Genomic DNA, 57,671 nt, shown 5'->3' with positions numbered 1-57,671 from the left:
TCAGCCAGTCGGTCGGCGTTACGATCGTTTGGAGGTAGCCGCCATAGACGGTCAGGTCGAACTGCTGGTCGCGCGTCTGGCGGGTGGTCGTGCGGCGGTCGGTCAGCCAGCGCCGGCTCTGGTTGTCCTGCACCTGCACGTCGCCGCCCGCCTCGATCATCAGCGCGGGGCCGGCATGATAGTGGAGCGCGACCGTGCCGCCATATTGCCGTTCGTCGGTGCGCCGCCGCTGTTGCGCGACGTTGGCGGAGAAACGCACGTAGCGGTCGTCGTGCAGGCTGTTGGCATAGCCCTTGACGCTCAGCGCCAAGTCGCCGGTCAGGTCGGAATCGAGGTGCACGCTGTACTGGCCCAGCCGCCGCGTGCCGCCATCGGTTTCGGATACGGCATAGGACCGGCGGCGGTGGGTATAGGCGTCGGCATCGGTCAGGTAGCCGGGCTCCTCGGCCGTCGCGCGCGAATGGCGCACGATCGCGCCCAGCCGCGTCGATCCGAAATCATAGAACCATTTCCCCGCCAGGTTCAGCCGGTCGAGGTCGGCATGGTCGCGATACGCATCGGTGCGGCGATAGCTGACCAGATAGTTCTGGCTGAAGCCGCCGCGCTCCAGTCCCGCCGAAACCTGTCCGTCGATCGTCCCGAACGCACCGGCGATGCCCCGTGCGTCGAGGTAGGTGCCGCCGATCCGCGTCAGGATGTTGGCGTTGCCCGCGATGTTGTGCAGCCCCCAGCGCGGATCGGACGTGCCGCGCACCAGCTCGATCCCGGCGATGTCGAGCGGCGCGATCATGTCGATCCCGGTCATGCCGCCGGCATTGTCGTTGGTCGGCACACCGTCGATCAACAGCTTGACCGCATTTATCTCTCCCTCGCCGTTGAAGCCGCGGATCGAGAAGCGGCCCGAGGTCGTGCCCTGATTGAAATCGGTCAGCACGACGCCCGGCAGGCGTGCGAACAGCTCCCATGCATTGTCGACCGACTGGCGCTGCGCGATATCGCCGCCGAGCAGGTCGACAGAGGTCAGGACGTTTCCGGTCGATCGCGCCATGCTGGGGGCGGTCACGACGATATCGCCGATCGTGAAGCGCGTATCGCCCTCGACGGGGTCCGGGCGCGAGTCCTGCGCGGCGGCCGGGCATCCCAGCGTAAGGCCCAGGACCACGCCGGACGTGGCAAGCATCATGATCTTCACGGCAATATTCCCTGCGTGGTTTGAATGTCATGGTCCATCAGGCAGTCTGGCCGCCAACGGCGGGCGCTTCGGCCTGCATTCCGACGCCGGTGAACCATGCCGTCATCGGCGGGGTGACGTCCGGGCGCGGGGCTTGCACCCAGGCAACGCCAAACCCGCCATCCGTATCGGTCATGGCCGTTCACATCCGGGCCTTGATCGTGACGAAGACCGACCGTGGCTGTGTGGGCATCACGACCGGAAAGGCAAAATACTGGTAGGTGTCGAAGGTGCGCGCGTTGCCCAAGTTGACACCCGAAACCTGCACCGTGAACTGCCCGATGTCATAGGCGGCCTGCGCGTCGATCGCGGCATAGCCCGGCACGGACACGGTGTTGGGCAGCGTGACCTCGCGCGCGGTGAAGGCGGTGACGCCGGCACCCAGCGACAGCCCCTTCGCGTCGCCGTCGACGAAGCGATAGCGCGCGGCGATGCGCCCGCTGTGCCGGGGCACGCGGGGCAACCGGTCGTCGATCAGCGACGCGTTGCTGTCGCGGGTGACCGCCGCATCAGTATAGGCGTAGTTCGCGATCAGCGAAAATGCGGGACGCGGTTCCCAGATAACGTCGGCCTCGACCCCGCGCGAGCGTTGCTGCCCGGTCTGCACCGAAAGGAAGGGATGGGCCGGGTCGGGATCGGGCGTCGCGACATGGTTTCGGGTCTGTTCATACAGCGCCAGCGTGCCGGACAGGCCGAGCCGGGTCGCCGCCAGCTTGATCCCGCCCTCGATGTTGCGGGACGTTTCCGGGCGCGGCGTGAAGCGGGTGAGGAGGCCGAACGCCCCGCGGAAGGCGGTCGAATATCCGGCGTACAGCGCCACCCCCGGCACGACGTCGAACGTCGCGCCGATCCGTGGCGACAGGCGATGGTATGTCGCGTCGGTCGCCTGCTGGTCCTCGCGAAACTTCAGCCGCGTATAGCGCAGCGACCCGGTGAGGTGCAGCCTGCCGTAATCGGCCTGATCCTGTGCATAGATCGCCAAAGTGGCGTATCGATCCGTCTGCAGCAGGCCGGGCCGCAGGACCTGGCCGAACGACACGTCATAGTCCGGATCGGCCAAGTCGATCGAGCCCAGAGGCACCCCGGCAAAGGCCATATCCGAATAGGTCGGTATGGTCGTAGCTGGCGCCGGCGAGGAAGGTGTGCGTCCCACCGAACATTTCGGTCTTCGCGACAAGGTTCGCATCGAACGTCGCCTCCTCGAAATGACTGAGCATGTTGAGGGCCAGCAGCGGATAGCGCGTCGGGGTGGCGGGGGCGGCCGGGTACAGGTCGGGATAGAGGAACGTGCCGAACTGCGGCACGCGGCTGTCATAATAGCGGCCGGTGACCGTCAGCCGCACGTCGTCGGCGAAGCCGTGCCGCAACGTGCCGGTCACCATCCGGTTCGTGACGGTGGAGCGCGGTTGATCGTTCGGCGCGCCGGGAAAGGCATTGGGGTCCACCGTGCCCGCCAGGGCGTGGGCGGCGGGAAGCCCCGAATATTCCAGTTGTTCGCGGCGACCATATTGCCCTTGCACCATCAGGTCGGTCCGGGCGCCGAGCCGGAAGGCGATGCTCGGCTGGACGAAGATCCGCTCGCCCTTGATCCGGTCGATCCAGTGGTCGTTGCCTTGATACTCGGCGGCGACGCGCGCCGAGATGCGGGTCGTTATCGGGACGTCGAGTTCGCCATAGGGGTTGAACGTCGCGAAAGACCCGGCGCGGATCGCGGCATATCCCTGCAGTTCCGTCCCCGGACGCTCGCTCTCGACATGGATGAGCCCGCCCAGCGGCGAGCCGACGCCGCCGCCGTACAGCGTAGCGGTCGGCCCTTTCAGCACCTCGATCCGACGGATGCCGACTAGGCTTGCGGGATCGTTGACGGCCGAGAAGGCACCGAACATCGGCAGGCCGTCCTGATAGATTTCCGCCAGGAAACCGCGCACCAGCGGACCGACCGTCAGCCCCTCCTCGGGCCGGTTGCCAACGACGCCCGACACGTTGGCCAGCGCCTCGCCCAACTGCCGGCGATCCTGATCGCGCAGTAGGGCGCCGGTCAGCACCTGCACCGACTGCGGCACCTGGATGCGCGGCGTGTCTGTCTTCGTCGCGGCGGCCGAACCGGGTTCGGCGTACTGCTCGCGCTGCCCGACCACGACGATGTCCGGCGTCCAGTTCGAAGCACTCGCATCGTTCGATGGCGCGTACTGCGCGTGCGCCGGAACCGCAGCGATGCCGAACGCGGCAAGTGCCGTCGCCGTCAACCTCAGGGGAACCGACGAAGTAGGATTCTTCATCGTGCTTCCAACGTTTTCAAATAGTTCTCGTGATCTTGCGCAGTACCGACAAAGCGCTTCATTCTGGCAAGGTACTCGGGCGGCAGGTCTGCTTCCGCCTTTGCCAGCTGATCGGCGATCCAGTCGGCGTTGAAGTCAGGCACACCGGCGCGTTGCAGATTCTCCGCGCGCCGGATCGAATCGCCACTGCACAGCACCAGTATCCAGCCGTACGCCCCCCGTTCGAATAGGGCCCGTCCGCCATAGTCGCCCTGAGTCCAGTCGGCGATTGCATGATCGCCGCTGATGACCACGGGACCGAGCTCGATCGGAAAGCGAGGGCTACCGAAATGCGCTTCGGTTGCCTCGCGGATACGCGTCTTGTCGATGACCGTATTCTCGATGCCGCAGCCGGCGAGCGCGAAGGCGCCGACCACCCACAGCAGCCTAGGCATCGATCAGCCGCTTCAGCCGGGCGACAGCCTGGTCCACCGGTTCCTTGGCATCCATCGTCTCGGCGAATTGCCCGTTGCGATCGAACAGCAGTATCTTGGCTGTGTGATCGATCGTGTAGTCACCATTGGGCAAGGGCACCCGCTCGACATATATCTTGAACGATTTCTCCATCCGCTTCAGTTCCGCAGGGTCGCCAGTCAGGCCGATCACCGGTGCGTCGAAGATCGACAGGAAGCTGGCGACGTCTTCCCGCTTGTCATGTTCGGGATCGACCGACACGAAGACGATGTTCATGCTGTCCGCCTGTGTGCCGAGCCGTTTGTTCAGCAATTCCATCCGTGCCATCGTCGTGGGACACACGTCGGGACATCGCGTGAAACCAAAGAAGATCGCATAGGGCTTGCCCTTCAGTGTCTGATCGGTGACCGTTGCCCCCTTGGTATCCACCAGCTTGAACGGACCGCCGGGACCGGCCGGCGCTGCCGCCGTGGACTGATTGCCGCCCTCATCGGGTGAACGCGAGCAGCCCGTGATGCCGGCGATGAGCCCCAGCGTCAGGATCGATGCCAGGGCGGTTTCGCGGAGCAGGCCGCGGCTGCGAGGCCCGCGCATCAGTGCTGTGCTCCATGGCCGCCGGACGGCGCGGCATCGCCGGCGCCGCCGACCACGAACGCCACCTTCACGGTGCCGGCCCGGGCGAAGCGCAAGGTCGCCGGCACGCGCTCGCCCGGCTTCAGCGGTGACTTCAGTCCGATGAGCATGATGTGATTACCCCCCGGCGAAAGCGTCGCCTTGCCCCCGGCCGGCACCGCGATGCCATCGGGCAGCGGCCGCATCCGCATGATGCCGCCCTCCATCGACATGGTGTGGATCTCGACGCGCGCCGCGCGGGGTGACGTTGCGGACAGGAGCCGGTCGTCTTGCGTACCGTCATTGCGGATGGTCAGAAAGCCGGCACCGACCGTGGCGCGCGGCGAGGTCGCACGCGACCAGGACTGCGAGACGGTGATCGGGCCCTTGCGGACATCCTGCGCGACGGCAGGCGCGACGAGCGTGGCGGCGAGCGCCAGCGCAATACGATAGGTCATGATCTTCCTTTGATTGTTGGTGTGGTCAGCGCTTCGATGCGGCGGCGTAGCGGTCCGAAACGACCTGCCAGTTCACCACCTGCCACCACCCATCGAGATACTCGGCGCGGCGGTTCTGGTATTTGAGGTAATAGGCGTGTTCCCACACGTCGTTGCCAAGGATGGGGGTGCCCTTCACCTCGGCGACGTCCATCAGCGGATTATCCTGATTGGGCGTCGAGGTAACGGCGAGCGCGCCGTCCGGCGTGACCAACAGCCATACCCAGCCCGAACCGAACCGTTTGGTGCCGGCCTCCTTGAACGCCGCCTTGAACGCGGCGAGCGAGCCGAACTGCCGATCGATCGCGGCGGCAAGCGCCGGGGATGGTCGGCCGGATCGTGCAACCGGCGCCATCGTCTTCCAGAAGAAACCGTGGTTCAAGTGCCCCCCGGCGTTGTTGCGAACGCTTGGCGCAAGCGTGCCCGCCCTGGCCACCAACGTTTCAAGCGGCTGACCGCTGAGTGTGGCGTCGGCGGCCACCGCCTTGTTCAATGCATCGACATAGGCCTTGTGGTGCCGGTCGTGGTGAATGGTCATCGTCTGCGCGTCGATCGCGGGATCGAGCGCGTCGGCCGCATAGGGGAGCGCAGGGAGCGTGAACGGCGCAGGCGTAACCTGAGCAAGCGACGGCACCGCCGCGCACAGGGCGACAATGCCCGGAAGCAGGCTGCGAAACATATGGAAAAGTCCTTCTTGCCGATGGCTCGGACGATCGTCGCACGACACGCCATGCGGTAAACGACCGCGGGGCGTCAGACGCAGGGGATCGATATGACGAGCCGGGCCGCGTGCCGGGTCACAGGTCCGGCATGCAGCGACGCCAACGACGCGCCGGTCAGACCGGCAGGTCGGCGATCACTGTTTGGGCAAGTGCGGTGGTCCACGCAGCGGAGGCCGGAGATACGGCACCGGTCGCTGTGCTGGCCGCGGCGACCCCAGCAATTCCATCTTCGCTACAACGGACAGCGCGGCCGACAGGATGATGGGATCGACGGTGCCGAGCACCTGCGCCGACAGGCCGGAGTAAGCACACGGCACTTCTGGCTTGCCCTGATCGCCGGATTTCCCATGATCGGACATGGTGGCGTGCATCGCCGCCATGTCGTGCGTCATGCCGGGCATCCCCATCGCGACAGATCGGGCACCCGTGCCCGAGCAAATCATGATGTTGAGTGTGCCGTGATCGTTCCCGATCATATATCCCGTCGGTACAAGCAGCTTCAGCAGCAACGTCATCGCGCATATCAGCACAGCGATATTGCGTTGCGCCAGAAGATGCCGGAAGGCCTGCATGATACCCGACTAGCTTTGCCGAACAGCAGTGTCACTTGGACATTGTGTCATAGCTACCGCAGCTACGCCCAAGCGAGCGATCGTGAGCATAGCGGATGCCTCCAGCCCGGCAAACGCCGGCAACGCGATCGATCGCGGCCCGGCCAACGTCCGTATGACCGGAGTTGGACGGTATCCACTGCATTACCGTGAGGTACCCGACGACGAGGCAAATCATGCCGGCAAGCCCTCAGACCTAACCGATCGCTTAACCGTGCGTATGCCGCTTGGCAGCGAATGCTCGCAGCAGGCACGAAAGGTGGTCACACAGTTCTGAAGTACCGGACGGGCGATCACGGTGCACACCCGCACATGTCATCCGTGCGTCATCCATGCTGCCTATCTGCGTCGACGGAACCTCAGGGCATTGCTGCGCGACAGAAATCCGTAGCGGTCGGCAGGTACAACCTCGAACGAAGCAGGTGTTTTCTGAACGTCCCCGCGTTGGCATTCGCACTGATTGCTCTGTCTGCCCCGCCGTCGCCGTATGCGAACGAATCCTTGCCGGTCCCGACGCAGGCGGCGGCGGACATCGTTATCGATGGCACGATCGGCGCCGATGATCGCGGCACGATACGCGATCTGGCGTTCGACGTGCCGGCCGACGTGACCCAGGTTCGCGTCGCGTTTACCCTGGATGGTCCCGACGGCACCCAGATCACCCTGGGCGTTGCCGACCCACAGCGCGACCGCGGCTGGGGCGGCGGGATCAAGAAGGCGTTCGTCATCAACGATACGTTCGCGACCGCCTCGTTCCTGCCCGGCCCGATCCCGGCGGGACGCTGGCGTTTGACCATGACGGTTGCGAGCATGCGCCCGGGCGGGCGCGCAAAGTACCGCGCCGATATCCGCTTCACACGGCGCGGCGACCCGACGGTCGGCGCGTTTCCCGATGCCCCGGTCGCAGGTGGAGCGGGCTGGTATCACGGCGACCTACACAGCCATACCGGCCACAGCGACGCGCGGTGCCGCAGCCTGTCGGGCGCGAACATCCCCTGCCCGCTGTTCCTGACGACGCAGGCGGGGGCCGATGCGGGGCTCGATTTCCTCGCCGTGACAGATCACAACGTCACGTCGCACTTCGCCGAACTGGTGGTCGCGCAGACGTATTTCGATACGCTGGTCCTGCTGCCGGGGCGGGAGATCACGACGCGGTTCGGCCATGCGAACCTGATCGGCAGCACCGCCGCGATCGACCTGTCACAGGCGGGCGCGGCAGGCGGATCGGTCAACCCCATCCTGAAGGCCGCGCACGAAACCGGAGGGTTCCTGAGCATCAATCATCCCGCGACCCCGACTGGCGAGGACTGCCTTGGCTGCGGCTGGGTCGCGACCGACACCGACTATCGCCTGATCGACGGGGTGGAGATCGCCAACGGCGACACGATCGACGACTTCCGAGGCGATCCGTACCGGGCAATGGGTGCGCACCTGCGCTTCTGGGAAAGCCTGCTCGATCGCGGCTACCGCCTGACCGGGGTCGGGGGCAGCGACAACCACGACGCGGTCCAGGGGCGGCAGCCGCAACCCTCCCCCATCGGTCGCCAGTCGCCCGTCGGCGTGCCCGCGACCGTCGTCCACGCCTGCGCGCGCACCGGCGACGCGCTGGTCGCGGGATTGAAGCGCGGGCGGGTGTTCGTCGATATCGCCGGGCGGCGCGACCGGTTGCTCGACATGACGCTGAGCGCGGGCGCGCGTGACGCGACGATGGGCGACATGCTGGCGATCGGCGCGGCGCGGGACGTGCGCGGGACGATCCATGTGCGCGGCGCGGCCGGAGCGCACGCCGTCCTGCGGGTCGGCGGGTCGGAGCGGCGGATCATCCTGCCCCCGTTTGCCGGTGACGATGCGACGGTGCCGTTCCGCATCACCGGGCTGGGCCGGGCGCGCTGGGTCCGGGCCGATGTGATCGCCGCCGATGGGGCGACGATCCTGGTGGGCAATCCGGTCTATCTGCAACGCCGCGCCGATCCCGGCGCCGATGGGCCGCGTGGCGACAGGTGCGACGGCCGATCGCACACCCCTGCCCCGTGATATCGCAGGTCGTGCCGGTGACGGGTGCGCGGACGGCGCGGCGGCGGCGCTGGGGACCGGTCGCCATGTCGGGGATCGGCCTTGCGATGGCCGTCGGCGCGGTGACGCCCGCCGAGGGGCAAGGCCGCTGTGCGGGACGCCGGCCGCTTGCCCCGCTGGTGCTGCGGACGGCGCGGCGCATCGGGTTGCAGGTGGCGTTCAATCCCGGTCGTCTCGCCGCATTCTGCACGACGGAGCGGCTGCCCGACAACGCGACCCTCGCCGACCTGCGGCGCGTCGTCGCGGCCGCCGGGCTGCGCCTTGTCCAGATCGACCGCCATCTGTTCGCGCTTGCGCTCGCGGTGCCGCCGCCGGCACCGGCGCGCGCGCGGGCAACGTCGCCGCACCGCCCGCCCACCGCGACCGCGGCGGCCCCCGACTACGCAGACGACACGATCGAACCGATCGTCGTCATGGGGCGGCTGAACGGGGCCGACAGCGACCGTTGGCTGCGGCGGCTGCGCACCGGGATCGGCGACAGCGTCTCGGCAGACCGCATCCGCCAACTGCCCGCCGTCAGCGCCGCCGACGCGCTGCGACTGGTGCCCGGCGTCCAGCTCGACAACCAGCGCGGCAGCGGCGTCTACATGTTCGCGCGCGGTTTGGATTCGGTATTCCACGTCGCCGAGATCGACGGGCGGGCGGTGGCGCTGAACGAACTGGTCGAAAACGGCGGCCCGCGCGGCCGTTCGTTCCGCTTCGAGATGATCCCCGCCGAATTCATCGGCCGGATCGACGTCGCCAAGACCACCGGCTCCGCACAGGACGAGGCGGCGGTCGGCGTCACCGTCGACATGCGGATACTGCACCCCCTCGACATCGGCAATCGCATCGAAATGGCGGTGCGCAGCGACATGAACGACTGGCGCGGCCAGCCCGGCGGCGGCGTGACCGGCATCGGTAGCTGGACGACGGCAGGCGGCGACCTTGGCATCCTGCTGATGGCACAGGCGCGGCGGCGGGCGATCCGCAACGACCGCTTCTTTGAATTCCAATGGACCCGCGACCGCTTCCCCGGCATCCTGCCGCACGGCACCTACACCCCCGGACGGGTGCGGCCGACGATCGAGATCGAGGACCGGCACCAGCGATCGGGCATGGCGGTGGTGCAATGGCGCCCGGCGGTGGGGCACATGACAGAGGCCAGCGCGTTCGTCACCCGGCTCGACGTCGATTACGACGAATCCGGGCTGGATATCTATCCCGACGACGCGACCTATGTGACGCCGCGCTTCGTCACCGGATCGGCGGTACTGAACGGTGACACCGCCATCGCCGGGCGGATCGAGGACGTGCGGTGGATGGCCTCGCGTGAAACCAGCCGCAACCGGCACGACCTGCTGGTCACGGGGATTCGCCACAGCATTGACGACGGCGGCTGGCACGTGGTCGCCGATGCCGGATTTTCGCGCGCGCACAGTCATCAGCCGCGCGCCATGGGCACGTCGCGCAGCCGGATGGCATTCTTTGCACCGCTGTCGTTCGACTTCTCCCGCGGGTATCGCACCCCAGCCACGCTGACCACCGATCGCGATCTCACCGACCCGGCCAGCTATGCGGGATGGACCTACAACTATGCGCCAAAGGATTCGCGCGACACGGCGGCGGCGGCGCGCATCGATGCCGAACGCGTGCTGGACGACCGGTTCGCGACCACGCTGCGCGGCGGCATGGCGTGGCAGGAACGGCGGCGGGACTATCGGCGGCGCGACCTGTTCATCGATACGTTGCGCGGTGTGCCGGTGACGGATGCGCGACTGGGACCGGCGACCTACGAACCGCTGCCCCATGCCGGGTTCCTCGGACGGCTACCGGCGGGGACGCCCGGGCGCTGGCTGGTGCCCAGCGCCACCGGGCAACGCGACTTGCTGCTGACCGAAGCCGCACTGGCGACCGCGCCCGGCATCGACGACCTCGCCGCCTCCTATGCGATCCGCGAGCGCGTCATCAGCGGTTATGGCCAGATGCGGACGGGCGCGATGCTGCTGGGCGGGCCGCTGGATATAGAGGCCGGGGTACGGTTGCCCCATACCGAACAGGTGTCGGCCGGGTATCGCAGCGACGGGATCGCCGCGACGCCGGTCCGCTATCGCCGCACCTACCTGTCGTTCCTGCCCAGCCTGTCGTTGCGGTGGGAGCCGGCGGCGGACCTAACGCTGCGGCTGGCGGCGGGGCGCAGCGTCACCCGCCCCAACCTGACCGATATCGCGCCGCGCCTTACCCTGTCGCTCGACAACCGCACCGCATCGGGCGGCAATCCGATGCTGCGGCCGTTCGTCGCCACCAATCTGGACATGGCGATCGACTATACCCCCGGCGCGGCACGCACCCTGTCGGCGGGGTTGTTTCAGCGTCGGCTCGACGATTACATCACCTCGGCCAATCGCCCGATCGCGTTCCCCGACCATGGCAGCTTCCTGCTCAGCACCACGCAGAACGGCGGCAAGGCGACGCTGAGCGGTGCGGAGGTCGCTGGTGCGTTCGGCTTGCCGCTGCCCACCGCGATCGGCGGCCGGGCATCGGTCAACGGATCGCTGACGCTGGTGGCGGTGGCGTCGGCGTTTCGCGCGGGCGACCGGGTGATCCGCGACCGGCTGATCGGGCTGTCGCGGACCAGCGTGACGCTGGCGGGGCGCTATGAACGCGGCGTGCTGGCGGCCGATCTGGGCTGGTTCTGGCGCAGCCGCTATCTCAACAGCTATGGGACCAGCGTGATCGGTGAGGAATATGTTGCCCCGCTCGGCACGCTCGACGGGCGGATCTCGGTCGCGGCGCACGGCGCGCTGACGATCGACATCGACGCCACCAACCTGCTGGGCGTGCACAAATATCTGTATGGCACCACCTCAGCCCAGCCCAAGGAGATCAACCTGTTCGGACGCACGGTATCGGTCGGCATCCGGTGGCGGATGCCGGCATGACCGCCTCGCCGGCCACCGGCGTCTATGCCGCCAAGCTTGCCGAAGCGCGGCGGTTCGACGTGTTCGTGCAGACGCATCGCCAGCCGCTGGTCGCCTATTACCGGCGTCGCGGCGCGCCGTCCGGCGACATCGACGATCTGGTGCAGGAGGTGTTCATGCGCCTGCTCCGCAAATTGCAGGCAGGAGAGGAGATCGCGCAAAGCTATGTCTTCGCCGCCGCGTCCAGCGTGTGGATCGACAACCACCGCCATGCCGCCGTGCGCGTCGGGACCGCGCAGCACGGTCCGCTGGCAGAGGATCTGCGTTCCTGTGCGCCGCAACCCGACCGCATCGTTGAGGGTCGCGACGATCTGCGCGTTATACGTAGAAGAATCTTGGAATTGCCGGCAAAGTGGCGGAAGGCTTTTCTCTTTCACCGTTTCGACGACATGTCACATACCGAGATCGCGCAGAGGATGAACGTTTCGGTGAGTTCGGTGGAAAAATACATCATGAACGCGCTCGCTAGCCTGAAGGCGGGCGACGCGGGCACCCCTGAATGAGCGATGCGGACGCCGCATCGGCAACCGGCGATCCGGCCGCGCAGGCGCTGGTCACACTGGTGCTGGCCGGGTTGCGCGCGCCGCTCGATCCGGTGGCGGAGGCGCGGCTCGACGCGCTGATCGCCGCTATGCCGGATGGCCGGGCGATCGCGGACGACATTGTAGAACGCTGGCTGATGGCCGGCGTGCTGGGCCGCGCCGCCCTATCCAACGACACGTCCGGCGATGCCGGGGACAGCACGCGCGAACCGGCCGCCGACCTTGCCGCGCCGCCGCCCCCACCCCGCGTGATGCCGCGGCGACAGGTGTTGCGGTTCGCGGGCGGCGCGGTGGCGGCGGGCGTCGCCGGGCTGGCTGGATATCGCGGGTGGCAGGCGATGCGCCCCGCACCAGCCGGAGACGAACGGATCATCGCCGCGCGCGGCAACGCACCGTCGCACGCCCGGCTGCTCGACGGATCGTCGGTGATGCTGTCGCGCGGCGCGCGGATCGCCAGCACGATGTCGGCGGACCAACGACATATCCGCCATCTGTCGGGCGAGGTGTTCTATACCGTCGCCAAGGATACCGCCCGACCGTTCGTGGTCGAGGCGGGCGACTATCGCCTGACTGCGCTCGGCACCGGCTTCAACGTCGACCCTCTGGGCGACGGGGTGTGCGTCGACCTGCTCGATGGACGGTTGCGGATCGAACGGATCGACGGGGGCCGGGCCCTGATCCTGACCGCCGGGCAACGCTTCGTCGGCGGCGAGGCGGAGGTGCGGGTGATGCCCGCCGATCCCGATGCGGCGGCATGGGGCGACGGACGGCTGGTGTTCGACGACGTGGCGCTGGCCGACGTCGCCCGCCGCCTGGCCAACCACAGCGACGTCGCACTCGTGCTGGACGATCCGGCGGTCGCGGAATTGCGGTTTTCGGGAGTCATGGACGTCACCACCCCGCGCGCGTGGCGGCTGGGGCTGGAGGCGGCGTTGCCGGTGCGGGTGGTGGAACAGGGCGACGGGCTGCACGTCGTGATACTGCGCTGAGGCGGTAGTTCCCGAGAATCTTGTTACAGTAAAAAGAATATTTTGAGGGCGTCGCAACGATCCCCGTTTTCCCCAGTGTTCGACCCGGACGGCATGGTGCCGACGGGCCGGGGTTGGGGGAAAATCTATGATGAAACCAAAGATGGCGGCGATTGCCCGCACGAGTTTGTTCGCGCTGGCAATGGCCGGTGCAGCATCGGCACACGCCGCCGCGCGCGATGCGGATGAAGCAGTCGCGACACCCGCCGGACCCGAAACGGCCATCGAATCCGACGACGACCAGTCGATCATTGTTACCGGCAAGCGGCTGCGCCGCGATGCGCTGCGCGCGCAGCAGGAATCGCAGTCGGTCGCCAACGTCGTCTCCGGCGACGAACTGCGCGCCCAGCCGCAGACCAACCTTGCCGATCTGCTGACCCGCCTTCCCGGCATCTCCGCCTCGGTGGACCAGTCACGCAACCAGGCGGCGACCGGCGAAAGCCAGTATGTCACGATCCGCGGACTGGATTCGTCGTACAACGCTTATGCGATCAACGGCGTCCGCATGGCGCAGACCGACCGCGCGTCGCGATCGGTGTCGATGAACCTGCTGTCGCCGTTCGGCCTCGCGATGGTCGCGGTGGACAAGGCTCCCGGTGCTAATGCCGATGGCGACACGATCGCCGGATCGATCGATTTTCGCACGCAGTCGGCGTTCGATTTCGATCGTCCGCTGACGCGCATCTTCGTGCAGGGCGAGGCCAATGGTCGCGCCATCGCCCGCGACCAGAAGTCGCTCGGCGGCATGGCCCAAGCCGAGATCGCGCGTACGATGGCCGACGGACAGTTCGGATTTTACCTGAACGGCTATTATGGCGACAAGAATACCGCCGGTGAATCCACCGCGTTCCAGCGCGATCCTGAAATCCTGAACCGCACCATCCCCGGCACGATCCGCGCGAACCCCGACAATATCTATGCACGCGGCGTCCAGTGGAATTTTTACCGCAGCCAGATCAGGCGCTATGGCGGCAACGTCACGCTCGACTGGCGCGGCGGCGGCACCGACCTGTATCTGCGCGGCACCTATGGCGCGTTCGACCTCAACAGCGTGCAGTCGCAATCGTCGCTGCGCCGCGAACTGGTCGGCGCACAGACCAATCCGTTCCTGATCGGCCTGCGCGGCGCGGCCGGTTTCCAGGTCAATCCGAACACCAACGGCGATTACGACGCGCTGGGCATGCGCCACGATTTCGGCATGATGCCCGGCCAGTATTTCCGCACCGAGGATTCGCGCCAGTCGCTCCTCACGCTGAAGGCGGGCGGCACCACGACCGCCGACGCGCTGCGCCTCGACTATAGCGGCGGCTATTCGCGCGGGCGTCAGGTCTATCCGCAGCGGGTCCAGGCGGCATTTTATGGCTTCCCCTATATCGGCACGCCGAACCAGGGCGGCATCGCACAGTTCGAGATGGTCACGACCGTCGACGGCCACGACCCGCGCGTACTGCTGACGCCCGCCGCCGATGCCTACGCCACTGATCTGGGCAATACGCGGCAATGGTATGTCGAATCCGGCAGCGAATATGCGCGGGAAGCGAAGTGGGAAGCGCGGGGCGACCTGCGCTGGACCGTCGCGCCCGACACGACGATCGAAGCCGGCACGAAATACGAACGCGCCACCCGCGACACCAACAGCATCGCGACCGACGGCGAGACCCGGTACAAAATGGAAGTCGCCGGTAACGGCTACATCCGCAACGACAATCGCCCGTTCTGGTCGCCGGGCGGCCTGACCAGCGCCGCGTTTCCGGGTACCGTGCTGAACGAGTTCATGGGCCGCGGGGCACAGGTGCCGATCAAGTTGTTCGATATCGCCACCATGCGCGGCCTTGCCACCGACCTGTCGGTGCCGATTTCGGCCGACACGATGCAGCAGAACCAGTTGGGCGGCACCGAACAGCGGATCGCGGGTTATGCGATGGCGCGCATCGGCAACGGCGCGCTGACCGCCATCCCCGGTGTGCGGTTCGAGCATAACAGCTTCGACGCCCGCTATTTCCAGCGGGACAACGGCACGCTGAAATCGACCAGTTCCGGTCGCAGCTACAACGAGCTGCTGCCCAGCATCCTCGTCGATTACCGTCCCGACGACCGGATCGTCCTGCGCGGTGCGGTGCGCAAGAGCTATGCCCGCCCGGCGTTCGACCAACTGGTCGGGCCGACCGTCGTCACGCGCGACACCAACGGCACGATCGTCGGCCTGAGCCAGCCCAACCCGAACCTGAAGCCGGTGCAGGCGATCAACTTCGACCTGAACGCCGATTATTACGACCAGGCCGGCGGCGTGTTCCAGGTGGCCGCCTATTACAAGGCGCTCTCGAACGTCATCTTCGCCACCGGCACCACCAATGCCGCTAGCGACCAGAATGCGTTTTCGGGCACCGTGTCGGTGAACGGCGTGGACGTGCAGACGCTGAACAACGGCGGCAAGGGCCATGTACTCGGCATCGAGCTGGCCGCGCGCAAGCAGTTCATGATGCTGCCGGGCTTCTGGCAGGGCTTTGGCCTCGCCAGCAACCTGACGTTGCAGAAGACGCGCGCCGACCTGACCGTCAGCGCGACGGACGAACGCAGCCTCGACCTGCCGCGCGCGCCGGGTGTGCTGTTCAACGCCGAACTGTTCTATGCGGGCAAGAACCTGTCCGCGTCGCTCGCCTGGCGCTATGCGGCAACGCAGCTGGTCGAAGTGCGGGGCAACCGCCCCGATGTGTACGCACAACCGTCCAAGCAGCTGAACCTGTCGGCATCCTATGTCCTGCCGAACGGCCTGAAGGTCGGCGCGGCGGTACAGAATCTGCTCGACGACTACGCCTATTGGTCGACCTATGGTCGCGGTGAGCGCGTCCTGTCGGCGGACCGGCGCGGCGGCTATGTCGAGGCTGGGCGGACCTATCTCGCCAATGTCAGCTTCGCATTCTGACTTTGGCAACAGGATCACGGCCGGGGGAGCGTTGCGCCACAGCTCCCCCGGTCGGGGTTACCATGCATCCAGGTTTCGAACTTATTCATGATCAGCACTGTCTGCACTCCCGGGGTTCATCGTCCGGCTACAGGCGCAGGTGATCCGCATGTCAGCGTGATCTGCAGTCCATTCGGCCAGCGTCGCATAGCTGGACGTTCGACGCCGCCATTCAGCCCTCGGCTCGGTTCATGGTGGCGTTACCTCCTTGTACCGATCCTTGCCGACCGGAAGCGCATGTCCGTTTGTTCACCGATAATGGCCTGCGGGTTCTGCGATCGATCCTCAAATTGTCATTAAACCGATCTATATAATTGCGTTGCGCAATTTAAAATGGTTACGGACTCTAATGCTGCAACAGATAACTCTCGCCTTGCTCATCGCAGCAGCTTCCCCCAGCGTGGAAATGCCCGAACTGGGACAGATGCGGCTCGATCAGGTGCAGTATGTCGAGACGCACAACAGCTACCACCTTGCCCCCGATGCCGAACTGCTCGCCTGGCTTCTGCGCGGCAGCTATGCCGATGGCGAATGGACCGGCCCACGTCTGGCGCGGGCGATTGACTATTCCAACCTGCCGCTGACGACGCAGCTCGATCGCGGCATTCGCGCATTCGAGCTCGACGTGCACGACGATCCGGCCGGCGACCGGTTCGTCCGACCGGGATATATCCAACGCCTGCGCGCCGCCGGCATCACGCCGCGCCAGCCATGGGATAGCAGCGGCGCGATGCGGCGACCGGGGTTCAAGACGATCCACAAGGCGGACTATGATCCGCGCAGCACCTGCCCGGTCTTTGCCGACTGCCTGCGCGCGATTGGCGAATGGTCGCGCGCGCACCCCGGCCATGTCCCGCTGCTGTTGATGATCGAGGTGAAGCGCGACCGTCGCAGCAAATGCGTCGGGCTCTGCGCTGACGGGTGGCGGCGGCTTGAGGGCGAGCTGGTGCATGGGCTGGGCCGGGAACGTATCTTTGCCCCGGCCGGGATCGGGCCGACATGGCCGACGATCGACGCGCTGCGCGGCCGGGTGCTCGTTTTCCTGCTGGATGCCGAGGATAGTGCGCGCAGCTATCGGGCGGCGGTCGGCGACCATGGCCTGTTGTTCACCGGACCGCGGCCGGGCAAGGGCGTGCCGCTCGCCGATACCGGCGAGCGCTGGGCGATCCTGCCGCGATCCGACGATCCCCGGATCGCCACGGCGCGGGCGCGCGGGATGCTGGTCTATACCCGTGCCGATGCCGAAACCGAACAGGCGCGCGCCGGTGACACCACCACCCGCGACCGGGCGCTGGCAAGCGGTGCGCAGATCGTGTCGACCGACTATCCCGTCCCCGATCCGCGCTTTTCGGGCTATGCGGTGCGGTTCGCCGGCGGCCGGTTCGTGCGCTGCAACCCGGTGACCGGCGGGGCGTGCCGACCGGTCAGAGCCGCAACCCTGGAGTGAACGCCCCGGCCGGTCCGTCCGTACCGTCCATCAGCAGGCGGTAGATCGGCAGCGAGCCGGCACCGATCATTCCCGCGCGATTGCCGAGCGGCGAGGCGAGGACGCTCGGTCGCGGCAACCCGACGCCTTCGTTGCAGAAATCGGGCGTATCGACCTCGGCGACCAGCGCGTTGAGCAGCGGCAGCGGCAGGCGACCGCCGATGATCACCGCCTGGGGATCGAACAGCCGCGCGACGAGCGACAACTGCTCGCGCAACTGCCGCCCCGCCCGGCGCACCCACGCCCTGAGCGGCGGACAGGCACCGATATCGAGTGCGGCGAGATCGGGGAAATCGTCGATCGCCACTCCTTCGCAGTGCAGATGCGCGAACAAATCCTGCCCCGACGGGCGCGGCCGGTCGTTGGGGAAATGCACCCCGACCATCCCGGCATTGCCATGCACTCCCCGGTACAGCCGCCCGCCGAGAATCAGCGCTCCGCCGACGCCGTGCCCGATATGGACGAAGAGAAAATCGTCGATATTCTGCCCGGCACCCAGCAACCGTTCGCCAAGCGCCGCGCTGGCCGCGTCATTCTCGACGAACACCGGCAGCGGCATGTCGCGCGCCAGCAACCGCGGTGCCCCCGCCTCGCGCAAGGCCGGAAAGAAGCCATGGGCGTGAAGGAGATCGGCATCGCGCACGAAATCGGCCGGCAGCGCGACGCCGACCCCCGCCAGCCTGTCGGCGTCGACAATGTGGCGCGCCAGCACGTCGTCGATGAATCGGGCGATCAGGTCGCGCACCGCCGCCATGGTGAGATCGACGATGCCGGTCCGGTGCGTTTCCACCTGCCGTCCGGCCATGTCGACCAGCCCGATCTCGACATGATGGTGCGAGAAATACACGCCGATCGCATAGGCGCTGTCGACCTCGACGCTGACCGGCCGGGTCGGCTGTCCACGCGCACCGGCCCGGTCGATACGCTCGCCGACCAGGCTGAACCCAGACAGGGTCTGGATGGCGCGGGTGATCGACGGCGCGGTCAACCCCGACAGCGCGACCAGATCGCCGCGCGCGATCGGTCCGCGCCGCCAGATCATGTCCAGCACGCGTCGTTCACTGGACGACAGCTTCAACGTCCTCATGCTGCCCTCACCTAAATCAATGGAGGGAAACCACAACTAATTTCCGTTATGCAATTTAAGTGTAGCAATCCCCTCCTATCGACACGGCAACGGCGGCGAACCGTCGACTTCCAACAAAGGGGCCAGGGACATGGGAACGAACGGACGGCTGCGCGGAGGCGTGGCGGTACAGGTGCTGGTCGCGGCGCTCTGCGCGGCACCGATGGCATGGGGGCAGACGGCGGCGGACGGCAACACGAACGCAGGCGAGACGATCATCGTCACCGGCTATCGGTCGATCAACAAGACGCCGGGCGCGATCAAGCAGGCTGCCGATCAGGTCGTCGACACGCTGACCCAGGCCCAGATCGAGCGCCTGCCCGACCGTTCGCTCGCCGAGGTGCTCGAACGTCTGCCCGGCGTCAGTGCCGATCGCGGTTTTTCGTCGTCCAACGCCCGCACTGTGACCGTGCGCGGGTTCGACGCGCGCTACAATTCGATGGAGGTGGATGGCAATCTCGTCTGGAACTCGTCGCGCAACAACCGGGGCACGCAGCTCGACGTGTTCCCGGCCGCGGTCGTCAATCAGGTCAATGTCTTCAAGACGGTGCTGCCGGGTCAGGACGCCAATTCGATCGGCGCGCATATCGAACTGCGCACGCTGCGCGCGTTCGACGGAGGCACGCAGGCCTATACCAAGCTGCGCGCCGCCTATGGCCTGTACGAGCAGGACGGTTTTCCGGCGGCGGACGGTCCGTCGTTCCGCGCCGACGGGGTGACCAAGTTCACCTTCGGCCCCGGCCGGCAATGGGGCATCGTGCTCGGCGGCGAATATCAGCAGCACCGGTTCTTCGATCGCTACAACGAAGTCACCGCCTATAGCCAGATCGGCGGCATCGACGTGCCGAACGGCGACATCTTCCACGGTCGCTTCCCGAGCCGCCAGCAGCGGACCGCGCTGTTCGGCAAGATCGAGACCCGCGCCGAGAACGACTATTACGCCTTCCTGTCGGCGAGCTATTTCAACGACCGGCTTGCCCAGTCGTTCAACCGCGGCGGCACCTTCATCACCGGAACGCGGGTGACTGGCGCGACGCCGCAAGGGGGCAGTTTCACCAATGGCGTGGGCGAGACCTATTTCGAGCGCTATCGCCTGAACCGCGAGACGATCCTCATCGGCAGCGGGCTCGACTATCGGATCGCCAGCGACGCATCGCTGGCGCTGCGCGGTGCCTATACCCGCTACAATCACGACGAGGAGCTGTTCCGTTCGGAGCGGTTCCAGGTGTCCGGCCTGAGCGGCGCCTATACGCTCGAACCCGAGGTGCCGGGCGTCGCGCTGTCGACCACGTCGCTCGCCACCGTCGCGAACCCGGCGAACTGGGTCCAGCGGACCGGCAGGCCAGCGTTCGACCAGCAGATTCCGCACCGCGACAACGTCTATAACTCCAGTGCCGAACTTAACTGGAACGCGCAGCCCGGCGCACGCGGCGCGGGCCTCGTCAGCGGCGTGGCATGGCGCCGACTGGACCGCGATTTCGACCAGACGACGCTAAACTACACGCTGCCCGGCGGACGGGTTTATCGCCTGTCCGACGTGCTCGACCCGGCGGCCGGCGAGCAAATCCCCAACGGCACCGACCCGGTGTTCCTGAACCGGCGCGGCTATATCGACTTCATCACCGCCAACGGCACCTTCACCCGCGACGAGGCCCGGACGACCGACTATGCGCTGGTCGAGGACGTGCTGGCCGGGCATGTGTCGGCGGTGTGGAGCCGGCCCGGCTTCCGCGCGCTCGCCGGGCTGCGGTTCGAGCAGACCGATGTCGACAACCGGACGGGCGGGACCACGACCGGGGTCGTCGCGACGCAGGTGCGCCGTCGCAGCTATGACGCCTTCCTGCCCAATGTGCAGGTAACGATCGATCCGGTGTCCAATTTCAAGCTGCGCCTCGCCTATACCGAAACGCTCGCCCGTCCCGACTTCGCCGATTTCGCGAACGGGGTGACCACGACGTTCAACGCCGCCGGGGTGCGCGTCATCAGCGGTGCCAATCCCGGAATAAATCCGCGCGCGGCGCGCAATTACGACGGCAGCGTCGAATGGTATTTCCGGGGCGGGTATGTGTCGCTGGGCATGTTCCGAAAGGACCTGTCCAACGAAACCTTCCGCCAGGTGCGCAACAGTTTCGACGCGAACGGCGTGCTGACGCAGATCGAGACGATCCCGCTCAACAGCGGCAGCGCGCAACTGCACGGACTGGAGGCGAGCATCGTCAAGGACCGGTTCGACGGCCTGCCCGGACCGCTCGCCAATTTCGGGTTCAACGGTAACTACACGCTGCTCGACGGCGAATGGAACGTCGTGTTCACCGACGGATCGAAGCGGCGGGTCGATGGCCTGCGCAACCAGCCCAAATGGCTCGCCAACCTGATCCTGAGCTACAATGACGGACCGGTCGGGCTGAACGCCGCATGGCGACTGCGCGGACGGACCTTCACCGGCAGCTTCGGCGCGACGCCCGCGCAGGACATCTGGATCGACCGGTACGACCGGGTCGATGCGCAGGCGACCCTCCGCCCACTCCCGCGTCTCACCCTGTTCGCCGAGGCGCGCAACCTGACCAATCGCTACTGGATCGAACAGACCGGCCTGTCGGCCGACGCGACGACGACCGCGACGACCCAGGGACGATCGTACTGGATGGGCGCGACGTTCAAGATGTGATCGCGACGCATGAAACCACAACCGGTCCCGGAGACCGCCCGCCGGCATGGCGAGCAGTCCCATCCGCCGACGGACCGGGCCGGTGCGAAGCCGCCGGGCCCGGTCGTCCCGGCGGAGACATCCCACGGCCTGCCGTTCTGGTTGCCGGACGACGTCTGGGCGAAAATGGATCCGCATCTGCCACACCGCCAACCCGGGGCGCGGCGCGTCGACGACCGGCGGATCCTGTCAGGCATCGCCCATGTCCTGCGTTCGGATTGCAGGTGGTCCGACTGTCCCGCCGGATACGGCCCGCCGACCACCGTCTATAATCGCTTCGTCCGATGGTCCGGGCGCCGGTTCTGGCCGCGAGTGACCGCCATCCTCATCGAAACGAACGTCATCTCGCGCACGGCGCTGGCCGATCGACAGCCATCGCCCGCGTTCCCCCGACGCTAATACAGCGCGTTTCCGTTGCCGGAACGACTTTGCCGGCAGGCGGCGCTTCGCCCTTTCAGACGTAATGCGGTCCATACGCATTGCGCCGGGAATGGAATGTGCGCTGCCGACCCGGCCGCACATACAAGAATTGCTAAGATCAATCCTCCATTCTTTCAATAATTTGATCGGGTTTTGATTAGGTTTGGGATTATATCCCAGTTTAACGAGAAATATATAACTGCCTAACGAAACAAATCTGCAAGATATAATGTCCAGCTATCCCATCATAGATCAGGTTCTTAGAGAACGATTTCTAGTTTGGGAGAAATTACATGCGTATGCTTATTTCTGCCTCGGCATTACTAACAATTTTTGCTTCCGGAACCGCATTGGCTGATCCGGTATTGCCGGTCGTCCCTTCGCCGTATCTGGTGAGCAAGATAACCGAAAAGATGTTTGAGGCACCGAGCAGAACGTCCGATCTTGTCCTGCTGTCAGCGCACCGGGGATATTGGGAAGTATATCCCGAGAATTCGGCCTATGCGCTGCAGGAAGCATGGAACCGTGAATATGAGACGGTGGAAGTCGATGCCCGTTTCACGTCGGACAAACAGATTATCGTCTCGCACGATTTCAACATCGACCGTGAATCTACCGGTAGCGGTGCGGTCAACGAACTGACCTTCGCGCAGATCGCGCAGGCGAACCTGCGCGATCGCCATGGTCGCGAGTTCAAGGATTCGCAGGGACGGGCCGCGAAGTTCCTGACCTTTTCGCAGGCGCTCGATCTGTTGGTCCCCTATCTCACTACCGACGGCCATGGCTATGTGATGATCGTCGACGTCAAGAAAACGCCCGGCAGCGCGTCGCTCGACATCCTGCAAAAATGCCTCGATATCATCGCGTCGAAGAACAACCCGCTGCTCAGCAAGGCCGTCGTTCTGAAGATCAAGGCCAAGGACGCCGGCGATCTCGGGACGTTCCTGAACCAGACCACCTATGATCCGAACGTCAACGGTGGCTTGATCCTCGTCGAAAATCCGGAGGATCAAAACGTCAGGGATGCGAACTACGATCCGCACCAGGACGTCAACTACACCCAGTGGAATGCTGCGCCGTTCCCGATCCAGTTCGAGATGAACCAGTTCTACAAGGGCGATGGTCTGGAGAAATATTTCAACTACAGCGATCAGAACAAGGGTTTCGCGACCTACCACGAAAGCAATTTCTATCCCGAAGGCGTGGCGACGAGTGCCGGCGGATGCTGCGTGGCGCACGACACGGATCCCCGGTCGGGCGCGACCGGCGGGATAATTCCGGATTATCGCGGCGACCCAGAGATGGCGATCATCAACCGCAGCAACCTCATCACGACCGACTGGGTCGATGTCGTCGGCGAGATGCTGCGTGAACTGGGCCGTCGGAACACCGACGCGCTCAAGCAGTAGCCCGCGCCCCGTTCTCATCTTCACTGGAGTTCTGCGATGAAGCTCTTGAAAGCCGTTGCGCTGCAATGCACGATACTTACCGCTTTTACGATTGGCCAGTCCCATGCCCAAGGTTGCAGCGATCAGGCGGGGTGCCTTCGCGACGCCTCCGCAAAGATCGTGCAGACGTTGACGCCCAAGGTCGTTCCGATTTTCGGGGACTACCCCAAACTTTACATCCATGATTCCGCGAACAACGTGGATTACGAGATGCCGGAGGATACCCGGATCGCGTTCGATTTCTACATGAACAAGAACAGCTTCAACCTGCCCGCCACGGCGGCGATCATCACGCCGGAAATTGCGCGGATCGATCCGACGCAGGGGTTCACCGTGATGCTGACGCAAAAGACCGGCGACAATGTCGTGCCCCGTGGCGGTGCATCGCTATCACTGCTGAGCACTAGCGACAACGATGCCTATTCCTCCTTCGTGCTGGGGGCACAGCCCAGCGCGAGCGGGCAGAAATGGTCGTTCGCCAAAAGCCTGTTGCAGAGCGGGCGCGCGACCACGTCATATTGGCAGAAGCCATGGGACATGGGCCTGCTCGGTCCGACCGGCAGTTTCTCGGGTACGGAATGGGTCTACTACACCTTCACGCCCGACGGTAAGGTCCGGATCGACCAGTTTGCGCCCTATACCTATTTCCTGGCGTTCACCGCCTATCAGTGGAATCAGGCGTCGCTCGACAGCGGTTTCCCCCACGCGGCCTATGAAGCGGGAAGTCCTTCTGCGCGCCCCGCCCCGGTGGTGTTTGGTTCCGTCGGGCCGTGGATGATCGGCGCGGTGAACGTTCCCGGCCAGACCTCGCCGACGCTGGAGCGGATACAGGCATTGCCGGGTTTCGAAGGCGCGACCATCTTCTCCTCGCCACTGTCGACACGCGAAGTCGTGGCCTATCAGAATTCGCTGAAGGGCAGCTATTTCCTCGATGTGGATATGCTGCCGTGCAACAGCGGCAAATATATCTCGGGATCGATCCGAACGCCGTGCGGCACCGGCAGTCCAGGGAATCCGCCATCGAGTGTCGCAACCGTCGCCCGCACCGGGCTTGATACGAACGTCAATCCAAAGGGCGTGATCCTCAGCGCCAATGACGGCAACGGCGCCAGCTTCACGACGATCAGTGCCGCCGTCGCGGCGCTGCCGGCGAGCGGCGGCACGATCCGCATTCCGCCGGGCGTCTACACCGAAACGCTGAACATTACCCGGTCGAACGTCCGGCTGATCGGAACCGGAGACGACGCATCCGACGTCGTCATCACCGGCAACCGCTCCGCGACCAAGATCGATCCAGCCACCGGACAGCCGTACGGGACGTCGGGCAGCTACACCGTCGCGGTCGAGGGCGACGATGTGTATCTGAGCAACCTGACGATCCAGAATACGGCGGACGATGAAGCGCCGAACTATGGTGCCAACGCGCAGGCGGTGGCGCTGTATTCCAAGGGCGATCGGGCCGTCTATCGCGCCGTTCGGGTGCTTGGCGGGCAGGATACGCTCTATCTCGGCAATCTCGGGCGGGCCTATTTCAGCAACTGCTACGTCGAAGGCAACATCGACTATATCTTCGGCAATGGCAAAGCCGTGTTCGACGGCTGCACGCTCAAGACCAAGGTGCACGACAGCCTGATCGGCGAAGCCACGATCACAGCACAAAAGCGCGAGACCGCCGCCGAGGACAGCGGGTTCGTGTTCAACCATTCGAAGCTGCTGTTCGACAGCCCCTATATGTCGAACGTCTGGCTCGGCCGGCCGTGGGGCGCGCATTCCACCGTCTATTTCCTCAATTCGACGATGGGGCCGCAGGTAACCGACGATGGCTGGATCGAGTTCATCCCGCCGATGCCGGGCGTGACGCCGACGAACAACCTGCCGACCTCGACCTATCGTGAATACAACACGCGCTATGCCGACATGAACGGTCAGGGTTCGACGCCGTTCGACCTCACGCAACGCGAGAATACGTCGCCGAGAAGCAACGTGTCGCTGACCGCCGCCGAGGCGGCCGCGCTGGCGCCCGACATCTATCTGTCGGGGACCGACGGATGGCAGCCGACCCGCGTGACCGACAATACACCGATCAACAATCAGCAGGTGCAGGTCCCGGTGCCGGCCGCCGGCGTGCCGAAGGCACCGCGGGTCACCGCGACGGTCGCGGGCAACGGCAACGTCCAGGTGACCTGGGCGGCGCAACCCGCGAATCCGCCGACGCAGGGCTATGTCATCACCGCGCGCCAGCATGGCCGGAATTATGGGCCGATCCAGCTGCCCGCCTATGCCTATTCCGGCCATGTCGAGGTGGCGCTGAACGACGAACCGGTGACGGTGCAGGTGAGCGAGGTCAACGCCACCGGGACCAGCCCGGCATCGGACCCGGTCCGGATCACGCCGACCGCGCATGACCCGAGCGTCCCGACGAACATCCAGATCACGCCGACCGCCACCGGCGCGGCGCTCAGCTTCGCCGTGGCGAGCGAGGGTGCGCAACCGGTCTTCGGCGGCAACGTACCGCACGCCGGGGCCTATACCGCGCTCTACGCGAGCGAACTCGACGCCTATCAGGGCAAGGCGATCGGCGGCACCAGCAGCGGTTTCACGACCAAGACCTGGTCGTTCGCCAACCTGACCCCGAACAAGACCTACTGGCTGTCGCTCCGCCTCTTCAACGGGGCATGGAGTCCCACGGTCATCACCTCGTTCCGTACGAAGGCCAACTAGCGTCGCGTTCGCGAGGGTCGTCGTCGTGGCGACCCTCTCCCTTCGTCCCATCGCAACAATGGAACCATCCGTGCCGCGCAATCGGACTGCGCGGCACAACCTTCCAGAAAGGTCCATCATGAAGATCAAGGCCATCCGGTATCGTGCATCCGCGATGCTGCTCGCCACGACCTGGGGAACGGCGGCCCGGGCGCAGGATGCCTATGCCGATCCGTCGGGCTCGGGTCCGATCGTCGGTGCGGTCCACTGGTTACAGGGTACGCTGCTCGGTACGGTCGCCACAGTCGTCGCGGTCATCGCCGTCGCCTCGATCGGGTTCCTGATGCTGACCGGGCGAATGAACTGGCGCTACGGCGCGACCGTCATCCTCGGCTGCTTCATCCTGTTCGGCGCGGCCAGCATCGTGGGCGGCATCCAGTCCGCATCGGGCACCGGCTTCTGACATGGACAGCCTCGACCGCGATACGCTGTTCGTCGCGCTGACGCGGCCGCAGCTTCTCTTCGGCGTGCCCTATGGCTTCGTGATCGGCAACGCGGTCGCGACAACCGAACTGTTCCTGCTGTTCAAATCGGTATGGGTACTGGCGGCGGCGATCGTGATCCACGCCGGCGGCGCGATCGTCAGCCTGCGCGAGCCGCGGTTCTTCGACATCTGGCTGGTACGGCTCCAGCGATGCCCGCGCGTTCCCAATCATCGGCGGTGGCGATGCAACGCCTATCGTCCGTGAACCGCGCGGCGGCGGAGTGGAACCGCGAGAAGGCGGCCGGCGACCACTTGCCCTATCTGGCCCAGATCGACGAGCATACCGTCCGGTTGCGCGACGGCCGGCTGATGCAGGTGATCGCCCTCGACGGGCTTCTGTTCGAAACTGCCGATACGGCGGAGATCAACTATCGCAAGGCGTTGCGCGACGCGATGTTGCAGGCGATCGGATCGTCGCGCTTCGCACTCTATCATCACGTCGTGCGGCGGCGGCTTGCGACGCAGCCATACGGACGGTTTCCCGATCATTTCAGTGCCGGGCTGGATGCCGAATGGCATGACCGGCTTGCCGCCAAGCGGCTGTTCGGCAACGACCTGTATCTCTGCCTGATCCGCCGTCCCGAATCTGGCGGGATCGGTGTGCTCGGCCGGTTGGGGCGCCGGTTCGGCCGGGGCGATGCGGAGCAGGCGGAGGAAAATGCCGAACTGCGCGCGCTGGGCGCAGCGCGTGATGCGCTGCTCTCCGCGCTCAGCGCCTATGGCGCGCGATCGCTCGGCTGTTACGATGGCCGGGGCGGGCCGTGTTCGCAGGTGCTCGAATATCTCTCGATGCTCTACAACGGCGATGGCCGCCCGGTACGGTTGCCCGAGGGCGACGTCGGTGCCCATCTGCCGGCGCGCCGGATCGCGTTCGGCGCGGACACGATCGAACTCGGCGCTACCGGGGAATATCCGCGCGGCTTTCAGGCAATCCTGTCGATCAAGGACTATCCCGGACACACCGGGCCGGGGATGCTCGACGATCTCCTCCGCCTGCCGTTCGAACTGACGGTGTCGCAGAGCTTCGCCTTCGTCGACCGTCCGGCGGCCCTTGGTCGGGTCAATCTCGCCCTTCGTCGGATGCACGCCGCCGATGACGAAGCGGTCAGCCTGCGCGGCGAACTGGCGGTCGCCCGCGACGACCTTGCCGCCGGCCGGTCGCTGTTCGGCGAGCATCATCTGACGATCGCCATCCATGCCGAAACGCCCGGCGAGATCGACGAGGGCGTGGCCGAGGTTCAGGGGACGCTGACCGACCTGGGGCTGGTGGCGGTGCGCGAGGAGCTTGCGCTCGAACCCGCCTATTGGGCGCAGTTTCCCGGGAACTTCGGCTATATCCCGCGCCGCTCGCTGGTCGGCGCGCGCAACTTCGCCAGCCTGGCCAGCCTGCACAATTTTCCGAAGGGGATGGCGACCGGCAATCACTGGGGGCCGGCGGTGACTGTCCTCGAAACGACGGCCGCCGGCCCCTATCACTTCAACTTTCACAACGGCGATCTGGGCAATTTCACCGTGATCGGTCCGTCGGGCACCGGCAAGACCGTCGTGCTCAACTTCCTGCTGGCACAGGCCCTGAAGTTCGACCCGCGGATCGTGTTCTTCGACAAGGATCGCGGGGCCGAACTGTTCCTGCGCGCGGTCGGCGGACGATACGACATCTTGCGGCCGGGCGAGCCATCGGGACTGAACCCGTTGCTGCTCGAGGATACGGCGGCGAACCGGCGGTTCATTGCGGACTGGCTCGCGCTGCTGCTGGACGACCCGGTCCGGCCGCTCGACGGCGACGATCGCGCGCGCATCGCGGATGCGGTGCGGGCCAACATGGATGCGCCGCCGGGCTATCGCCGTCTCGGGCATTTCGCGCAACTGCTGCGCGGACACGCCCGCCCCCGCAGCGGCGATCTGGCGTCGCGCCTGTCGCCGTGGTGGGGCGAGGGCGAGCGGGCATGGCTGTTCGACAATGCCGAAGACCGCACCGACCTGGACCAGCGGGTCGTAGGGTTCGACATGACCCGCATCCTCGACGATCCAATCGTGCGTACGCCAGCGATGCTGTATCTTTTCCACCGGGTCGAGGAGCGGCTCGACGGCACGCCATCGATCATCGTCGTCGACGAAGGCTGGAAGGCGCTGGACGACCCGGTATTCACCGCGCGGATCCGCGACTGGGAAAAGACGATCCGCAAACGCAACGGAATCGTCGGCTTCGCGACGCAGAGCGCGGAGGATGCCCTGTCCAGCAGGATCGCGTCGGCGATCGTCGAACAGGCCGCGACGCAGATCTTCATGCCCAACCCGAAGGCGCAGGCCCGCGATTACATGACCGGCTTCGGGCTGAGCCAGCATGAGTTCGATCTCGTCCGCTCGATGCCCGACGATGCCCGCGCGTTCCTGATCCGACACGGCCAGCACAGCGTCGTCGCCCGGCTCGACCTGTCAGGCGACCGCGATCTGCTGACGATCCTGTCGGGACGCGAACGCTCGGTGCGGGCGCTGGATGCCATCCGGGCCGAGGTCGGCGACGATCCGGCGGCGTGGATGCCGCGCCTGCTCGCCGCAGTCGCATGAGGCCCGGCTGCATCCTGCCGGACGGCACCGACGGCGTCGCAATCCGCCTGTCGGGGTTCCTGCAATGCCAGGCGCGGGTGCTGGGCGAGAACGGCTTTCAGGCGCTGGCGGGCGGGCCGATGATGGCGGCGCTGTTGAGCGGCCTGCTGACGATCTTCATCGCCCTGATCGGTTATCGCCTGATGTTCGGTACCGTGCCGACCGCGCGGGATTCCGTGGGATGGAGCGTCCGCGTCGGGCTGGTCATCGCGCTCGGCACCGGTTGGCCCGCGTTCCAGACGGTAGTCTACCGCGTCGTGCTGGACGGTCCCGCACAACTGTCCGCGATCGTGACGCCCGCGGCCGGCCTGTCCATCGCTGACATCGGCGGGCGGGTGCAGCGCGCCTATGACGATATGCGAACCGGAGCGGCGGCGCTTGCCATTGCCCCGGCCGCGGCGCCGGGTACGGCAACAGGTGGCACACAGCCACCGATCGCTGGCGCGGTGGGTGAACCGCAGATCGCGTCGCTGTTCGTGGTATCGACCATCGGCGTGCCCGCCGCGCTGCAACTCGGTGCCGGACTGCTGCTGGCGATCGGACCGTTGATGATGCTAGCCCTGCTGTTCGACGCCACGCTCGGCCTTTTCGCGGGTTGGCTCCGTGCGCTGGGCGGGCTGGCGCTGGGGATGATGGCGGCCGATGCGGTGGGCGCGTTGCAGTTGCTGTTCGTCGAGGATGCGATCGCCCGGTCGAAGACGATCGGGGTCGACGCGGCGATGCACGATCCGCAGGCACTGACGACGATCGTCCTCGCTTTCACTCTCATTCTGGTTGCCGCGCTATGGGCGATGGCGCGGACGGCGGGTGCGATCCGCCTGTCCCCGATCGGCGTCCTGCGCGGCGGATCGGCGGCGGATCGCGCCGACACGGATCGCCACCGGGTTCCGACCCCTTCCCCGCCGCCGCCCGAGCGCAGCCTTGTTCCGGCAACATCGCCGACCGCCGTTCCCGACCGGGCGCAGGGAATCGCGGAGGTGCTGGCCCGATCGGTCCAGCGCGACCGGCGGACAGTGATGGCCACGGCTCTGCCCTCCGCTGGCGGACACGAGGAACGCAGCGATCGCCGACCGCATGGCGAGGGTGAGCTGTCGACCGTCGCGGGCACATCGCAGGGTTCGGCGGGACAACGCATGGTCGGACGGCGGACGCGCAGCGCCCATCAACGGGACAGATCGATATGACGGAACGACAATCCTATTTCGCGCGCTCGCGCAGCTGGGCCGATGACGGCGTGGAACGTGCCGCCCGGTCGCGGCGGATCGCATGGACCATCGCAGGGGTCGCAGTCGGCGGCATGGCGCTCGAAGCCGTCGCGCTGGCGATGCTCGCCCCGCTCAAGACGGTACAGCCGGTAACGCTGCTGGTCGACCGGAACACCGGGTTCGTCCAGGCACTCGATCCGGTCACGCCGCAGCGCGTCGCCGCCGATGCGGCGCTGACCGACGCCTATCTGGCGCAGTTCGTGATGGCCCGCGAGGGATTCGACCGGGCGACCGTGCAGCGTGACTATCGCCGCGTCGCGCTGTGGTCGGCGGGGCCGGCGCGCTCGTCCTATCTGGCGACGATGGCGGCAGGCAATCCGGCCAATCCGGCGGTTGCGCTCCCTGCCGGAACCATCGTTTCGGTGCGCGTCAAAAGCGTATCCCGCCTGCGTCCGGGCCTCAGCCTTGTCCGGTTCGATACCACGCGCACGACCGGCGACGGGCGACCGGAGAAGGCGCAACCGTGGATATCGGTCGTTCGCTTCCGCTTCTCCGACGCGCCGATGTCGTTCGCGGACCGCCTCGAAAACCCGCTCGGCTTCCAGGTCGCCGGCTATCGTCGCGATGCGGAGGCACCGGTGACGGAAGCGCGGCCCCTGCCATCGAGCGGACCCTCGACCGCCGTGCCGCAACGGGAATACACCGCTCGCCCGACGACGCCGGTTCGCACCGAAACTGCCGTTCCAGCGACGCAACCCGCCAGGCGCGCGGCCGCGACGGACGTGTCCGCGCTGTTGCGCCGAGGCATATCGCTGAACCGGATTCCGCTTGGTTCACCGCTCCAGTCCATGTCGCCGGTGGGAGACGAACCGTCGTGATCGGTCCCGCCCTTCTGTGCGCCGTGATGGCGATGCTGCAAGCGACCGCCTCCTCACAGGATGCGCCACCGCCCGATCCGCATATCCAGACCCTGCCCTATACCGACAGCGGTGTCGTCGACCTTCGCGTGTCCGACGGGTTCGCGGCGGTCGTCGAGTTCGCACCCGACGAACGGGTCGAGACCGTCGTGGTCGGCAACGATACGGGCTGGGAGGTCGGTCCAAACCGCCTCGGCAACCGGGTCGTCGTCAAGCCGCTGCCCGCGGCGTCGGCGACCAACATGGTCGTCGTCACCGATCGCCGCCGCTACGTCTTCCTTCTTGCCGCCGATCGCAGTTCCGACGTCTATGTCCTGCGCTTCTCCTACCCGCAGGCGGCAGAGGCAGAGGTCACCACCATCGGCTACCGGCTGCGCGGCGACAAGGATCTCTTTCCGGTGGCGATGGGCGATAACGGCCGGCGGACGACGATCCGCTGGGCGGACACGGATTCGTTGCCCGCCATCTTCGCCGACGACGGACATGGGCAGGACGCGCTGGTGAACGGGCGGATGGTCGACAATGCCTATGTCATTGAAGGCACCGCCCGGCGCTATGTCTTCCGACGTGGCAAGCGGCGTGCGATCGCCGTCCGCCTGCCGGGCAAGCTGCCGTCATGACCGGGGAACCGCAGCCCGCGACCGGCACCGGACCGGACCCGATCGTGCGCCGGCCTCGTCCGGCGGTGCCCGGTTTCGCCATCGCGCTGATCGTCACGGTCGCCGCCCTGCTGCTGTTCGCGGTGCTGAACGGACAGCGGCAGCGGCGTGCCGTCGCCGCCCCGGCATCGAACGGGGGAAGCGCCTTCGCCGACCCGCCCCCGCTGGTGCTGCCCCGGTTGCCCGACACCGCGGTCGAGCGCGACGATCCACTGCCCCCCGCGCCGCAGCCGATCGTGATCGTGCCGCCGCCCGCGCCCGCGGCACCCCCGCCGCCACCGTTCACCCCGCAACGATCGGGTATGTCGATCCCCATGCCGACACGGCAGATCGCCTACGTCCCGCCGCCGCCACCGGCCGCGCCGCGCGACCAGAAGCGTGGCGGGGCCATCGTCTACGACCTGGGACCAAAGGGTACGACGACCTCGCCGAGCCGCCCGCCAGAGAACGGCGAGGACACGCCGCTCAAGGCAAGCATCATCGCCAGTCGCACCGATCTCATCCCGGCGGGCACGCAGATTCCGATCGTGCTCGAAACACCCATCGACACCGCGCGGCCGGGACTGGTGCGGGCGATCGCATCGGACGATACGCGGGGCTTCGACGGCAATCGGACGCTCATCCCGCGCGGGTCGCGCTTCATCGGCGAATATCAGGGCGATATCCGGTCCGGCCAGAACCGCGTGCTCGTCACCTGGTCGCGGGTGATCTGTCCGGACGGAACGACGATCCGGCTCGCGTCGCCCGCCGCCGATCGACTGGGCGGTGCCGGCGTGCCGGGCCGGGTCAACAGCTTCTTCCTCCAAAGGTTCACCGGTGCCGTGTTGCAGACGGCACTCAGCTTCGGTGCCAACCTCGCCTATCGATCGCGATCCAATCCGGTGATCCTCGGCATACCGTCGTCTCCGGTCACCTCGGTCGGACAGGGGCTGTTGCCCACCGACTATCGGCCGAAGATCACGGTCAAACAGGGCACGGTCCTGAACATCTTCGTAGCGCGCGATCTGGATTTTTCCGGTTTGGTGGTCGACCGGCCATGACGTCTGCCGTTGCCCCCACCTATCTCGACCTGTTCCTCGCGCCGTTGGCCGAACAACTGGCCCGGCCCGATGTAACGGACATCTATGTGAACGAACCCGGCGTGCTGTGGGTGGAAGCGCTGGGTGGAAGGATCGAGCGGCAGGCGATTCCCGACCTCACCGAAGCGCGGCTGTGGCGTCTGGCGCAACAGATCGGCAGCGCGACGTGCCAGGGGATCAGCCGCGAACATCCGTTGCTCGCTGCACGCCTGCCCGGCGGCGAACGGGTCCAGGTCGTCGCACCGCCGGCCACCCGATCCGGCGTGGTGCTGGCCATCCGGAAATATGTCGCCGACGACCTGTCGTTGCTCGATCTCGAGCAGCAGGGCATTTTCGCGTCGACGACCGGTAGCGCCGTCGTCAACCCGCATGAGGCAAGGCTGGCGGCGCTGTACGATGCGGGCCAGTGGCGGGCGTTCCTGCAAACCGCCGTCCGTGCCCGCCGCACGATCCTCATCTCCGGCGGTACCTCCACCGGCAAGACGACGATCCTCAACGCATTGATACGCGAGATCGACCCGGCCGAGCGCCTCGTCTTCCTCGAGGACACGCCCGAACTCGCCCTGCGGCACCCGAACGCGATCGGCCTTGTCGCCCCGCGTGACGCCCTTGCGGAAGCCAGCGTGACGACCGAAGACCTTCTGGTCGCCTCGCTACGGTTACGACCGGATCGCATCATTCTCGGCGAACTTCGGGGGCCGGAGGCGTTCACCTTCCTCCGTGCCGTCAATACTGGGCATCCCGGTTCGCTGACGACGATCCACGCGGACTCTCCGGCCGGCGCGATCGAACAACTCACGCTCTTGACCTTGCAAACCGCGCAGTCCCTCCGCCGTGAAGAAATACGAAGCTACATTGAAAGCGTTGTGGACATCGTAATACAGTTAAAAAGAACGGGCAATAATCGCGTCATCGAGCAAGTATCTTGGAGAAGGCATCATACTCATACCTATAGAGAAAGCGAATCTTAAATTCAATTAACGGTAATCAACGGATATTATTGCCGAGGCGGCCGAACACCTGAATATCGCTTGCATGCCGGCAAACCATCGGTGGGCCGAAGCCGCCTGAATCTAGAGGCAGCTTTTTGAACTAATCGTACGAACATGGCCGCAAGATCGTTCGGCTTTCCCGGAAACGGAACGTCTGGTTCAGGGCCGCATGTAGAGCATCCGGGGATCATCCAGCATGCTTGCCGGCGTCGGCGTGATCCAGTCGGCGCCTCGTTCGGGATAGGGGCCGTGGAACAGATCGCCCAGCGCACGGCGGTAATGCGCATTCATCCATCGGCGACGGCGATGCTCAGGCGCATCATGGATCATGTGGCATCGTTGGCAAAGCGCAGCCAGCTTTTCGAAGCGACTGTCGCTCGGATCGTGATGCAGATGGGCGCACGCCAGAACTACCGATGTCCACTTGCCCACGTGAAGGATATCGTTGGTCGGACGACGAACCCGCCTGCCCTGCCCATTTCGCCAATACCCATAAGGCACATACCGGGGATCGGGGGTCACGAATGGAGAGATCTAGCCGAATACCTTCCGGTAAATTCAGAAAAGCGAACTCGGATAGCTGTCGATCAAGCGGCACCAACTGGCCGGCAGCTCGCGACCAATCTAAGTCGTTCGCGAAGCAATATCCAAATGGCTGCTTCAGCCGAAAGCGGTCAGTCGCAGGTTCTCAACCAAGCGACCAGCATCGCTTGGTAGCAAGCCGTTCGTCGCACGTCCCTCCGCCCAGACACTGGCTTCTGGGGCACACCATTTGGCAGTGCCATTTCACCATCTCTTGGGAACAGTTTCGGGAAAGAGCAATCGGGAACAAAATTTAAGAAAACTGCGGCCTATAGGCTTAGGAAGGACTGCTGCGCTCGTCCCGTCCCGTTGGAGGTTCCCAACGAGAATACCCCGGCCGTCTCGCAGGCCGTTCCCAATCAAGAAGCCTCGGCTGCCTCGCTGACCCTGCCCAGTATTGCGTTCCGATCACAACAGCGCCGGGACGGTCTTGTCGATCGGCACTTCGATGACGGTCGGCCCGTCATGGTCGAAGGACGCCCGTACCAGATCAGCGACGTCATCGGGCGTGGTCCCGCGTTCGAACCGGCAGCCGTAGCCCGTCGCGAGTTGCTCGACGTCGAACGGGGGCAGGTCCAACCCGGGCACGCCGGGGGTATGCTGCTGCTTAGCGAACGCCTTCAGGATCGCATATTCCTCGTTGCGGGGCACGAGGATGGTCAGCCGCGCCTTTTCGCGCGCGGCGGTCGCGAGCGACTGGATCGAATAATGGAACGATCCGTCGCCGATCACCGACAGGACGGGGCGACGGCGGCCGGTCGCCTCCTCGCCCAGCGCGACGCCGATCGATGCCGGGAGTCCAAAGCCCAGGCCGCCCGAAGCCATCGTGAAGAAGCTGTGCGGACGGCGTATTGGCAGGTGCCGGTGCAACATGGGGAGGTTCGACGGACTCTCTTCGACGATCACCATGTCGTCGGGCCGCACCTTCGCCACGCTGGCGAATAGATCCTCGGCGGTCATCGGCGACGATGGCGAGGGCACCGGAGCGACATGATCGTGACGCGGCGCGGTCCGTTTGCCAGCCGTCACCTGGTCGAGCAGCTGGAGTAGCGCCAGACCTGCGTCGGACACCAGCGCGTCGCCCACCGGCGCGCGTGCCGCTTCCGCAGGATCGTTGGTGATCTGCACCAGTCGCGTTCCCTGGGGCAGATAGTCCCCAGGGACGTAGGGGTAATAGCGGAATACCGGCGCGCCGATCACGACGACGAGGTCGTGCCCGCGCAGCTTCTCCGCCAGCGGTGCGATCGCAAAGGGCAAGGCGCCGGCGAACTGGGGGTGATCCTCGGGAAAGCTCGTACGCTCGGATCCGGGCGGAGCAAAGACCGTGGCACCAGTGCGCTCCGCCAACGCGACCGCCAGGTCCCATGCCCCCGCACGGTCGATATCTGACCCCATCAACAGGGCCGGACTGCGCGCCGCGTCGAGCGCCTTCGCCAGCTCGGTGAGCCGGTCGGGATCGGGCGCGACGCGCGTCGCCAGGGTGCGGACGGGCGGCTTGGGGAGTGCCTCCCTGGCCCAGTCGTCCAGCGGCAGGGACAGGAACACCGGCCCCTGCGGTGGCTGGATGGCAGCGGCATAGGCCCGCATCAGCGCGGCGGGGACGTCCTGCGGCCGGACCGGTTCATACGACCATTTGACATGCGGACGCGGGAAGGAGGCGGCGTCGACGTTGCTCAACCACGGCTCCATCAACAGCATCTCGCGCGTCTGCTGCCCGGCGGTGACGATCAGCGGCGTCTTGTTCATCGACGCGGTGACGAGATTGCCCATCGCATTGCCGAGCCCCGGCGCGGTATGGACGTTTACGAAGGCGGGCTTGCGTGTCGCCTGCGCATAGCCATCGGCGATCGACAGGACGGATGCTTCCTGCAACGCCAGCACGTAGCGGAAGTCGCTGGGAAAATGCTCGAGGAAGTTTTCCTCGGTCGAGCCCGGATTGCCGAATACGGTCGTCAATTCCAGGTCACGCATCAAATCGATGAAAGTCTCACGCACACTAACCATAATATGGCTCCATGTGGTTTCGTGGCCGGGGCGTCGCCTTGTGTGGCAATGTCCGTAATGTTCCGAGAGGTGCGGTCATTGGGCGTATGGCAACCATGATGACGATAATACCTAAGCGGGCTGCAGAGGTCGGTCAGGACAGTCTCGGGACCAGCCATTCCCTCAGGAGCTGGTTGACATGGTCGGGTTCTTCCAATGCCGCCATGTGGCCGCACTGCTCGACGACATGGAAAACTGACCCCTCGATGGCGTCATGCAGCTCCCGCGCATGATCGACGGGCGTGATCTGATCGTGCCGGCCAACGACGATCAGAGTGGGCACCGCGATGTCGCCGAGGCAGCTGCGGCTGTCAGGGCGGTCCATGATCGCGCGTTGTTGACGCAGGAAGGCGGTCTTTCCGACCCGGCGGGCCATGGCCTGCATGGATCTGGCGACCTTGTCGTCCCAATGGCTGCGATCGACGAGGTTGCGGAGCAACGGGCGCGATACGCCGAGGAACGTGCCGCGTTCGAGGGACTGGATGCCCTTCAGGCGTTCCTGGGTCCGCTCCGGCGTGTCGGCGCGTGCGCTGCTATCGATCAGCGCAAGGCGGCGGACGCGCCCGGGGGCCTGCCGCATGATTTCCAGCGCGACATAGCCGCCCATGGACAAGGCGACGAGCGAGAAGCTGGGCGGCGCGGCGGCCAGGGTCCGGGCCGCCATCGCCGCGATGCTGTCATCCAGCGTCAGGTCCGCAACGAAGGGCGCGCAACAATCCGCCAGCGTGTCGATCTGGCTGCGCCACAGCGACTGATCGCATAGGAGCCCGGGCAGGAAGACGACGGGTTCCAGGCCGTGCGGTGCCCGTGCCCCTCCGTCAGCAGCGCGCGGCAGTTCGGCGGCCGGGAAAGGTCCAGCCTCGACATGCCGGGCCGATGTGCCGCCGTCCCGAGGATTCAACATGGTCTGCATGATCGTTGTTCCTTCTCGAAACGGCGGTCGTTGTGGATCAATCCTCGGCGATCAGGCTGTCCTTGCGAGTGTCGCGCATCCGCAGATAGACGATCAGCGAGATGCCGATCATGGCGGTGACGTACCAGTAGAAGCCCTGCTCCCAACCGGCGGCCTTGAACTTCAGCGCGACGAACTCGGCAGTGCCGCCGAAGATGGTGTTGGCCAGCGCATAGGGCAGCGCGACACCGAGGGCGCGGATATGGGCCGGGAACATTTCCGCCTTCACCACCGCGTTGATCGACGTGTAGCCCGTCACGATGATGAGCGCGGCCATCACGAGCAGACCCGCCGTGAACATGTCCTGCGTATGCTGAAGCGCGGAGAAGATCGGGTAGGTGAACAGCACGCCGGCGATGCCGAAGGCGATCATCAGCGGCTTGCGCCCGATCCTGTCGCTCAGCGCACCGGCCAGTGGTTGCAGCAGCATGAAGACGAACAGGGTGACCGCGTTGATCTGGGTCGCCGCTTCCTTGGTGAAGCCGGAGGTGTTGACCAGGAACTTCTGCATGTAGATCGAATAGGCGTAGAAGGCGAGCGTGCCGCCGGCGGTCAGCAGCATGACCAGCGCGGTTTCCTTCGGGTGGTGGCGCAGCAGGGTCAGGAACCCCGACTTGGGCGCGTCGCTCTTCTTGACGTTCTTGAAGCTTTCGGTCTCGGCAAGGCCGCGACGCAGACGAAACACGATGACGGCGAGCATCGCACCGATCACGAACGGAATCCGCCAGCCCCATGCCTCGAGGTCGGGCTTGCTCATCACGTTCTGAAGCAGCAGCAGCAGCAGGATGGCGAGCAGCTGGCCCGAGATCAGCGTGACATACTGGAACGACGAGAAGAAACCGCGCCGGTCCTTGCCCGCCATTTCGGACAGATAGGTGGCACTCGCGCCATACTCACCGCCGACCGACAGGCCCTGCATCAGGCGGGCCAGCACCAGCAGCGCGGGGGCGGCCACGCCGATCGTGGCATAGCCCGGCGTGCAGGCGATGATGAGCGAACCGACGCACATCAGCGTCACCGATACGGTAAGGCCCGCTTTGCGTCCGTGGCGGTCGGAATAGACGCCCATGACCCATGCACCGATCGGCCGCATGACGAACCCGACCGCGAACACCGCCGCCGCGCTCAGCAACTGCGCGGTCTGGTCGCCGCTCGGGAAGAAGTGCGGCGCGAAATACAGGGTGAAGGCCGCATAGACGTACCAGTCGAACCATTCGACCAGATTGCCCGTCGATCCGCCGATGATCGATTTCAGCCGGGTGTTGGTGCTGGGTCCCGTATCGGGTGCCAAGCGGGCCATGGGTGTCGTCGCCATGTCGTCTCTCCCATTATGGTTCATTGTCATCTCAAAAACGGAAACTGCCCCACAGGGCCAGAAAGTCGGAGTTGGCGTAGCCGGCGCGAGTCAGCGCCTCCTTTGCCACCAGATGCTCGTAGCGGGCGGTGACGGTCAGCCGGGCGGTCGCGCTCCAGACCGCCTGGAGGCGGGCGACATCCGCGACCCGGTGACCGGCCACGTTCTGCGTGCGCGCAAAGGCCGCGCCCGAGGCGCGATAGACGGCGTCGGTTTCGCTCGGCCGCCAAGCAAGGCCATATTCGCCGGTGACGCGCAGCTTCCTCGTCGGCTGTACGGTCAGGTTGGGGGCAATGACCGCTAGGTTCGTCGGTGTCAGAAACAGCTGGTAGCTGTAATAGATGTTGTTGCCGAACAGGCCGCTGGCGGTGCGAAGCGTGCCGCCGTCATAACTGCCACCGCCCGAGGCATAGTCGACATGCACGCCAGCGCGCGGCGCCGTCGCGGCTTTGCCCAGGCGATAGGTCTGGGCGAAGAACGCCTGCCAGGCGGCGATCGGCCGCCCGTCATAACGACCGGCCTGATGGTTCAGCGTCCAGTCGAGCATCACCGGACCGGCATCGCCGTAAAGGTGCAGGCCATAAAAGGTCCGCTCCTCCAGCTCCGACCGACCGCCCCAGACGGCGGCCCGATTGCGCAGCCGCCAGATGAAGGGATCGAAATAGAGTTTGGACTTGCCAAGAAAGGTCGTGGGCAGCGCATAGCCGAAGGTCATGCCGCTGAACCGGCGCGCGCCATCGGTCCGGTCGTCGCTCAGCCCTTCATAGCCGTAGCGGATGTAGCGATAGTCGAACAGGTCGACGCGCACCCGCTTGCCCCGCGCATAGCCGCGCACGCCGTCCAGCACGAAGCGCAGGCTGTTGTCGTCGCGCGACGAGGTCAACAGATTGGGGCCGTCGGTGAACTCCTGCCGCCCGGCCCGCACACCGACGGTGGCGTCGCCGATCTCGCCCATCACCTCGCCAAAGGCTTGTTGCAGCATCAGGTCGTTCTTGAGGTTGGGATTGGGCGTGCCGAGGTTGACGCCGCCCAGCCCCGCATGGGCGATTTCGCCGTAAGCACGAAAATGCTGGCCCAGATGCAGGTCGGCGCCGGCGAAGATGCGCAGCCGTTCCTGCCGCTGCGCATCGACCTCGCGCAGATTGGGATTGGTGGTTTCCTGCACGCGCAGGCGCAACTCGCCCGACAGCGTCAGATAGCTGTCGCCGGCCCGGTCGAGCGGAATGAACTTCAGCGCGTCGAGCGGGTCGTCGCGCTTGGCGGGATTGCGCATCGCGCGCCAGTCCTCGGCCCAGCGGGACAGATTGTAGGAACCCTGCACGGTGCCCTCACCATTCGCGGCGATCGGATAGGACGGCGTGCTGCTGGCGATCGGTGTAGCAGGTGCCTTCTTGGAAGCACTCTGTCCCATGGCCGGCGTCGACAGTGTTGCCGCGACCAGCCACAGGGTCAGCCGTCTGCCGTTTCGATCCTGAAAAGCCATCATCCCGTCCTCTCCCCGCCCGATTATTTCGGTGCGAGATCAAGATGGGCTTATGCGGATTTCACGTAAATCAGTGGCCAAGATAACTATAAAATGCAATTATAACATAGGCATAAGATCGCGTCTTGGAGTCATGCCACAGCTATTCCGTGCAAATTTCCGCATGACACCAACCGCTAATTTGCAGCATCCTGCAAAAATGATCGGTCGTCGTCTCTTTCCTCTGCTTCTGGCCGGACTCTCGACCGTCTTCATCGGCCTGCTGACCTGGCTCGTCGCATCCGTTTGGCTCGGCAATACAGCACGTGACGATCTTCGTGAGGGAGCAGGGCGCATTGCGCTGCAACAGGTTCGCCTGTTTGCAAGTGACCTGGCGCAGTTCCGGCTGCTGCCGCTGGTGCTGGGGGAGTATAACGACCTTGGTGAAGCGCTACGGCATGGCGATCCCGCCGCTAGGCGGCGCATGGATGGCAAGCTGCGTCTGCTCGCGGAGCGTACCGGCGCGCCGGTCATCTATCTGATCGACCGGGCGGGTGAGACGGTGTCCGCCTCCAATGCCGGAACGGCGGAAAGTTTCGTCGGCCGCAACTACCGGTTCCGTCCCTATTTCGTGGGTGCGATGCAGCGGGGCGCGGCAGAATATTACGCCGTCGGCAATGTCAGCGGGCGTCCCGGCCTGTTTCTCGCCCGTCGTATCGGTCCCGCCGCCAACCCGGCGGGTGTTATTGTCGTGAAGGTCGAATTCGACAAGCTGGTCCGCATCTGGCGTACCGACCCTGGCCAGACGCTGGTGACGGACGGGCGCGGCATCGTCCTGTTCGCCACCGATCCGGTCGAACGGTTCCGCACGACGCGTGCGCTGCCCTCCACGGAGCTGGCCGCCATCACCAGCGCCGCACAGTTCGGCGGGGTCGCGCTGCGCCCAAGCCGCTACAGCGTGGCCGCGGACGGGGCAGCGGTCATGCCTGGGCGGGTTCGGGCTATGGCGGTATCGGAAGCGATGCCGGTCCCGGGCTGGCGACTGGTCCACATCATGCCGGTCGCGACGGCCTTCCGCCAAGCGGCCAATCTGGCCCGGCTGATCGGGTTGGTCGCGGCGCTGATTGCCGGGCTGATCGCCGCATTTCTGCTCTGGCGCATCACCCGTGCCGCCGATGCCGCACGCGAGCGCGCCAGGCTGGAGGCCGCCGTCACGACCCGAACCGCCGAGTTGCGCGACGAAATCGCCGAGCGCACGCGGATCGACCGCCAATTCCGCGAAGCGCGCGAGGAACTGGCGCAGGCCAGTCGGCTGGGGTCGCTGGGATCGATCACCGCCGGTCTGGCGCATGAGATCAACCAGCCGGTGGCGACGATCCGCACCCTGTCGGAGAATGCCCGCGCGCATCTGGCGGGCGGCAGGCTGGACCGGGTCGACGCCAATCTCGACACGGCGATCCGGCTGACCGGCAAGATCGGCGCGATCACGCAGGAGATGCGTCGCTTCGCGCGGCGCGGGACCGGCACGATCGGGCCGGTGCCGCTCGATGCGGTGATGGCGGGCACGCGCCTGTTGATCGGGGATCGGTTCCGCACCGCGGGCGTGGGTCTGGAATGGCCATCCCCGGGGCAGCCCGACGTCGTCGTGGGGCGGGTGCGGCTGGAACAGGTGCTGGTCAACCTTCTTCAGAACGCCCTCGACGCCGTGGCGGGGCGCGACGCCCCCCGGGTCGCGCTGACCATCGACGACGAAGGCGATCGGGTCGCCCTGACCGTCGCCGACAATGGCCCCGGCATCGACCCGGCCATCGCCGACCAGATCTTCGAGCCCTTCGTCACCGGCAAGCCCGAAGGGCTGGGATTGGGATTGGGGATCGTTCGCGACATCATCGAGGCATTCGACGGTACGGTATCGGTGGTACCGTCCCCGCTCGGGGGCGCGGCCTTCCGGGTCACGGTAGCGCGGGCAAAAGAGGGGATGGCATGAAGGTCCTGCTGATCGACGACGATGACGAACTGCGCGCGGCGATCGCCGACACCTTCGCGATCGCGGGGATCGAGGCGGACGCCCACGCCGATCCGCGCACCGCGCTGAAGGGTATCGCCGTCGACTATCCAGGGATCGTCGTCACTGACATCCGGATGCCCGGCATGGACGGTCATGCCGTCTTTGAGGCCGTCCGCGCCAGCGATCCCGAATTGCCCGTTCTGTTGATGACCGGGCATGGCGACATCCCCATGGCGGTTGCCGCCATGGACCGGGGTGCGTTCGACTTCATCGCCAAGCCCTTTGCTACCGACCATCTGGTCGCCAGCGTCCGCCGCGCGCTGGAGACGCGACGGCTGGTGCTGGAAAATCGGCGTCTGCGTGCCGCACTTCCGGCAGCGGAAGAGGACTTTCCGCTGATCGGCACGACGCCTGCCATGGCCAGTCTGCGCGATGCGATCCGGCAACTGGCGCAGGTCGACGTCGATGTTCTGATCGAGGGCGAAACCGGCACCGGCAAGGAATTGGTGGCGCGGCTGCTGCACCGCTGGGGCAAACGTCGCGGACGCGACTTCGTGGCGATCGACTGCGCCGCGCTGCCCGATCAGCTCGCCGACGAGGCATTGTTCGGGGGGCGATTGCAGGGCGGGCGGATCGACGACGCCAATCGCGGCACCCTGTTCCTTGACGAAATCGACAGCATGTCGAGCGCGGTCCAAGGCAAGTTGCTGCGCGTGATCGAGGAGCGCGAACTGCCCCCGATCGGTGGCGGATCGCCGCGCAGCGTCGACCTGCGCATCCTCGCGGCGGCCAAAGGCGATCTGACCCAGGCCTGCGCCGAGGGGCGGTTTCGTGAGGATCTGCTCTATCGCCTCGAAACGGTCCGCGTCCGCATCCCGCCGCTCCGCGAGCGCCGCGCCGATGTACCGCTATTGTTCAGCTATTTTCTGCAGGAAGCCGCCGAACGGTTCGGTCGCCCCATCCCGTCGCTGACGGCGACGGTCGAAGCCCGGCTGATGACCGACCCGTGGCGCGGCAATGTGCGTGCCTTGCGCAACTTCGCCGTTCAGACCGTCCTCGCCCTGCCTGGAGGCGAAGGAGAAGAAACCAACCTGCCGCTCGCCGACCGGGTGGCCAGGTTCGAAACGGCGGTTATCGCCGAAGCGCTGCACAAGGCGGCAGGCGACGTCGCTCTCGCAGCCGAAGCACTGTCGATGTCAAAACGCAGCCTTTATGATCGGCTCCAGCGTTACGGACTGGACGCAAGCGAACATCGCCGCTCGGACTGATGTTTCGGTGGTGCCAATACGTCGTGTTCGGAGTTTGATGTTCCAGACTATTGGCAGAACCTGCGGATGCTCGCTGGCTACCGCCTTCTACCGCGATCGCCCAGGCCCCCCGCGCAAAATAACGGCCGACAGTCCGGTTCTCGCGGCGGCGACGGGCTTCGTGAAGCCCTGGGCATTCTTGTTTCACCATCCCAATCGAGCCGCTCGTGAACGGCTGCTCTCGGTCGAACTCGCCGTTCGGCTAAGTCTCGGTGATGGCGGCTTCGTCCCATGCGCCGTAAGGGCGGCCCCTCGCCCGAGCGAGGAGCCGACAGGTCAAATCTCGGTGTTCTCGGCGAGGGCAAGTGCGTCTTCCACATCGATGCCGAGATAGCGGACCGTGTTCTCGATCTTGCTATGGCCGAGCAGGATCTGGACAGCTCGCAGATTGCCGGTTGCCCTGTAGATGATTGATGCCTTTGTTCGGCGGAGCGAGTGCGTACCGTATTCACTTCGCATCAGACCGACCCCTGTCACCCATTCATCGACAAGCCGGGCGTACTGGCGAGTGCTGAGATGCCCATCACGATCGACTCGACTGGGGAAGACGTAGTCGTCCACCGTGCCGCCCCGCCGCTCCAGCCAAGCCAGCAGGCTGGCGCGAGCATCTGGAAGTAGCTCGAACTGAACCGGTCGGCCTGTTTTCTGCTGCATGACAATCGCTCGCGTTCGGACTTGCCCGCTGTTGACAAGGTCGCCGATCCTCATCTGCACCAAGTCGCAGCCTCGAAGTTTGCTGTCGATCGCCAGATCGAACAGCGCCCGATCTCGCAGGCGTCGACGCTGATTGAGATAGAACCGAATCTCCCAAATCTGCTTCGGTTTGAGGGCACGCTTCGCACCGACGGTTCTTCCGGCATTCCAGACTTGCCGCTTTGTGACGGTGCGCTCGGTTTCAGGCATCTCCATGATCGTTCTCCAATGGCCAGATCGGCCATCGGAAGAACGCTTGCGGGTATGACGGTCTGGTATTGCTCGGGGGCCTATGCCGACCAATTGTGGACATTCGACGACCCGGGGGTGACCGCGTCCTATGGGCCGGTTAGGTTAAAAGGCTAGTGGCGATCGGAAGTCGATCAGCCCCAAGGAGAGCACGGATGCTTTTTCACACCATGGTCGGATCGAACGACATTGAACGGTCGAAGCGCTTCTACGACACGGTGCTCGCCACTTTGGGGGCAGGCGAAGGGGCGCGGAACATCGCCGACAGCGGCCATACGCGGCTGATCTATAATAATGGCAACGGAACCAACTTCATCGTCAGCCAGCCGATTAACGACGAACCGGCAAGCGTCGCCAACGGCAGCACCGTCGCCTTTTCGTGCAACTCGCCTGAACAAGTGAAGCAGCTTCATGATACCGCGGTCGCCAACGGCGGCACCTCGATCGAAGCCCCGCCCGGCCCGCGCAATACGGCATCGCTGGGAACAGTCGAACTTGCCTATTTTCGCGACCCAGACGGCAACAAATTATGCGGAATTCATTTTCCTGCATGATCTGTCCAACACGGGTTCGCTTTTTACCCTAGCGGACCCGGATTTTGCGATCGCGCGAGTGTCCGCTTCCCACCGTTTTCCGCGATAGCGGCTCTCGACCAGAGACGGTCGTTCACCAGCAATTTCGAGAATGTCCGGATCTGACAGAACCCGCCTTTTCGATTGCAACCCGCCTCGAGTAACCTCCGGCATACCGGGGCGGTTCATAGTGGGAGAGGGTGTCCCCAATGTCCGCAACGGGTCTAAGCGCCTTCGCAGTTTTACGAGCACCCTTCACTCGCGCATCGAACGCTTGAAGCGGTTGCTTCTGGGCGCCGATGCGGGATAGTCCGCTCGACGAGATCGTCGTCCACTAGGAACAAGATTGACATCTACGCTGTACATTCTTGGTGATGCTGATCGGGTCAGGCAGCGCGTAGAGAGAGCTCTCCTCTCTGGTGATCTCGTCGAGCTCGGCACATTCTCCGCCGCGCTCACCGCAGCTATTGCGCTTATCGCGGAGCGGATGATCCAGCGCCTGTCTGCACAGGTAGTGATGGCGGGGGGCGACGACCTTCTGCTAACCGTACCTGCTGGTACCTTCGACGTCGATATTCTAGAAGTCCTCTCGCGCGACTTCGCCGATGAAACCGGCTGCACAATATCGTTCGGCGTCGGTACGACGGTCGAGGAGGCGTACCTCCACCTCCGCATGGCTAAGGCTTCCGGCGGGGGAGCCATAAGTTTGGTCCGCCAACTGTGAGCCAGCTGCTGGTCTTCGTCGATTCCGAGCGGGCGGACACCTACCTGAACAGCGTAGTGCACAATTTACGGTCGGCCTCGGTGACCACGGTTAGGTTTGTTCACGTCTATGGTTTTCCCGGTGACGCATTTCCTCGGGCGCCCTCCGGCCTAGCGAGGCGAACGATGACTTCGATCTTGCAGAGCATGGAGTCGTTGGCTCGCCGCGCGGAATATTTGCAGGCGGACGGAACGGTGGTGCCCCTCGGCAGCCACAACGGCTCGGTGACTGGCGACGAGGTGAAGGCATTCTACCAGCCCGTCGACGGACGACCCATCAACTATCATGGCGAAGAGGTTCACTACGGCGAGCTGAGGCAGTTCCTCAAGGGAGTGAGACGAGCGGGTGGGCAGCACGTCATCGACGTAACCGGGTGTCGGAAGAGGTTCCTCGGCGATCTCATCGCACTCGGGCTTGTCGATGGTCTCGAAGATATTCGAACTTTCGACCTATTGGCCCCAGCCAACTTCAAGGAGCCATGGAGAATGCTACTGCATGAACTTGCGGTAGCTCCTTCTAAAGCCTTCGAATACGTTGACATTCTAGAAACCCGCATCATGATTGACTGCTCGCGGGCAGTAGTGATCCGGGCTCCTCGTCTGCGATATGCTTCATTGATCGCGTTTGCCCTCGCGATCATCGGTGTTGTGCTAAACGCTTATTTCGGTTTGGACAGCGAGGTGGCAAAGTGGGTAAACGTCCTCGCTCAGTTCGCCACGTTCGCCGGCCTCTGCTTCGTCTTCTTTCCTCCTCGCAACGTATAGTCGGACCAGCTAGTAGCGGGACCGCCGCGATCAGGATCAGCGCGCAGCGCGGGTTTTTTGCGGCCGTGTTGCGCAGGCGCGGTCGCTTCGGTTGCTATCGGTTCTATGTGGTGCGGGAGGCAGGTGACGATCGAAGTCGTTTCCTGCGTGGATCGATGGGGCCCCTCGGACATTTTCGATCGACGGCCGGTCGCGTTAACGATTAGAATCGAATTTCCTACGGGTCCTTTAACTTCCGGGCCGGCCGGCAGCGGAGCCATTCACACCGCGCCTCCGACATCGCTCGGGACCGGCGGTCTTCGGTTGTCAAACTGCATCCAGAACGGGCTCTATCTGTGAATCCTTTGGAGAAGTGCGGCTGCCGACATTGAAAGCGATCGTCGCGACACCTAAAGGAACAAATAGGGAAATGATTTCGAGCGGGGACTAATCCATGCCTTCAGCTAATGCGTCATCCAAGCGTTATCTCGCTGCGCTCGCGGAAGAGCTCGACATCAGCGACACGCGCTACGAACAGGCCGAGAAGAGCTACAATTCGCTCGGTCGCTGGCTGAATAGGCCGGAGTCAACACTGAAGGAATTCGGTCCAGCGGTCTATGTGCAGGGCTCCTTCGGCCTCGGCACGGTGATCAAGCCGCTCAACGAGGACGAGGAGTACGACGTTGATGCGGTCTGCGAGCTAAAGTATCTCGGTAAGACGCAGCTGACCCAGCAGCATCTCAAGGAGCTGCTGCGCGTGGAGATGGAGTCCTACCGGCGCGCCCAGAGCATGCACAAGCCGCTTCACGAGGGGCGTCGGTGCTGGACGCTGAATTACGCGGATGGCGCGCAGTTCCACATGGACGTCGTGCCGGCTCTGCCGAACGGGGAGAGTGTGCGCAGGATCCTGCAGGCCAACCGCTACGACGCTCGCTGGGCCGGAACTGCGATCGCCATCACCGACAACGAGCGCTGGGACTATCGCCAGATCACCGACGATTGGCCGCGCTCAAACCCGAAGGGCTATCTGGAGTGGTTCAAGACCCGGATGGCCGTCGTCCTCAACGAGCGCAAGCGCGCCCTCGCGAGGTCAATGAACTCCAGCGTCGAGAAGATCCCGGACTACAAGGTCCGGACGCCGCTCCAGCACTCAATCATGATCCTCAAGCGCCATCGGGACATGATGTTCGCGAGGGACGAGATCAACTGCTGCCCGATCTCGATCATCATCACGACACTGGCCGCGCACGCATACGAGGGTCAGGAGGATGTCGCCGACGCATTGCTCTCGATCCTGTCGGGAATGGAGCGGCACATTCTGCGCGACGGCCACAATCGCGCCCACATCGCGAACCCAAGCGATCCCATGGAGAACTTCGCCGACAAATGGGGCGAGCATCCGGAGCGCGAGCGGGCCTTCTACACATGGCTGCGTCAGGCGCAGGCCGATTACGCGAAGGTCGCGGCGATGGAGCAGGGCTCCAGCATGGCCGACGCACTCTCGCCTCACATGGGAACCGGGCTCGCGAAGCGTGCCGAGACACGGTTCCGCGGTGGATCCAGCGGACTTCTGCGAAGTGCAACGGCGGCGACGGCCGCGACCGTGGCTTCGTCAACCCCGTCGTTCGGGTCCGTCCCGCGGGTTCCCAGCAAGCCGCAGGGCTTTGCGTGATCTGGTGGATCGCGCAGCCCAGCCGTGCGCGCAGCGAGGGTTTCGCGATCGACGCGCTGCAGGAGCAGCACGAATGGCTCAGGGACGTCGAGTGGACCGTCGGGAAGGGCGGCAGCCTCTCCGCTAACTTTAAGATGGAGCGCCTGGGTCGGCTGATCCCGCTTACGATCAGCTACCCGCGCTTTTTCCCGGACATGCCGCCGCAGGTGTTTCCACGGGAGGAGATTCGGCTGTCCAGCCATCAGTGGGGGACGGGCGGCGAGTTGTGCCTCGAGTATCGCCCGGACAACTGGGATCCGGCCTTCACTGGTGCGATGATGATCGAGAGCGCGCATCGGCTGCTGCAGGGCGAGGAGCCGGCGCAGGGTGTGGCGGCGCGCGTGGAGAGCGCGCACGCGACCACCGTCGGGCAGGACATCCGCGGCTTCCGGATGCGGTTTCTGCTCACGGACGACTTCGCTGACGCCGTGTCGTCGCTGGATATCTGCCGGCCGGTAGAGCTTGAGCTGTCCGAGAAGGCGATTGCCAGCCACTGGGTGGCGGTGCCCAGGCGGCTCGGCCCTGAGGACGCGGCGCTGTGGTCGGCGGGGCCCAACGTGGCGCTGTTTCGCCGGCGCAAGGGCTTCGTTGTGCGGATGGGTGCCGGTGTGAAGGCGACCATCCGCACCGAGTATGATCTGGTCAAGGTGATCGCGGAGACAATTGGCCACGAAGGCCTGCTGGAGGTCGTCAGGGGTTCGGAGGAGGACGCCGTCGTCCTGGTCGAGTGCGATGGCGACTTCCACCTCATGTGGCTTCCCAGTGGCCGGGGCCCGCGCGAGATGCTCGCCTACACCACCGTGAAGGCTCCCTCGAGCGCCAACAGGCTGCCGGGCGCGTATGACCGGCTGGCGTCCGCATCCGTCGGCATTGTCGGCTGTGGGTCGGTGGGCTCGAAGATCGCCGCGTCGCTCGCCCGGGCTGGGCTGAGCCGGTTCGTGCTCGTCGACGGCGACGTCCTCTTCCCCGACAACCTGGTCCGCAACGATCTGGACTGGCGCTCCGTGGGCCTCAACAAACCCGATGCCGTCGCCAAGCGTATCCGCGAGATTAGACCGTCCGCGAACGTCACGGTCAGGCGACTGGTGCTGGGCGGCCAGGAGAGCTCGTTGTCGACGGATTCTGCGCTGGTCGATGTCGGGGGCTCCGACCTGATCATCGACGCAACGGCCGATCCCCAGATCTTCAACTTGTGCGCGTCGGTCGCGCGAAGCGAGAAGAAAATGCTAGTCTGGGGCGAGGTGTTCGCCGGCGGGATAGGCGGGTTCGTCGTCAGGCTCCGACCCGACATCGAGCCGGCTCCGCACGCGGCCCGTCGGCAGCTGCTGCGCTGGTGTGACGATCGGGGGCGGCCGATGCCGCTGGGAGAGGAGGTCCAGTATGGGCTGGCTCTCGACGAGAGCCCTCCCCTGATAGCCGACGATGCCGACGTCAGCGTGATCGCCGCCCACATGACCCGGATGACCCTGGACGCGCTGACGAGGCAGGAGACAGCCTTCCCGCACCCGGCATATGCCGTGGGTCTGAAGGCGGAGTGGATATTCGAGGCGCCGTTCGACACGTGGCCGATCAGCCTTGTGCCCGAGGGGGAGTGGGGACCTCAGAAGGACGATAATGCGGAGGCCGAACTGGCCGCTCTGGCCAAACAGCTTTTTCCAGACACGGGAAAGGGCGAAGCGGAATGAGGCTGGCGATGCCGCACGAGTTCAGGTCGCGCCTCCACGGGGCGGTGAGGGAGGCTGGTCGGCGCGAAATCGGCGGCGTGCTGATGGCCGAGCAGATCGAGCCGGGCAGCTTCCGCCTCGTCGACTTCTCGGTCGATAGCCGCACCGGCGGTGCCGCGCACTTCGTCCGATCAGTGGAGCATCATCAGGAGGCGCTCGAGGCGTTCTTCGAGCGTACTGGCGCGGACTATGGCCGCTTCAACTATCTCGGCGAGTGGCATTCGCATCCGAACCACCTGCCTGTGCCCAGCGGCGAGGATGCGGCCTCGATGCGGAATCTCGTCGGCGGCGAGCGCGACATCCCGTTTGCGGTGCTGCTGATCGTGCGCGCTTCGAGACGTGGCCTGATGTGCACGGCAACATTGTTCGAACATGGCGCGGACGCCGCCGAGATCGCTTTGCAATCGGCGTGAATCGGCGCCTCTGCTACCGGAGAGTTGAAGAGAATGGCGAAAACGAAGCCCCCTCAGAAGATTGCTGCCGCCCTGTGGGCGCTCGCCGGTGGGCGATGCGAGTATCGCGGCTGCAACGAAAACCTGGTCGGAGATCTGATATCCGGGAAGCGGGACGCGCTGTTCGGCTACATCGCCCACATTGTGGGCGATAGCGAGGACGGTCCCCGGGGCGACAAGGTCCTCTCGCCGAAACTCGCGAAGGAGCTGAGCAATTTGATGTTGCTATGTGGAAGGCATCACAAGCTCATCGACGTCGACGATGAAGAGGGGCACCCGGTCAAGTTGCTCCACGCAATGAAGGATGCCCACGAGACGCGCATCGCCACGAACACGGGCATCAGTGAGGAATACGCCTCGCACGTCCTCCGCTTCGGTGCATCCATCGGCAACCACGAGGCGCTCGTGTCGACCCAGGCGATCTTCGCCGCCATGCCGCCTGACCGGCATCCGGCCACCAGCCAGACGATCGATCTCGAAATGCTCAACCAGGCGATGAAGGATGACGAGCTCGAGTTCTGGGAATTGCAGCGGAAGAACCTCGATCGGCTGTTCGCGGACAGAATCGGAGGGCGGATCGAGCGGCAGGAGATCCGCCATCTCAGCGTCTTCGCGCTGGCTCCGCAGCCACTGCTGATCGAGCTAGGCCGCCTGCTGAACGAAATCGTCCCGATAACCGTGCACAATCGCCACCGCGAACCGACGGCGACATGGAATTGGCAGCGGGACCGGCCGGTCCTCGACTTCCTTGTGTCGCGTCCCGAGGCTGACGCGACGGGGAGGATCGCGCTGAAGATCGCGGTGAGTGCGACAGTGAACGACGATCGGATCACCAGGGTGCTCGGTGACGATGCCGCGATCTGGACCATCACGATCGCCAAGCCCGGCAACGACGTCGTCCGCCAGCCCGAGGATCTGTCGGCTTTCCGCACCACGCTCCGTGAGGTCTACAACGAGATCAAGGCGCAACACGGCGAGGGTCAGGTGATCCACCTTTTCCCGGTGATGCCAGCGTCGCTCGCCGTCGAGACGGGACGGATCTGGATGCCGAAGGCCGATCTCGAGATGCTCATCTATGACCAGAACAGGGAGAAGGGGTTCGTGCCGACGCTGTCGATCGGGGCGCCGGTGGCGAAGTGATGCCTGTGGTTGTCGGGAGCCGGAGTCTTGCTCCGGCGGAACTCGGTGCCGGATAGGTATCGCCAACTCAGGGCCAATGGCTGGACGTCGTGTTTTACGGCGAGATGCGCTGGCCCCGCCTACTGACGAATGTCCGTTTCAGTCAGCAGATACAGTTCGACGTTCACCTCCCGGAGCTTCATCGTCTTGAAATGGGCGTCGGTTCCGAAATAGGTTGCCGGCGTGTCCGGGGCCGAAGCAGAAGCAACGTGCATGCCGACCGGCGCGCCCTTCGTGAACCAGCCGCTGTAGTGATAGAAGGCGGAATAGATCATGTTCAGCGCCGCCGTCTCTCGATCCGCATAGAGCCTGCGAATGGCCGCCATAACGGACGATAGACCCGCGATGTATTCTCGTGCCATCGGAATGATGGGGATGATGGTCTCGCCGTTTGGTCCCTCTCGAGCCGTGGCATCCGTCTCGTCGAGGACGGACGTCTTGAACTTCCCGTTCATCCGGAGATCCGAGAGCAGAAGATAGGGCGTGACCGTGACGTGGTGCCGTTCGCTCTCCGGGCTCGATCCGGTTGCCGCCCGCATGTGCGCGACGCCGGAGACCGACACGCCATAGTGCTGTGCGTGATTGCGCAGCGCACTCATGAAGCGATAGCCTAGCGCGCCGTCGTAGGCGCGGCTGAAGCCCGTCTTGATCGCATCCAGATCGCTGTTGCTGTCGCCGATGGAGGAGGCGAGACGCTGACTGTGGTCCTGGAACGCGCGAGAGGCGGATAGAAGGTTCGCAAGCGCGCGATGGCAGGATCGGCGGGCGGTATCGAAATGGTCGTCGGGCCGGCGCTGGGCAAGTTCGAGGGCGGAGAGCCGGAGGACCGTCTCTTCGAGTTCGAGATAGTTGCCCATGGTCACGTCGTAGGCCTCCTCAATCTCGAGAAGGCCGCCAAGAAGGAGGCGTCCCGCTTCGAAGCTCTGGTATTGGTTCAATGTCATGGCGGGCGTCGCTGGTCGCCCCGGCGTAGGTCGGACAGCGGGGGAGAAGGCGAGGACGCGATACTTTCCCTCGTCGGACGGCGCGAAGAGTCCCGTGAAGTCTGGATCGACCAATTCCATCAGGTATGCCTACTCGGGATCTTCTTGCTTCGTGCACTTTCGCTTCAATACCCGACCTCATAGCGGCGCGCTAACGGCATCGGCCAGGCTGGGCGTCGTAGCCTACGCTCTTCAGGGGAAATTGGCCGATGCACGGTGGCGCTGCCCTATTCCAGCAGGCCCGCCCGAACGGAACCACCCCGGAGTGTCTCCCGATCCAGATCAAGGGGAAAGGGCTCAATCAGCTCCACGAACGGCTGCTGTCGGGCGTATTCTGACGTTCCGACCCATGGCGCCGACCGGCAGGAATGTCCCATAGTCAGTCGTCCCCGACGTGGATGTCGCGGATGAGTACACGACAGGTTTCTAGAACCGTTTTGGCAGCCATGAACGACGAGAGTTAGGCGTCTAGCGACCTCATAATCGAGTGTTCAATCGTTAGAATGGGGACCCCAATCGGACACCGAAAATTGTCAGCATTGAATCAGCGCATACCCAAGATAGCACGCGGGAGTTCGGCAGGCTTAAATGCCTACGCCGCAAGCCATCATAGCCTGGCCAATTAGGCCGAAAGCATTTGGCCAAGGGGTCACTGTTTCCAGTGCCCCTATATATAATGCCTACAGGAACCCCTCGCCGGCATGTTCGCGGAAGCGTTCATGGTCCCGCACGTATTCAGCGACCATATCGATCGATGCGTGACGGCTATGCTCGCGCATCTTGAACAGATTAGCGTTCTGACGACCCGCCTCGGTCAAAAACCCGGCGCGCAGCGAGTGCCCGGAGAACAATGCCGGCGGATAGCCCGCCGCCTGTGCGGCGGCCTTTACGATCAGCGCCACGCCTTGCGCGCTCATTGGATGTTCGGTTAGCCGCCCTTGCGGGGTGAGCTTGCGGAACACCGGTCCGTGCGCGATCGCCGCCTTATCAAGCCAAGCGCGATAATGCCGGACGGGTTCAAGACGGCGACCATCGGGAATAGCGACGCTGTGTCCCCTGCCCTCCTGGTCGGTCTTCGAAGTCGGCACCCGAACCAGCAACCCGCGCGCATCCTCCGACACGCGGGCCACGGTGATCGCGACGAGCTCGGAGCGACGAAAGGCACCCGCCATCCCAATCGCAAGCAGCGCACGGTTACGGTAAGCACGCAGATCGTCACCGGCGATTGTACGCAGCATGTCTCGCAGTACATCGCCGTCCGCAGGACGCTTCCTTGAGGACGGATCATCGCGCTTGTCACGTCGGATCGCCCGCATCGCCTTGTCGAGCCGGGCGGCGTCGGGCTGGTGGGACGGCGGATCGATCCCCGCCGCCCGGTGCGCGAACACGATGGCGGCAAGACGCCGGCTGATTGTCGAGCGACCAAGCGGCTTTGCGACGGCTGCCCGTCCCCCGCGCGATCGCTGTGGTGTCTGGGGAACGAAGCCGCGTTCCGCGAGCAGCGTCAGGAACGCCGCGACGATCGCCGGCGTCGCCGGTAACGACTGGTAACCACGCTCGTCGCACCATCCACAGAACAGACGCCAATCGGATTGATAGGCGCGCAGCGTCGCCGCAGCCGAGGCCCGCGCTACATAATCATCAACGCGTTCGCGATCATCCGGCGCGAGGTCCGGCAGGTACGCGCCGACCGAGTTGGTCCGATCGGTAACGACGAGACCAAGCGTACCGCCTATGTCCTTACCGTCGTCCTGTGACACGTTCGCCCGTCCCTTCACCAATCCTGCACACCGGCCCCGTTCTGCTCCCGATGACTGGTACGCCATTCATCGAATTAGCACCATTATCTATTTAGCAGGAATGAGGTTTATCGCTAGAATGATTTGTCGGATAACCCCGATCGACCGTCTTTTCCACACCCTGCATGTTACCCGGACTTTCTATTTCTTCCGAATTTCACCGATGTTGACGATTTCATACGTTTTGGCTATCTACAGTGTATTCCGGACTTTCAGGCTGGGATCGTTCCAAGTGAGCTTTCGGGAAGTAACAGATTCAAAAGAGAGCCCCGGCAGTATTGAGAACCGCGCCACGTAAGCGAGCGACCCGATGAGGGTCCATGCGGGTGGTCAGGCGAGAAGCGGTTCCCGGACAGGCGATGGTAACAGGTCAAGCACCCGAGGAAGGAGCGCCGCATATGGCGAAGAGCATGGAAGTCGTCCCGTCGGGCGAGCTGCAGAAACAGTTCGGCCGCTACTCCGATGAGGCGATGATTCGACCGGTCGGGGTCAGTCGCAACGGCCGCGTGCGCTTCGTCATGGTTCCTATCGATGAATACGAGCGCCTGCGCCGTCGCGAACGCGTCGCCGGGCGCGTGGAGGATCTGGATGACGAAACCCTTGAAGCCATCCGCGCCGTCGAGCCCGGCCGCGGCTCCGAAGCGGCCGAAAAAAGGCTCAACGCTTCCTGAACCCGGCGAGGTTCTGAACTACAGCTACCTATGGGAATACGAGTACGTTAAAGGCCGTGATGAAGGTATAAAAGACCGGCCGGTCGCGGTCGTCCTGGTCACCCAGACCAAGGACGGGATTGATCAGGTTCACGTCGTGCCGATGACCACCAAGCCCCCTGCCCGCGATCAGCTGGCGATCGAAGTGCCGGACGCCGTCCGGCGCGACCTCGGCCTCTCGGGCGATCGGTCGTGGATCGTCATCACCGAGTGGAACCGCTTTTCCTGGCCCGGCTACGATATTCGGCCTGTTCCCGGTCGCGAGCCGTCGGTCAGTTATGGCTATCTGCCGGCGAGCTTCTTCCGGCGCGTGCGTGACGCGATCGTGGCGGTGGGGATCGGGCGCCCGGTCGATCGGGACTGACGGGACAGACGTTCGCCAAGCTTGACGTCGTCAGATGTCAGCGGGGGTTCCGCAGCGTCTGGCAGCGATGGTCGAGTTCGCGTCTGACGTCGTCGTCGTCCAGCGCCTCGCGAACGCGCGGCAGGCCGTCGGCGCGGAGCCGCCCCTCGATCGATCGCCAGCCGCGATACAGCCCGCTCTCGGCCATCTCGCGCGCCAGTTGCAGGATATTGGCTCGGGCGTCGCTCACTTGGGGTCCTTTGTGTACCCTGCTCAATGTAGCATGGCGAGGTTGTCGCGAGGCAAGGCGGTTTGCACGACAACAAAAATCTTGATCGCGTATGCGATCGGTTCCTACCGCGACATCGTCAATGCCTTGCAAGACCTGATGCGCAAATCCGCTGTGCGGCCGTAAAGTCCACGGTGGCATCAACATGCGTGACCCCGCGGACTGGCGTGCGCAGGCGCTTGACGGATCAGACTTCCCGCGTGACGACAGGGCATGGCGTCCACGACGACCCTTAATGCGAACAACCTGGCCGCGCTCGGCTCCGAACGTCTGGCAGCGCTTCTGCTCGAGATGACCGCAGGCGATGCCGCGGCCAAACGCCGACTGCGACTGGAACTGGCAAGCCACAGCGGTGGCGATGTCGCGGGTGAAATCCGCAAGCGGCTCGTCTCGATCGCGCGATCGCGCTCGTATGTGGATTGGCGCAAGGCGAGAGAGTTTGGCCAAGATCTCGAGACGCAGCGCGAGGCGATAGTCACGCATGTCGGGCCGAACAATCCCGGCGAGGCCTTTGACCTGTTGTGGCGGCTGCTGGAGATGGCGCCATCGATCTATGAGCGCTGCGACGACAGCAACGGCCTGATCGGTGGTATCATCGCCACCGCCCGCGACGATCTCGGCGATGTCGCGGATCGGGCTGGCCAGTCCGTAGAGGTGCTCGTCGGCCGCGTGTTGTCGGCGGTTTGTGCAAACGACTATGGCCAGTTCGACGGCCTGATCGGCACGACCGCACCGGCGCTGGGGTCTGACGGACTGACCCGGCTCAAGGTCAAGTTCGAGGAAATGGCAGCCGGCATTGCCAAGGCAGCTGCGGGCGAAGGGCGACAGGCGATCGGGCTGAGCATGCGCGGTCCAAGTCATGCAGACGATCACGAGCGGAGCCATCAGGAGCGTCGGGTTCGCTCGGCACTGATCGAGATCGCCGACGCACTCGGCGACGTCGACGGGTTTGTGAGGCGTCACTCGGAAGAAGAGCGCACCAATCCCATGATTGCGGCGGCCATCGCCGAGCGGATGCTGGCAGCCGGTCGCGTTGATGAAGCACTAGCCGCGCTGAAGCAGGCGGAGGGTACGTATCGCCACGGCGGTTATTGGCCCGGCTGGCAACGGGCTTACATCAACGTGTTCGATGCCCTCGGTCGATCTGATGACGCCCAAGCCGAACGCTGGCAGGCGTTCGAGCGTGGTCTCGATGCCGATTACCTCCGGGCATATCTGAAGCGGCTACCGGATTTCGATGACATCGATGCCGAGGCGCGAGCGATCGACTACGTTTCGGAATACCCCGGTTTTCATCAGGCACTGGCCTTCATGATCGACTGGCCAGCGCACGACCGTGCTGCCCGCATGGTCATCACCCGGGCTGACCAACTCAATGGCGATCACTACGGCCTCCTCACCCCGGCCGCCGACGCGCTGGAGACGCGCCATCCGCTTGCTGCCACGCTCGTATTGCGCGCGATGATCGACCTGTCGCTCGATGCCGCCAAGCACAAGCGCTATGGCCATGCTGCCCGTCATCTCCGCACCTGTGAACACCTCGCCCGTCGGATCGACGACTTCGCCGGGCATTCTGATCACCCCGACTATGTAGCTGACCTCAAGCGCCGTCATGGTCGCAAAAGCGGCTTCTGGAATGCATGAGCAGGAGTCCGCATTCGGTACAGTCGACCTACATCCGGTCATTCGCGGTCTCTTTTCGGCTCCCTACCTTCTGCCGTTCATTCATGTTGTCAGCGTGGGAGGTGGTGAGCCTCGACCCTGCCCGCTTTCCCGCAAGGATGGCGTTTTGGGAAAGCGCTCAACCTTTGCCGTGATGGCAATTGCCGGCTACGTGACCTCGATCCGGGACGATGTGGCGGAAACATCGTCTTGACCCGTAATCATCTACCC

General features: G+C 65.0%; 49 protein-coding genes (1 of these 49 running past the window's edge). 30 read left to right on the top strand and 19 right to left on the bottom strand.

The annotated features are described in order from the left end of the window. The 9 genes from LRA89_RS15565 to LRA89_RS15525 form a co-directional block, all read right to left on the bottom strand. Window positions 1-1,183: the 5' portion of a TonB-dependent receptor gene (locus LRA89_RS15565; protein WP_230771810.1), read on the bottom strand. It extends 827 nt beyond the left edge of the window; the window shows 1,183 of its 2,010 coding nt (coding positions 1-1,183); its start codon is at window positions 1,181-1,183; its stop codon lies beyond the left edge, outside the window. 46 nt (window positions 1,184-1,229) lie between these two features. Continuing rightward, on the bottom strand, window positions 1,230-1,367 hold the full coding sequence (locus LRA89_RS15560; RefSeq protein WP_230771634.1) for a hypothetical protein: 138 nt from the start codon (window positions 1,365-1,367) through the stop codon (window positions 1,230-1,232). Between the two features lie 6 nt (window positions 1,368-1,373). Next, entirely contained in the window at window positions 1,374-2,291 is a 918-nt protein-coding gene (locus LRA89_RS15555) for a TonB-dependent siderophore receptor (RefSeq protein WP_230771632.1), read from the bottom strand. Continuing rightward, complete coding sequence (locus LRA89_RS15550) at window positions 2,272-3,510, bottom strand: TonB-dependent siderophore receptor (protein ID WP_230771629.1); 1,239 nt, start codon at window positions 3,508-3,510, stop codon at window positions 2,272-2,274. The genes LRA89_RS15555 and LRA89_RS15550 overlap by 20 nt, the downstream gene beginning before the upstream one ends. Then, entirely contained in the window at window positions 3,507-3,944 is a 438-nt protein-coding gene (locus tag LRA89_RS15545; RefSeq protein ID WP_230771627.1) for a copper uptake system-associated protein, read from the bottom strand. Before LRA89_RS15545 ends, LRA89_RS15550 begins: the two co-directional genes overlap by 4 nt. Continuing rightward, on the bottom strand, window positions 3,937-4,557 hold the full coding sequence (locus LRA89_RS15540) for an SCO family protein (RefSeq protein WP_230771625.1): 621 nt from the start codon (window positions 4,555-4,557) through the stop codon (window positions 3,937-3,939). The genes LRA89_RS15545 and LRA89_RS15540 overlap by 8 nt, the downstream gene beginning before the upstream one ends. After that, complete coding sequence (locus tag LRA89_RS15535; RefSeq protein WP_230771623.1) at window positions 4,557-5,033, bottom strand: copper chaperone PCu(A)C; 477 nt, start codon at window positions 5,031-5,033, stop codon at window positions 4,557-4,559. Before LRA89_RS15535 ends, LRA89_RS15540 begins: the two co-directional genes overlap by 1 nt. A 25-nt stretch (window positions 5,034-5,058) precedes the next feature. Beyond that, on the bottom strand, window positions 5,059-5,751 hold the full coding sequence (locus tag LRA89_RS15530) for a superoxide dismutase (protein WP_230771621.1): 693 nt from the start codon (window positions 5,749-5,751) through the stop codon (window positions 5,059-5,061). A gap of 177 nt (window positions 5,752-5,928) precedes the next feature. Further along, the gene (locus LRA89_RS15525; protein ID WP_230771619.1) at window positions 5,929-6,366 is read right to left on the bottom strand and encodes a DUF2946 family protein; all 438 of its coding nucleotides are present in this window, start codon (window positions 6,364-6,366) and stop codon (window positions 5,929-5,931) included. A 540-nt stretch (window positions 6,367-6,906) separates the two neighbouring features. On the opposite strand from LRA89_RS15525, the gene LRA89_RS15520 reads away from it, so the two are divergent. The 6 genes from LRA89_RS15520 (at window position 6,907) to LRA89_RS15495 (ending at window position 17,417) form a co-directional block, all read left to right on the top strand. Then, window positions 6,907-8,439, top strand: a complete 1,533-nt coding sequence (locus tag LRA89_RS15520; protein WP_230771617.1) for a CehA/McbA family metallohydrolase — start codon at window positions 6,907-6,909, stop codon at window positions 8,437-8,439. Further along, window positions 8,436-11,399 (top strand): TonB-dependent receptor, encoded by a 2,964-nt coding sequence (locus LRA89_RS15515; RefSeq protein WP_230771615.1) that lies wholly within the window; start codon window positions 8,436-8,438, stop codon window positions 11,397-11,399. The genes LRA89_RS15520 and LRA89_RS15515 overlap by 4 nt, the downstream gene beginning before the upstream one ends. Continuing rightward, window positions 11,396-11,941 (top strand): RNA polymerase sigma factor, encoded by a 546-nt coding sequence (locus tag LRA89_RS15510; RefSeq protein ID WP_230771613.1) that lies wholly within the window; start codon window positions 11,396-11,398, stop codon window positions 11,939-11,941. The genes LRA89_RS15515 and LRA89_RS15510 overlap by 4 nt, the downstream gene beginning before the upstream one ends. Beyond that, window positions 11,938-12,969, top strand: coding sequence for a FecR family protein (locus LRA89_RS15505; protein ID WP_230771611.1), 1,032 nt, complete (start codon window positions 11,938-11,940; stop codon window positions 12,967-12,969). Before LRA89_RS15510 ends, LRA89_RS15505 begins: the two co-directional genes overlap by 4 nt. A 127-nt stretch (window positions 12,970-13,096) precedes the next feature. Further along, on the top strand, window positions 13,097-15,931 hold the full coding sequence (locus LRA89_RS15500) for a TonB-dependent receptor (protein WP_230771608.1): 2,835 nt from the start codon (window positions 13,097-13,099) through the stop codon (window positions 15,929-15,931). Between the two features lie 388 nt (window positions 15,932-16,319). Next, the gene (locus tag LRA89_RS15495; protein ID WP_230771605.1) at window positions 16,320-17,417 is read left to right on the top strand and encodes a Ca2+-dependent phosphoinositide-specific phospholipase C; all 1,098 of its coding nucleotides are present in this window, start codon (window positions 16,320-16,322) and stop codon (window positions 17,415-17,417) included. Here the strand turns inward: LRA89_RS15495 and LRA89_RS15490 are convergent. Further along, complete coding sequence (locus LRA89_RS15490; protein WP_230771808.1) at window positions 17,395-18,498, bottom strand: ROK family protein; 1,104 nt, start codon at window positions 18,496-18,498, stop codon at window positions 17,395-17,397. The two genes, LRA89_RS15495 and LRA89_RS15490, sit on opposite strands and share 23 nt — an antisense overlap. A 175-nt stretch (window positions 18,499-18,673) precedes the next feature. On the opposite strand from LRA89_RS15490, the gene LRA89_RS15485 reads away from it, so the two are divergent. The 12 genes from LRA89_RS15485 to virB11 all read left to right on the top strand — a co-directional run bounded on the left by LRA89_RS15485 (window position 18,674) and on the right by virB11 (window position 33,839). Further along, window positions 18,674-21,250, top strand: a complete 2,577-nt coding sequence (locus tag LRA89_RS15485; RefSeq protein WP_230771602.1) for a TonB-dependent receptor — start codon at window positions 18,674-18,676, stop codon at window positions 21,248-21,250. Between the two features lie 9 nt (window positions 21,251-21,259). Continuing rightward, window positions 21,260-21,688: a transposase gene (locus tag LRA89_RS20635; protein ID WP_443024986.1), complete on the top strand. Its 429-nt coding sequence runs from the start codon at window positions 21,260-21,262 to the stop codon at window positions 21,686-21,688. Between the two features lie 314 nt (window positions 21,689-22,002). Next, a complete protein-coding gene (locus LRA89_RS15475; RefSeq protein ID WP_230771600.1) occupies window positions 22,003-23,118 on the top strand; it encodes a glycerophosphodiester phosphodiesterase family protein in 1,116 nt (371 codons plus the stop codon). Between the two features lie 249 nt (window positions 23,119-23,367). Continuing rightward, window positions 23,368-25,878 (top strand): pectinesterase family protein, encoded by a 2,511-nt coding sequence (locus LRA89_RS15470; protein ID WP_230771597.1) that lies wholly within the window; start codon window positions 23,368-23,370, stop codon window positions 25,876-25,878. 118 nt (window positions 25,879-25,996) lie between these two features. Further along, window positions 25,997-26,320 carry a TrbC/VirB2 family protein gene (locus LRA89_RS15465; protein ID WP_329958522.1) on the top strand — a complete coding sequence of 108 codons (324 nt, stop codon included), beginning with the start codon at window positions 25,997-25,999 and terminating at the stop codon, window positions 26,318-26,320. A 1-nt stretch (window position 26,321) separates the two neighbouring features. Further along, window positions 26,322-26,606 (top strand): type IV secretion system protein VirB3, encoded by a 285-nt coding sequence (locus LRA89_RS15460; RefSeq protein ID WP_230771595.1) that lies wholly within the window; start codon window positions 26,322-26,324, stop codon window positions 26,604-26,606. Beyond that, window positions 26,585-28,969 carry a VirB4 family type IV secretion/conjugal transfer ATPase gene (locus tag LRA89_RS15455; protein WP_230771593.1) on the top strand — a complete coding sequence of 795 codons (2,385 nt, stop codon included), beginning with the start codon at window positions 26,585-26,587 and terminating at the stop codon, window positions 28,967-28,969. Before LRA89_RS15460 ends, LRA89_RS15455 begins: the two co-directional genes overlap by 22 nt. Further along, the gene (locus tag LRA89_RS15450) at window positions 28,966-30,192 is read left to right on the top strand and encodes a type IV secretion system protein (protein ID WP_230771591.1); all 1,227 of its coding nucleotides are present in this window, start codon (window positions 28,966-28,968) and stop codon (window positions 30,190-30,192) included. The genes LRA89_RS15455 and LRA89_RS15450 overlap by 4 nt, the downstream gene beginning before the upstream one ends. Further along, complete coding sequence (locus tag LRA89_RS15445) at window positions 30,189-31,091, top strand: virB8 family protein (RefSeq protein ID WP_230771587.1); 903 nt, start codon at window positions 30,189-30,191, stop codon at window positions 31,089-31,091. Before LRA89_RS15450 ends, LRA89_RS15445 begins: the two co-directional genes overlap by 4 nt. Beyond that, window positions 31,088-31,750 (top strand): TrbG/VirB9 family P-type conjugative transfer protein, encoded by a 663-nt coding sequence (locus tag LRA89_RS15440; protein ID WP_230771584.1) that lies wholly within the window; start codon window positions 31,088-31,090, stop codon window positions 31,748-31,750. The genes LRA89_RS15445 and LRA89_RS15440 overlap by 4 nt, the downstream gene beginning before the upstream one ends. Beyond that, window positions 31,747-32,829: a TrbI/VirB10 family protein gene (locus LRA89_RS15435; protein WP_230771580.1), complete on the top strand. Its 1,083-nt coding sequence runs from the start codon at window positions 31,747-31,749 to the stop codon at window positions 32,827-32,829. Before LRA89_RS15440 ends, LRA89_RS15435 begins: the two co-directional genes overlap by 4 nt. After that, window positions 32,826-33,839 (top strand): P-type DNA transfer ATPase VirB11, encoded by a 1,014-nt coding sequence (gene virB11 / locus LRA89_RS15430; RefSeq protein ID WP_230771577.1) that lies wholly within the window; start codon window positions 32,826-32,828, stop codon window positions 33,837-33,839. Before LRA89_RS15435 ends, virB11 begins: the two co-directional genes overlap by 4 nt. A gap of 180 nt (window positions 33,840-34,019) precedes the next feature. Here virB11 and LRA89_RS15425 read toward each other — a convergent pair whose 3' ends face one another. The 5 genes from LRA89_RS15425 to LRA89_RS15405 all read right to left on the bottom strand — a co-directional run bounded on the left by LRA89_RS15425 (window position 34,020) and on the right by LRA89_RS15405 (window position 40,274). Beyond that, window positions 34,020-34,292 carry a hypothetical protein gene (locus LRA89_RS15425; RefSeq protein ID WP_230771575.1) on the bottom strand — a complete coding sequence of 91 codons (273 nt, stop codon included), beginning with the start codon at window positions 34,290-34,292 and terminating at the stop codon, window positions 34,020-34,022. Between the two features lie 558 nt (window positions 34,293-34,850). Beyond that, complete coding sequence (mdlC, locus tag LRA89_RS15420) at window positions 34,851-36,446, bottom strand: benzoylformate decarboxylase (protein ID WP_268934931.1); 1,596 nt, start codon at window positions 36,444-36,446, stop codon at window positions 34,851-34,853. 133 nt (window positions 36,447-36,579) lie between these two features. Continuing rightward, a complete protein-coding gene (locus LRA89_RS15415; RefSeq protein ID WP_230771571.1) occupies window positions 36,580-37,398 on the bottom strand; it encodes an alpha/beta fold hydrolase in 819 nt (272 codons plus the stop codon). A 37-nt stretch (window positions 37,399-37,435) separates the two neighbouring features. Next, window positions 37,436-38,752 carry an MFS transporter gene (locus LRA89_RS15410; protein WP_230771569.1) on the bottom strand — a complete coding sequence of 439 codons (1,317 nt, stop codon included), beginning with the start codon at window positions 38,750-38,752 and terminating at the stop codon, window positions 37,436-37,438. Window positions 38,753-38,783: 31 nt separating this feature from the next. Then, window positions 38,784-40,274: an alginate export family protein gene (locus tag LRA89_RS15405; RefSeq protein WP_230771566.1), complete on the bottom strand. Its 1,491-nt coding sequence runs from the start codon at window positions 40,272-40,274 to the stop codon at window positions 38,784-38,786. Window positions 40,275-40,473: 199 nt separating this feature from the next. On the opposite strand from LRA89_RS15405, the gene LRA89_RS15400 reads away from it, so the two are divergent. Both LRA89_RS15400 and LRA89_RS15395 read left to right on the top strand, forming a co-directional pair. Continuing rightward, window positions 40,474-42,240, top strand: coding sequence for a sensor histidine kinase (locus tag LRA89_RS15400; RefSeq protein ID WP_230771563.1), 1,767 nt, complete (start codon window positions 40,474-40,476; stop codon window positions 42,238-42,240). Further along, window positions 42,237-43,529, top strand: a complete 1,293-nt coding sequence (locus LRA89_RS15395; protein ID WP_230771560.1) for a sigma-54-dependent transcriptional regulator — start codon at window positions 42,237-42,239, stop codon at window positions 43,527-43,529. Before LRA89_RS15400 ends, LRA89_RS15395 begins: the two co-directional genes overlap by 4 nt. Before the next feature lie 315 nt (window positions 43,530-43,844). On the opposite strand, the gene LRA89_RS15390 is transcribed toward LRA89_RS15395, so the two are convergent. Further along, entirely contained in the window at window positions 43,845-44,477 is a 633-nt protein-coding gene (locus LRA89_RS15390; protein WP_230771558.1) for a tyrosine-type recombinase/integrase, read from the bottom strand. A 188-nt stretch (window positions 44,478-44,665) separates the two neighbouring features. Here LRA89_RS15390 and LRA89_RS15385 point away from each other — a divergent pair, with 188 nt between their 5' ends. The 7 genes from LRA89_RS15385 (at window position 44,666) to LRA89_RS15355 (ending at window position 51,615) form a co-directional block, all read left to right on the top strand. Further along, window positions 44,666-45,064 (top strand): VOC family protein, encoded by a 399-nt coding sequence (locus tag LRA89_RS15385; RefSeq protein ID WP_039097455.1) that lies wholly within the window; start codon window positions 44,666-44,668, stop codon window positions 45,062-45,064. Between the two features lie 364 nt (window positions 45,065-45,428). After that, entirely contained in the window at window positions 45,429-45,806 is a 378-nt protein-coding gene (locus LRA89_RS15380) for a mCpol domain-containing protein (RefSeq protein ID WP_230771556.1), read from the top strand. Window positions 45,807-45,970: 164 nt separating this feature from the next. Then, window positions 45,971-46,609 (top strand): hypothetical protein, encoded by a 639-nt coding sequence (locus LRA89_RS15375; RefSeq protein WP_230771555.1) that lies wholly within the window; start codon window positions 45,971-45,973, stop codon window positions 46,607-46,609. A gap of 433 nt (window positions 46,610-47,042) precedes the next feature. Continuing rightward, a complete protein-coding gene (locus LRA89_RS15370) occupies window positions 47,043-48,260 on the top strand; it encodes a nucleotidyltransferase domain-containing protein (protein WP_230771552.1) in 1,218 nt (405 codons plus the stop codon). Further along, window positions 48,257-49,984: a ThiF family adenylyltransferase gene (locus LRA89_RS15365; RefSeq protein ID WP_230771550.1), complete on the top strand. Its 1,728-nt coding sequence runs from the start codon at window positions 48,257-48,259 to the stop codon at window positions 49,982-49,984. The genes LRA89_RS15370 and LRA89_RS15365 overlap by 4 nt, the downstream gene beginning before the upstream one ends. After that, window positions 49,981-50,436: a Mov34/MPN/PAD-1 family protein gene (locus LRA89_RS15360; protein WP_230771548.1), complete on the top strand. Its 456-nt coding sequence runs from the start codon at window positions 49,981-49,983 to the stop codon at window positions 50,434-50,436. The genes LRA89_RS15365 and LRA89_RS15360 overlap by 4 nt, the downstream gene beginning before the upstream one ends. A gap of 33 nt (window positions 50,437-50,469) precedes the next feature. After that, the gene (locus LRA89_RS15355; protein ID WP_230771546.1) at window positions 50,470-51,615 is read left to right on the top strand and encodes an SAVED domain-containing protein; all 1,146 of its coding nucleotides are present in this window, start codon (window positions 50,470-50,472) and stop codon (window positions 51,613-51,615) included. Between the two features lie 119 nt (window positions 51,616-51,734). Here LRA89_RS15355 and LRA89_RS15350 read toward each other — a convergent pair whose 3' ends face one another. Continuing rightward, on the bottom strand, window positions 51,735-52,718 hold the full coding sequence (locus LRA89_RS15350) for a hypothetical protein (protein WP_230771544.1): 984 nt from the start codon (window positions 52,716-52,718) through the stop codon (window positions 51,735-51,737). A gap of 599 nt (window positions 52,719-53,317) precedes the next feature. Then, the gene (locus LRA89_RS15345; RefSeq protein ID WP_230771542.1) at window positions 53,318-54,397 is read right to left on the bottom strand and encodes a site-specific integrase; all 1,080 of its coding nucleotides are present in this window, start codon (window positions 54,395-54,397) and stop codon (window positions 53,318-53,320) included. Window positions 54,398-54,834: 437 nt separating this feature from the next. Here LRA89_RS15345 and LRA89_RS15340 point away from each other — a divergent pair, with 437 nt between their 5' ends. Together LRA89_RS15340 and LRA89_RS15335 are read left to right on the top strand one after the other, a co-directional pair. Further along, a complete protein-coding gene (locus tag LRA89_RS15340; RefSeq protein ID WP_230771540.1) occupies window positions 54,835-55,107 on the top strand; it encodes a type II toxin-antitoxin system Phd/YefM family antitoxin in 273 nt (90 codons plus the stop codon). After that, entirely contained in the window at window positions 55,025-55,510 is a 486-nt protein-coding gene (locus LRA89_RS15335; RefSeq protein WP_230771538.1) for a hypothetical protein, read from the top strand. Before LRA89_RS15340 ends, LRA89_RS15335 begins: the two co-directional genes overlap by 83 nt. 37 nt (window positions 55,511-55,547) lie before the next feature. On the opposite strand, the gene LRA89_RS15330 is transcribed toward LRA89_RS15335, so the two are convergent. Then, window positions 55,548-55,739 carry a hypothetical protein gene (locus tag LRA89_RS15330; RefSeq protein ID WP_230771536.1) on the bottom strand — a complete coding sequence of 64 codons (192 nt, stop codon included), beginning with the start codon at window positions 55,737-55,739 and terminating at the stop codon, window positions 55,548-55,550. A 252-nt stretch (window positions 55,740-55,991) separates the two neighbouring features. Between LRA89_RS15330 and LRA89_RS15325 the strand changes: the two genes are divergently transcribed. Next, window positions 55,992-57,422 (top strand): DUF6880 family protein, encoded by a 1,431-nt coding sequence (locus LRA89_RS15325; RefSeq protein WP_230771533.1) that lies wholly within the window; start codon window positions 55,992-55,994, stop codon window positions 57,420-57,422. Window positions 57,423-57,671 lie beyond the last annotated feature (249 nt).

It is taken from the genome of Sphingomonas sp. Leaf4 (assembly GCF_920939515.1).
GTDB lineage: Bacteria > Pseudomonadota > Alphaproteobacteria > Sphingomonadales > Sphingomonadaceae > Sphingomonas.
The sequence above is the reverse complement of the archived record's forward strand: the minus strand, read 5'-3'. Positions and strand labels throughout refer to the sequence as shown.

What these genes read in the sequence shown, in the direction of transcription:
- LRA89_RS15560 (WP_230771634.1), bottom strand. Translation starts at nt 1,367, where the DNA reads ATGACCGATACGGATGGCGGGTTTGGCGTTGCCTGGGTGCAAGCCCCG.
- LRA89_RS15550 (WP_230771629.1), bottom strand. Translation starts at nt 3,510, where the DNA reads ATGAAGAATCCTACTTCGTCGGTTCCCCTGAGGTTGACGGCGACGGCA.
- LRA89_RS15545 (WP_230771627.1), bottom strand. Translation starts at nt 3,944, where the DNA reads ATGCCTAGGCTGCTGTGGGTGGTCGGCGCCTTCGCGCTCGCCGGCTGC.
- LRA89_RS15540 (WP_230771625.1), bottom strand. Translation starts at nt 4,557, where the DNA reads ATGCGCGGGCCTCGCAGCCGCGGCCTGCTCCGCGAAACCGCCCTGGCA.
- LRA89_RS15535 (WP_230771623.1), bottom strand. Translation starts at nt 5,033, where the DNA reads ATGACCTATCGTATTGCGCTGGCGCTCGCCGCCACGCTCGTCGCGCCT.
- LRA89_RS15530 (WP_230771621.1), bottom strand. Translation starts at nt 5,751, where the DNA reads ATGTTTCGCAGCCTGCTTCCGGGCATTGTCGCCCTGTGCGCGGCGGTG.
- LRA89_RS15525 (WP_230771619.1), bottom strand. Translation starts at nt 6,366, where the DNA reads ATGCAGGCCTTCCGGCATCTTCTGGCGCAACGCAATATCGCTGTGCTG.
- LRA89_RS15510 (WP_230771613.1), top strand. Translation starts at nt 11,396, where the DNA reads ATGACCGCCTCGCCGGCCACCGGCGTCTATGCCGCCAAGCTTGCCGAA.
- LRA89_RS15505 (WP_230771611.1), top strand. Translation starts at nt 11,938, where the DNA reads ATGAGCGATGCGGACGCCGCATCGGCAACCGGCGATCCGGCCGCGCAG.
- LRA89_RS15500 (WP_230771608.1), top strand. Translation starts at nt 13,097, where the DNA reads ATGATGAAACCAAAGATGGCGGCGATTGCCCGCACGAGTTTGTTCGCG.
- LRA89_RS15495 (WP_230771605.1), top strand. Translation starts at nt 16,320, where the DNA reads ATGCTGCAACAGATAACTCTCGCCTTGCTCATCGCAGCAGCTTCCCCC.
- LRA89_RS15490 (WP_230771808.1), bottom strand. Translation starts at nt 18,498, where the DNA reads ATGATCTGGCGGCGCGGACCGATCGCGCGCGGCGATCTGGTCGCGCTG.
- LRA89_RS15485 (WP_230771602.1), top strand. Translation starts at nt 18,674, where the DNA reads ATGGGAACGAACGGACGGCTGCGCGGAGGCGTGGCGGTACAGGTGCTG.
- LRA89_RS20635 (WP_443024986.1), top strand. Translation starts at nt 21,260, where the DNA reads ATGAAACCACAACCGGTCCCGGAGACCGCCCGCCGGCATGGCGAGCAG.
- LRA89_RS15475 (WP_230771600.1), top strand. Translation starts at nt 22,003, where the DNA reads ATGCGTATGCTTATTTCTGCCTCGGCATTACTAACAATTTTTGCTTCC.
- LRA89_RS15470 (WP_230771597.1), top strand. Translation starts at nt 23,368, where the DNA reads ATGCCGGAGGATACCCGGATCGCGTTCGATTTCTACATGAACAAGAAC.
- LRA89_RS15465 (WP_329958522.1), top strand. Translation starts at nt 25,997, where the DNA reads ATGAAGATCAAGGCCATCCGGTATCGTGCATCCGCGATGCTGCTCGCC.
- LRA89_RS15460 (WP_230771595.1), top strand. Translation starts at nt 26,322, where the DNA reads ATGGACAGCCTCGACCGCGATACGCTGTTCGTCGCGCTGACGCGGCCG.
- LRA89_RS15455 (WP_230771593.1), top strand. Translation starts at nt 26,585, where the DNA reads ATGCAACGCCTATCGTCCGTGAACCGCGCGGCGGCGGAGTGGAACCGC.
- LRA89_RS15450 (WP_230771591.1), top strand. Translation starts at nt 28,966, where the DNA reads ATGAGGCCCGGCTGCATCCTGCCGGACGGCACCGACGGCGTCGCAATC.
- LRA89_RS15445 (WP_230771587.1), top strand. Translation starts at nt 30,189, where the DNA reads ATGACGGAACGACAATCCTATTTCGCGCGCTCGCGCAGCTGGGCCGAT.
- LRA89_RS15435 (WP_230771580.1), top strand. Translation starts at nt 31,747, where the DNA reads ATGACCGGGGAACCGCAGCCCGCGACCGGCACCGGACCGGACCCGATC.
- virB11 (WP_230771577.1), top strand. Translation starts at nt 32,826, where the DNA reads ATGACGTCTGCCGTTGCCCCCACCTATCTCGACCTGTTCCTCGCGCCG.
- mdlC (WP_268934931.1), bottom strand. Translation starts at nt 36,446, where the DNA reads ATGGTTAGTGTGCGTGAGACTTTCATCGATTTGATGCGTGACCTGGAA.
- LRA89_RS15415 (WP_230771571.1), bottom strand. Translation starts at nt 37,398, where the DNA reads ATGCAGACCATGTTGAATCCTCGGGACGGCGGCACATCGGCCCGGCAT.
- LRA89_RS15410 (WP_230771569.1), bottom strand. Translation starts at nt 38,752, where the DNA reads ATGGCGACGACACCCATGGCCCGCTTGGCACCCGATACGGGACCCAGC.
- LRA89_RS15405 (WP_230771566.1), bottom strand. Translation starts at nt 40,274, where the DNA reads ATGGCTTTTCAGGATCGAAACGGCAGACGGCTGACCCTGTGGCTGGTC.
- LRA89_RS15400 (WP_230771563.1), top strand. Translation starts at nt 40,474, where the DNA reads ATGATCGGTCGTCGTCTCTTTCCTCTGCTTCTGGCCGGACTCTCGACC.
- LRA89_RS15395 (WP_230771560.1), top strand. Translation starts at nt 42,237, where the DNA reads ATGAAGGTCCTGCTGATCGACGACGATGACGAACTGCGCGCGGCGATC.
- LRA89_RS15390 (WP_230771558.1), bottom strand. Translation starts at nt 44,477, where the DNA reads ATGGAGATGCCTGAAACCGAGCGCACCGTCACAAAGCGGCAAGTCTGG.
- LRA89_RS15385 (WP_039097455.1), top strand. Translation starts at nt 44,666, where the DNA reads ATGCTTTTTCACACCATGGTCGGATCGAACGACATTGAACGGTCGAAG.
- LRA89_RS15375 (WP_230771555.1), top strand. Translation starts at nt 45,971, where the DNA reads ATGACTTCGATCTTGCAGAGCATGGAGTCGTTGGCTCGCCGCGCGGAA.
- LRA89_RS15370 (WP_230771552.1), top strand. Translation starts at nt 47,043, where the DNA reads ATGCCTTCAGCTAATGCGTCATCCAAGCGTTATCTCGCTGCGCTCGCG.
- LRA89_RS15360 (WP_230771548.1), top strand. Translation starts at nt 49,981, where the DNA reads ATGAGGCTGGCGATGCCGCACGAGTTCAGGTCGCGCCTCCACGGGGCG.
- LRA89_RS15355 (WP_230771546.1), top strand. Translation starts at nt 50,470, where the DNA reads ATGGCGAAAACGAAGCCCCCTCAGAAGATTGCTGCCGCCCTGTGGGCG.
- LRA89_RS15350 (WP_230771544.1), bottom strand. Translation starts at nt 52,718, where the DNA reads ATGGAATTGGTCGATCCAGACTTCACGGGACTCTTCGCGCCGTCCGAC.
- LRA89_RS15340 (WP_230771540.1), top strand. Translation starts at nt 54,835, where the DNA reads ATGGCGAAGAGCATGGAAGTCGTCCCGTCGGGCGAGCTGCAGAAACAG.
- LRA89_RS15335 (WP_230771538.1), top strand. Translation starts at nt 55,025, where the DNA reads ATGACGAAACCCTTGAAGCCATCCGCGCCGTCGAGCCCGGCCGCGGCT.
- LRA89_RS15325 (WP_230771533.1), top strand. Translation starts at nt 55,992, where the DNA reads ATGGCGTCCACGACGACCCTTAATGCGAACAACCTGGCCGCGCTCGGC.